The organism is Polaribacter sp. IC073 (assembly GCF_007997075.1).
GTDB lineage: Bacteria > Bacteroidota > Bacteroidia > Flavobacteriales > Flavobacteriaceae > Polaribacter.
This window is the reverse complement of record NZ_VORS01000005.1, coordinates 57,672-115,342: the sequence shown is the minus strand read 5'-3', so window position 1 is coordinate 115,342 and position 57,671 is coordinate 57,672. Positions and strand designations below refer to the sequence as shown.

47 protein-coding genes (2 of these 47 cut by a window edge) are annotated in these 57,671 nt (G+C 31.9%); 17 read left to right on the top strand and 30 right to left on the bottom strand.

Annotation, left to right across the window (positions count from 1 at the left end):
• The 6 genes from ES045_RS08840 to murI all read left to right on the top strand — a co-directional run.
• Positions 1–28: the final stretch of a DUF6089 family protein gene (locus ES045_RS08840; RefSeq protein ID WP_223267218.1), read on the top strand. It extends 650 nt beyond the left edge of the window; 28 of the gene's 678 nt are visible here — the last part of the coding sequence; its start codon lies off the left edge, out of view; the stop codon is at positions 26–28.
• A 6-nt stretch (positions 29–34) separates the two neighbouring features.
• Positions 35–778 carry an isoprenyl transferase gene (locus tag ES045_RS08835; RefSeq protein WP_147115589.1) on the top strand — a complete coding sequence of 248 codons (744 nt, stop codon included), beginning with the start codon at positions 35–37 and terminating at the stop codon, positions 776–778.
• A gap of 7 nt (positions 779–785) precedes the next feature.
• Entirely contained in the window at positions 786–3,341 is a 2,556-nt protein-coding gene (gene bamA, locus ES045_RS08830; protein WP_147115587.1) for an outer membrane protein assembly factor BamA, read from the top strand.
• A gap of 61 nt (positions 3,342–3,402) precedes the next feature.
• Complete coding sequence (locus ES045_RS08825; RefSeq protein ID WP_147115585.1) at positions 3,403–4,185, top strand: OmpH family outer membrane protein; 783 nt, start codon at positions 3,403–3,405, stop codon at positions 4,183–4,185.
• A gap of 13 nt (positions 4,186–4,198) precedes the next feature.
• A complete protein-coding gene (locus tag ES045_RS08820; protein WP_147115583.1) occupies positions 4,199–4,723 on the top strand; it encodes an OmpH family outer membrane protein in 525 nt (174 codons plus the stop codon).
• Positions 4,724–4,801: 78 nt separating this feature from the next.
• Positions 4,802–5,602, top strand: a complete 801-nt coding sequence (murI, locus tag ES045_RS08815) for a glutamate racemase (RefSeq protein ID WP_147115581.1) — start codon at positions 4,802–4,804, stop codon at positions 5,600–5,602.
• Here the strand turns inward: murI and ES045_RS08810 are convergent.
• From ES045_RS08810 to ES045_RS08765, 10 genes are all read right to left on the bottom strand, one after another.
• A complete protein-coding gene (locus tag ES045_RS08810; protein ID WP_147115579.1) occupies positions 5,599–6,588 on the bottom strand; it encodes a type IX secretion system membrane protein PorP/SprF in 990 nt (329 codons plus the stop codon). The genes murI and ES045_RS08810 overlap by 4 nt on opposite strands.
• Before the next feature lie 131 nt (positions 6,589–6,719).
• On the bottom strand, positions 6,720–7,418 hold the full coding sequence (locus tag ES045_RS08805; protein ID WP_147115577.1) for a sulfite exporter TauE/SafE family protein: 699 nt from the start codon (positions 7,416–7,418) through the stop codon (positions 6,720–6,722).
• Positions 7,418–7,864: a FixH family protein gene (locus tag ES045_RS08800; protein WP_147115575.1), complete on the bottom strand. Its 447-nt coding sequence runs from the start codon at positions 7,862–7,864 to the stop codon at positions 7,418–7,420. Before ES045_RS08800 ends, ES045_RS08805 begins: the two co-directional genes overlap by 1 nt.
• Before the next feature lie 96 nt (positions 7,865–7,960).
• Complete coding sequence (gene ccoG, locus ES045_RS08795; protein WP_147115573.1) at positions 7,961–9,382, bottom strand: cytochrome c oxidase accessory protein CcoG; 1,422 nt, start codon at positions 9,380–9,382, stop codon at positions 7,961–7,963.
• Positions 9,383–9,426: 44 nt separating this feature from the next.
• A complete protein-coding gene (locus ES045_RS08790) occupies positions 9,427–10,281 on the bottom strand; it encodes a cbb3-type cytochrome c oxidase N-terminal domain-containing protein (RefSeq protein ID WP_147115572.1) in 855 nt (284 codons plus the stop codon).
• Between the two features lie 12 nt (positions 10,282–10,293).
• Positions 10,294–10,461: a CcoQ/FixQ family Cbb3-type cytochrome c oxidase assembly chaperone gene (locus tag ES045_RS08785; RefSeq protein WP_147115570.1), complete on the bottom strand. Its 168-nt coding sequence runs from the start codon at positions 10,459–10,461 to the stop codon at positions 10,294–10,296.
• A gap of 5 nt (positions 10,462–10,466) precedes the next feature.
• Positions 10,467–12,662, bottom strand: a complete 2,196-nt coding sequence (ccoN, locus tag ES045_RS08780) for a cytochrome-c oxidase, cbb3-type subunit I (RefSeq protein WP_147115568.1) — start codon at positions 12,660–12,662, stop codon at positions 10,467–10,469.
• Positions 12,663–12,672: 10 nt separating this feature from the next.
• Positions 12,673–12,909 carry a cbb3-type cytochrome oxidase assembly protein CcoS gene (gene ccoS / locus ES045_RS08775; RefSeq protein WP_410524639.1) on the bottom strand — a complete coding sequence of 79 codons (237 nt, stop codon included), beginning with the start codon at positions 12,907–12,909 and terminating at the stop codon, positions 12,673–12,675.
• A gap of 95 nt (positions 12,910–13,004) precedes the next feature.
• Positions 13,005–14,375, bottom strand: a complete 1,371-nt coding sequence (hemN, locus tag ES045_RS08770) for an oxygen-independent coproporphyrinogen III oxidase (RefSeq protein ID WP_147115566.1) — start codon at positions 14,373–14,375, stop codon at positions 13,005–13,007.
• Positions 14,376–14,377: 2 nt separating this feature from the next.
• The gene (locus ES045_RS08765) at positions 14,378–16,753 is read right to left on the bottom strand and encodes a heavy metal translocating P-type ATPase (protein WP_147115564.1); all 2,376 of its coding nucleotides are present in this window, start codon (positions 16,751–16,753) and stop codon (positions 14,378–14,380) included.
• Positions 16,754–16,857: 104 nt separating this feature from the next.
• Between ES045_RS08765 and ES045_RS08760 the strand changes: the two genes are divergently transcribed.
• Entirely contained in the window at positions 16,858–17,544 is a 687-nt protein-coding gene (locus tag ES045_RS08760; RefSeq protein WP_147115562.1) for a Crp/Fnr family transcriptional regulator, read from the top strand.
• A 7-nt stretch (positions 17,545–17,551) separates the two neighbouring features.
• Here ES045_RS08760 and ES045_RS08755 read toward each other — a convergent pair whose 3' ends face one another.
• The 5 genes from ES045_RS08755 to aat all read right to left on the bottom strand — a co-directional run bounded on the left by ES045_RS08755 (position 17,552) and on the right by aat (position 27,303).
• On the bottom strand, positions 17,552–19,852 hold the full coding sequence (locus ES045_RS08755; protein WP_147115560.1) for a BamA/TamA family outer membrane protein: 2,301 nt from the start codon (positions 19,850–19,852) through the stop codon (positions 17,552–17,554).
• A gap of 3 nt (positions 19,853–19,855) precedes the next feature.
• A complete protein-coding gene (locus ES045_RS08750) occupies positions 19,856–24,901 on the bottom strand; it encodes a translocation/assembly module TamB (protein ID WP_147115558.1) in 5,046 nt (1,681 codons plus the stop codon).
• Between the two features lie 447 nt (positions 24,902–25,348).
• A complete protein-coding gene (locus ES045_RS08745; protein WP_147115555.1) occupies positions 25,349–26,305 on the bottom strand; it encodes a TolB family protein in 957 nt (318 codons plus the stop codon).
• A 17-nt stretch (positions 26,306–26,322) separates the two neighbouring features.
• Positions 26,323–26,601, bottom strand: a complete 279-nt coding sequence (locus ES045_RS08740) for a hypothetical protein (RefSeq protein WP_147115552.1) — start codon at positions 26,599–26,601, stop codon at positions 26,323–26,325.
• Between the two features lie 75 nt (positions 26,602–26,676).
• Complete coding sequence (gene aat, locus ES045_RS08735; RefSeq protein ID WP_147115541.1) at positions 26,677–27,303, bottom strand: leucyl/phenylalanyl-tRNA--protein transferase; 627 nt, start codon at positions 27,301–27,303, stop codon at positions 26,677–26,679.
• Positions 27,304–27,431: 128 nt separating this feature from the next.
• Between aat and ES045_RS08730 the strand changes: the two genes are divergently transcribed.
• Together ES045_RS08730 and ES045_RS08725 are read left to right on the top strand one after the other, a co-directional pair.
• Positions 27,432–28,061: a YqaA family protein gene (locus ES045_RS08730; protein WP_147115537.1), complete on the top strand. Its 630-nt coding sequence runs from the start codon at positions 27,432–27,434 to the stop codon at positions 28,059–28,061.
• Between the two features lie 18 nt (positions 28,062–28,079).
• On the top strand, positions 28,080–28,325 hold the full coding sequence (locus ES045_RS08725; protein ID WP_100947201.1) for a DUF1456 family protein: 246 nt from the start codon (positions 28,080–28,082) through the stop codon (positions 28,323–28,325).
• A 119-nt stretch (positions 28,326–28,444) separates the two neighbouring features.
• Here the strand turns inward: ES045_RS08725 and ES045_RS08720 are convergent, their stop codons facing one another.
• On the bottom strand, positions 28,445–28,816 hold the full coding sequence (locus tag ES045_RS08720) for a DUF3127 domain-containing protein (protein WP_100947200.1): 372 nt from the start codon (positions 28,814–28,816) through the stop codon (positions 28,445–28,447).
• Positions 28,817–28,829: 13 nt separating this feature from the next.
• The gene (locus ES045_RS08715; RefSeq protein ID WP_147115535.1) at positions 28,830–29,690 is read right to left on the bottom strand and encodes a flavin reductase family protein; all 861 of its coding nucleotides are present in this window, start codon (positions 29,688–29,690) and stop codon (positions 28,830–28,832) included.
• Between the two features lie 77 nt (positions 29,691–29,767).
• Between ES045_RS08715 and ES045_RS08710 the strand changes: the two genes are divergently transcribed.
• Positions 29,768–30,922 carry a sensor histidine kinase gene (locus tag ES045_RS08710; RefSeq protein WP_147115533.1) on the top strand — a complete coding sequence of 385 codons (1,155 nt, stop codon included), beginning with the start codon at positions 29,768–29,770 and terminating at the stop codon, positions 30,920–30,922.
• Positions 30,923–31,169: 247 nt separating this feature from the next.
• Here the strand turns inward: ES045_RS08710 and ES045_RS08705 are convergent, their stop codons facing one another.
• Both ES045_RS08705 and greA read right to left on the bottom strand, forming a co-directional pair.
• Positions 31,170–31,556, bottom strand: coding sequence for an HIT family protein (locus tag ES045_RS08705; RefSeq protein ID WP_147115531.1), 387 nt, complete (start codon positions 31,554–31,556; stop codon positions 31,170–31,172).
• 161 nt (positions 31,557–31,717) lie between these two features.
• Positions 31,718–32,194: a transcription elongation factor GreA gene (gene greA / locus ES045_RS08700; protein WP_147115529.1), complete on the bottom strand. Its 477-nt coding sequence runs from the start codon at positions 32,192–32,194 to the stop codon at positions 31,718–31,720.
• Between the two features lie 108 nt (positions 32,195–32,302).
• Here greA and ES045_RS08695 point away from each other — a divergent pair, with 108 nt between their 5' ends.
• From ES045_RS08695 to purE, 3 genes are read left to right on the top strand one after another with little or no spacing between them, the layout of a single operon-like run.
• Positions 32,303–32,719, top strand: coding sequence for a Rieske 2Fe-2S domain-containing protein (locus ES045_RS08695; RefSeq protein ID WP_147115528.1), 417 nt, complete (start codon positions 32,303–32,305; stop codon positions 32,717–32,719).
• Positions 32,720–32,777: 58 nt separating this feature from the next.
• On the top strand, positions 32,778–33,935 hold the full coding sequence (locus tag ES045_RS08690) for a 5-(carboxyamino)imidazole ribonucleotide synthase (protein ID WP_147115526.1): 1,158 nt from the start codon (positions 32,778–32,780) through the stop codon (positions 33,933–33,935).
• 2 nt (positions 33,936–33,937) lie between these two features.
• Positions 33,938–34,417, top strand: a complete 480-nt coding sequence (gene purE / locus ES045_RS08685) for a 5-(carboxyamino)imidazole ribonucleotide mutase (protein ID WP_147115524.1) — start codon at positions 33,938–33,940, stop codon at positions 34,415–34,417.
• A gap of 22 nt (positions 34,418–34,439) precedes the next feature.
• On the opposite strand, the gene ES045_RS08680 is transcribed toward purE, so the two are convergent.
• A complete protein-coding gene (locus tag ES045_RS08680; RefSeq protein ID WP_147115522.1) occupies positions 34,440–36,893 on the bottom strand; it encodes a LamG-like jellyroll fold domain-containing protein in 2,454 nt (817 codons plus the stop codon).
• A 179-nt stretch (positions 36,894–37,072) separates the two neighbouring features.
• On the opposite strand from ES045_RS08680, the gene ES045_RS08675 reads away from it, so the two are divergent.
• On the top strand, positions 37,073–39,091 hold the full coding sequence (locus ES045_RS08675) for a M3 family metallopeptidase (protein WP_147115520.1): 2,019 nt from the start codon (positions 37,073–37,075) through the stop codon (positions 39,089–39,091).
• Between the two features lie 86 nt (positions 39,092–39,177).
• On the opposite strand, the gene ES045_RS08670 is transcribed toward ES045_RS08675, so the two are convergent.
• The 8 genes from ES045_RS08670 to ES045_RS08635 all read right to left on the bottom strand — a co-directional run bounded on the left by ES045_RS08670 (position 39,178) and on the right by ES045_RS08635 (position 51,986).
• The gene (locus tag ES045_RS08670) at positions 39,178–40,383 is read right to left on the bottom strand and encodes an exo-beta-N-acetylmuramidase NamZ domain-containing protein (RefSeq protein WP_147115518.1); all 1,206 of its coding nucleotides are present in this window, start codon (positions 40,381–40,383) and stop codon (positions 39,178–39,180) included.
• A 9-nt stretch (positions 40,384–40,392) separates the two neighbouring features.
• Positions 40,393–41,859 (bottom strand): glycosyl hydrolase family 18 protein, encoded by a 1,467-nt coding sequence (locus tag ES045_RS08665; protein WP_147115517.1) that lies wholly within the window; start codon positions 41,857–41,859, stop codon positions 40,393–40,395.
• A 41-nt stretch (positions 41,860–41,900) separates the two neighbouring features.
• The gene (locus tag ES045_RS08660) at positions 41,901–43,589 is read right to left on the bottom strand and encodes a glycoside hydrolase family 3 protein (RefSeq protein ID WP_147115516.1); all 1,689 of its coding nucleotides are present in this window, start codon (positions 43,587–43,589) and stop codon (positions 41,901–41,903) included.
• Between the two features lie 10 nt (positions 43,590–43,599).
• Positions 43,600–44,706 carry an acyltransferase family protein gene (locus ES045_RS08655; RefSeq protein WP_147115515.1) on the bottom strand — a complete coding sequence of 369 codons (1,107 nt, stop codon included), beginning with the start codon at positions 44,704–44,706 and terminating at the stop codon, positions 43,600–43,602.
• Between the two features lie 14 nt (positions 44,707–44,720).
• Positions 44,721–45,542, bottom strand: a complete 822-nt coding sequence (gene murQ / locus ES045_RS08650; RefSeq protein WP_147115513.1) for an N-acetylmuramic acid 6-phosphate etherase — start codon at positions 45,540–45,542, stop codon at positions 44,721–44,723.
• A complete protein-coding gene (locus ES045_RS08645; RefSeq protein ID WP_147115512.1) occupies positions 45,535–46,989 on the bottom strand; it encodes a sodium:solute symporter in 1,455 nt (484 codons plus the stop codon). The genes murQ and ES045_RS08645 overlap by 8 nt, the downstream gene beginning before the upstream one ends.
• 301 nt (positions 46,990–47,290) lie before the next feature.
• Entirely contained in the window at positions 47,291–48,787 is a 1,497-nt protein-coding gene (locus tag ES045_RS08640; protein WP_147115509.1) for a SusD/RagB family nutrient-binding outer membrane lipoprotein, read from the bottom strand.
• A gap of 10 nt (positions 48,788–48,797) precedes the next feature.
• Entirely contained in the window at positions 48,798–51,986 is a 3,189-nt protein-coding gene (locus ES045_RS08635; protein ID WP_147115506.1) for a SusC/RagA family TonB-linked outer membrane protein, read from the bottom strand.
• A gap of 356 nt (positions 51,987–52,342) precedes the next feature.
• Here ES045_RS08635 and ES045_RS08630 point away from each other — a divergent pair, with 356 nt between their 5' ends.
• Both ES045_RS08630 and ES045_RS08625 read left to right on the top strand, forming a co-directional pair.
• Positions 52,343–53,092 carry a DeoR/GlpR family DNA-binding transcription regulator gene (locus tag ES045_RS08630; RefSeq protein WP_147115503.1) on the top strand — a complete coding sequence of 250 codons (750 nt, stop codon included), beginning with the start codon at positions 52,343–52,345 and terminating at the stop codon, positions 53,090–53,092.
• A gap of 32 nt (positions 53,093–53,124) precedes the next feature.
• Positions 53,125–54,726, top strand: coding sequence for a glycoside hydrolase family 10 protein (locus ES045_RS08625; RefSeq protein WP_147115500.1), 1,602 nt, complete (start codon positions 53,125–53,127; stop codon positions 54,724–54,726).
• Positions 54,727–54,734: 8 nt separating this feature from the next.
• Here ES045_RS08625 and ES045_RS08620 read toward each other — a convergent pair whose 3' ends face one another.
• Both ES045_RS08620 and ES045_RS08615 read right to left on the bottom strand, forming a co-directional pair.
• Positions 54,735–55,973: a glycosyltransferase gene (locus ES045_RS08620; RefSeq protein ID WP_147115497.1), complete on the bottom strand. Its 1,239-nt coding sequence runs from the start codon at positions 55,971–55,973 to the stop codon at positions 54,735–54,737.
• On the bottom strand, positions 55,974–56,447 hold the full coding sequence (locus ES045_RS08615; RefSeq protein ID WP_147115494.1) for a heme-binding domain-containing protein: 474 nt from the start codon (positions 56,445–56,447) through the stop codon (positions 55,974–55,976).
• 135 nt (positions 56,448–56,582) lie between these two features.
• On the opposite strand from ES045_RS08615, the gene lpdA reads away from it, so the two are divergent.
• Positions 56,583–57,671: the 5' portion of a dihydrolipoyl dehydrogenase gene (gene lpdA, locus ES045_RS08610; protein WP_147115491.1), read on the top strand. 312 nt of this gene lie beyond the right edge of the window; the window shows 1,089 of its 1,401 coding nt (coding positions 1–1,089); its start codon is at positions 56,583–56,585; its stop codon lies off the right edge, out of view.

Sequence of the window (57,671 nt, the reverse complement as noted above, 5' to 3'; positions counted from 1 at the left end):
ACCCGCTTGTTACACACAGGGATTATAAAAAAATATGGATAAAAAACTACGTATCGATTTACAAAGAGTCCCAAAACACGTTGCCATTATTATGGATGGTAATGGTCGTTGGGCAAAAGGTAAAGGGATGAGCAGAGTTTTTGGTCATAGAAATGCTTTAACTGCGGTAAGAGAATCTGTAGAAACGGCTGCTCAAATTGGTGTCGAGGCAATTACTTTATATGCTTTTTCAACAGAAAACTGGAAACGACCAAAGCTAGAGGTAGATGCTCTTATGAGCCTGCTAATTAACTCTTTAAAGAAAGAATTACCCACTTTTCAAAAAAATGGTGTTGCGGTTAATGCTATTGGCAACATAGAGAATTTACCTCAAAAAGCACAAAAAGCTTTAAGTGATGTAATCCTTCAAACAAAAACCAATACTACCATCATATTAACTTTAGCTCTTAGTTATGGTTCTAGAGAAGAAATTGTTAACGCAATCAAAAACATATCTAAAAAAGTTGTTAATAAAGAACTTAATTTAGAAGAAATTGATGAAAAAACTATAAATAACCATTTATATACGTTTAATTTGCCCGAAGTCGATTTAATGATAAGAACAAGTGGTGAACATCGCATCAGTAATTTCTTACTTTGGCAAATGGCCTATGCCGAATTATATTTTACAGATATACTTTGGCCAGACTTTAGAAAAGAGCATTTTTACGATGCAATTATAGATTATCAGAATAGAGAACGAAGATTTGGAAAAACAAGCGAACAAATTACAGAATAGATTTTTTATGAAATTATTTTCTGCAGTCATAGTGTTTACAGCACTATTTTCTACTTACAGTTTAAGTGCACAAGTTAAAAACGATAGTTTAGCTGTTGTTAAAAAAGATACTTTATCTACTAAAAATTCGTCTTTTGAAAAGGGGAAGGAATATATTTTAGGAGGTATCTCTGTTACAGGTCTTAAAAAATTCAGTGAAGAAACTGTACGAGTTTTTACAGGTCTTAGATATGGGCAAGCCATAAAACTTCCTGGAGACAAATTAACAAGCGCCATCAAAAAACTTTATGAAAGTAAACAATTTAGCGATGTAGATGTCTATTTAGCAAAAATAGATGGAAACACCGTGTACCTTCAATTAGATGTACAGGAACTACCACAATTAAATCAAGTTCAGATTAATGGTATCAAAAAATCTAAAGCGAAAGAACTAATTAAAGAAACGGAACTTAAGTTAGGTAAAATGGTAACAGACAATTTGTTGGTTACTACAAAAAATTACTTCAATAAAAAATATACAGATAAAGGTTTCTTAAAAACGAAGGTCTCTATAGATGTTCAAAAAGATACATCAGATATTAATACGGTTAATATGTCTGTGTTTATTGATAAAGGGAAAAAAATAAAGATTAAAGACATTAATTTTACTGGTAACAAAGCACTTTCTGAAAAAAAACTTAGAAAGGCAATGAAAAATACCAAAGAGAAGTTTTTTGGTCGTTTTTGGAAAGCTTCTAAATATATAGAAGAAGATTACCAAACAGATTTAGAAAGTATTTTAGATAAATATAGTAGACTTGGTTACAGAGATGCACGTATTTTAAAAGAAGGTATTTCTTGGAATGATGACAATACCATAGATATTGATATCGATTTAGAAGAAGGTAGACAATACCGTTTTGCAGAAATATTATTTGTTGGTAACAAAGAATACACAGATGAGCAACTGCAACAAGTTTTAAGAATAGACAAAGGTGATGTTTACAACGGTGCTGTTTTAAAAGAACGTGTTAGCGGAGACGGAACACCAACATCATTTGATATCGCGTCTGAATATCAGAATAATGGATACTTATTTTCTCAAATAAATGCTGTAGAAACAAAAGTAGAAAATGATTCTATTACAGTAGAAATTAGAATTAGAGAAGATGAAAAAGCTCGAATTAAAAAAGTAACTGTTTCTGGAAATGACAAGACCAACGATCATGTAATTTTTAGAGAATTACGTGTTAAGCCGGGAGATTTATTTAGCAGAAGAGAAATTATTAGATCTATTAGAGAAATTGGTCAATTAGGTTTTTTCGATCAAAATGTAACACCAGATGTGATTCCTAACTATCAAGATAAAACTACAGACATTAATTTTAATGTGATAGAAAAAGGGGGTAGCCAGATAGAATTGCAAGGTGGTTATGGTGGTGGTTCTTTTATTGGTACTTTAGGTTTGTCTTTTAATAACTTTTCTATCAGAAATATTTTTAACACAGAATCTTACAAACCATTGCCAACAGGAGATGGTCAAAAATTATCTTTAAGATTACAATCGAGTAGAACTTACAACACGTATAGTTTTTCATTTACAGAACCATGGTTTGGTGGTAAAACTCCAAAATCTTTATCTTTCTCTGTATATCAGTCTAATCAGTTTCAGCTAGACCCTCAGACATATGATGTAGATAGAAGCAGAAAATTAGGGATCACAGGAGCTTCAATTGGTTTAGGAGAACGTTTAAAATGGCCTGATGATTTTTTCCAATTATCTCAAACAATATCTTACCAAAGTTTTCAGTTAAAAAACTATGGTTTTAGAGTTGGAGAGAATGTTTTAAACAACGGTACTTTAAATAACTTAGCTTACAATATAAACTTTAGTAGAAGTTCTGCAGGACCAAGTTTAATTTTCCCTACTTACGGATCTGAATTTTCAGTTGGTGTAAAAGCAACACTACCTTATTCTTTATTTAGCGATAAAGATTACACAGAACCTTCTAATTTAACAGCAGCAGAACAAAATGATTTCTTAGCAGATAAATACAAATGGTTAGAATACTATAAACTATCTTTAAAAGGGAAGTGGTATACTTCATTTACAGATAAATTAGTTTTAATGACTAATACAGAAATGGGGTACTTAGGTTTCTATAACGACAAACTAGGTCAAACACCTTTTGAGCGTTATTTTGTAGGTGGTGATGGTATTGCTCAGTTTCAATTAGATGGTAGAGAATCTGTAGGATTAAGGGGGTATGAAAACAACAGGTTGTCTTCTATTTCTGGAGGAACTATTTATAATAAATTTCAATTAGAACTTAGATATTCTATTACAGATGCACCTTCTGCTTCAATCTATACATTAGGTTTCTTAGAAGCTGGTAATTCTTATGACAATTTTGATAATTTTAATCCGTTTAACGTAAAAAGATCAGCTGGTTTAGGTGTAAGAATTTTTATGCCTGCCTTTGGATTATTAGGAATCGATTTTGCTCATGGTTTTGATCCTTTACCAGGACAAATAGAAAAATCTGGTTGGCAAACACATTTTATTATCGGAAGACAGTTCTAAGAAAATAGTACATTTGTAATGTCATTTTTTTTTGGCACGGTTTTTTCTAAATACATAACAGATGAAAAAAATATTTTTATTCACAGTTCTTTTACTTACGGTTAGCGTTTCTTGGTCTCAAAGAAGTCAAATTATTGCTTACATAGATATGGAATACATTCTAGAAAATGTTCCAGAATATTTAGAGGCTCAAAATACTTTAGATGAGAAGGTTGTAAAATGGAGACAGAATTTAGATAAAGAAGCTCGGTTTATAGAAGTATTAAAAACCGATTTGGCAAATGAAAAAGCAATTCTAACAAAAGATCTTATAGAAGAGAAAGAAGAAGAAATTTCTTTAAAGCAAGATGAACTAAGAAGGTTAGAATCTTTATACTTTGGCCCAAAAGGAGATATGTTTTTACTAAGAAAACAATTAGTAAAGCCAATTCAAGATCAAGTATACAATGCAATACAAAGTATTTCTGCTAGAAAAAGGTATGACTTTGTTTTCGATAAATCTAGTGAGTTAGTGATGCTATATTCAAATAAAAAATACGATATTAGCGACCTCGTTTTAGGAACTATAGATAGAACAAGATTAATAGATGAGAAAAAGGCGGAAAGAGAAGAGAGAAATGCGCCAAAAGAGTTAACTGACAGACAAAAGGAGGCAGTCTCAAAAAGAGAAGCTGCAGTAGCCAAGGTTTTATCTGCCAGAGAAGCAAAGAAAAAGGCTATCGACGAGAAAAGAAAAGAGTACTTAAAAAAGAGAAACAAGAAAAGAGAGCTGCTTAAGAAAAAGAAAGAAGCATTGAGAAAGAAAAAGGAAGAGGCAAAGAAAAATCAAGACAATAATAATTAAATTAAAAACAAGAATGAAAAATTTAAAAACGTTACTATTAATTGCTGTATTTACTTTAGGAGTAAGTGGTTTTGCAAATGCACAAAAAATAGGTCATATAGATTACCAAAGAGTAATAGATAATATGCCAGAAACAAGAGCGTTAAGCACTACACTTGAAAAACTAGGTAAATCTTACCAAAGTGAAATTGAAGGTTTAAAGAAAAAATTAGAAGCTAAAGTGCAGAAGTATACTGCAGAACAAGCTACGCAAACTGAAACAACAAACAAACAGAGAGCGCAAGAAGTTCAAATTGACAAACAACGTTTTGAGCAAGCACAACAAGCGGCTTATCAAGAAATGCAAAACAGACAAGCGCAAGATTTAGAGCCAATAGTGATGAAAGCTGAAACTGCTATTAAAGCGATTGCTGCTACAAAAGGAATTTTGTATGTATTTGATGCAAAATCTTTAATTGTAAAAGAAGGAGACGATTTATATGACGCTGCTAAAGTTAAATTAGGTTTATTAAAAGACAAGCCTAAGCAACAACAATAAGGAAGAAAATTTCTTCTTCTAAGAAATAAATTACAGAAACCTACTTTTTAAAGTAGGTTTTTTTTTATTTTTACATGTATGGTATCAAATAATTTTTCGATTGGTTTTTTTGATTCTGGTGTTGGAGGAACCTCTATCTGGAAAGAAGTGATTACACTTTTACCTAAAGAGAGTACCATCTATCTTTCAGATAGTAAGAATGCGCCTTATGGCGAAAAATCAAAAGAAGAAATTATAGCATTGTGTAAAAAAAACACAGAATTTCTACTAAATAAAAATTGTAAACTTATTGTTGTTGCTTGTAATACTGCTACCACAAATGCCATAACTTTTTTAAGAGACAATTATAAGGTTCCTTTTATTGGTATAGAACCTGCTATAAAACCAGCTGCTCTTATTACCAAAACGAACACCATAGGTATTTTAGCTACCAAAGGAACGCTTAATAGTGCCTTGTTTGAAAAAACATCAAAGACAATTAGAAAAGACATTCAAATACAAGAAACTATCGGAAAAGGACTTGTAGAACTAATTGAAGGTGGTCAATTAAATTCTGAAGAAATGTCTGTTTTATTGTCCTCCTATTTAAACCCTATGATTGCGAATAATATAGATTCTTTGGTATTGGGTTGCACACATTATCCATATTTGATTCCTCAAATTAGAGAAATTGTAGGTTCTAAAGTAAAAATTATAGATTCTGGTCAGGCAGTTGCAAAACAAACAAAAAACATTTTAACCAACCATAAATTATTAAATATAGATGATAGCAATCCAGCAAAACATCAATTGTATATCAATAAAGATAAGACTGCTTTAAAGCAATTACTTTATCCTATTGAAGCTGAAAATATAGAAATTATTGAGCGTGAATTTTAGAAACTTCCGTAAATAGAATTAATGTTAGGACAAGCTGCTCCTCTTTGTTCTCTGGTCCATAAATTAAAACCTATTGAGATTTGGTGAAAACCAGATTCTGCAAATAAGACTTCATTTAACTGCTTTGTATGCGTGTAAGAAAACATAAAATTATTATAATTTAAACCAATTACGGGCGATATGTAACTAGAATTATCAATACTATTATTGTCAAAATTTCTGCGGTACGACAATGCTACCCAAATTTGGGTTTTAGAGAATGTCTTATATGCTTTTAAATTAAAATCGGCTATTCTTTCTCCTGTTGTCTCTCTAAGCTGAACCATTACAGAAGGTTCTAATTGAATCACTTTCTGTTCTCCGAAATAGTAACCAGCAGACACAATAAAATTCCTCAAATCTAAAGGCTCTTGAACATTTAAGTTGTTTTTTGCCGCAAGAAATAAGTTTTTTACCGTAAAATAGGTAAACAAACCACCTCGATGGTATGCTGCACTAAAATCTGCATTATAATAACTTGTACTTTCTATAATCTGATTAATGACACCAGGTCTGTCTCCAGAAAAACTTCTTTGATCTGCTTGATTTTGAACAAATGAAAAAGCCAAACCGAAAGATAATTGCTTAAACAACTTACCATTACCCATTGGCAAATGATAGGAATATGTTCCTTGAAAACCTTGTTGAGAATGATAACCATTTTTGTCGTTAAACAATACCAAACCATAACCGGCATTAGATACTTCGCCAAACTTAGTATGAAAGCTTATTGTTTGTAAAGCAGGTGCATTGGGTACACCAATCCACTGTTGTCTTGTTGTTAATCTTAATTTACTAGAATTACCTATTCCTGCAGCAGAAGGATGTACTAAAAAAACATTGTCCGATAAATAATCTGTATATATGGGTAATGTCTCTTGTGCTTGATTTTTTATTGAAAAAAAAACAATACTTAACAGACAGAATCTAAGGTAAATTAACTTCATTAAAGCTAGATTATTTTTAAAGAAATCAAATATATTATTTTTATTGTTAGGAATTCTTTTTCAAAGTAAGATTTAACATACTTAAATAATAGAAAAACAAGGTTTAAATTACTAATTAGGTTAAAGAAAACTTAATGACATGCATTATTGTTAGAAACTACCTCTAAAACTGGCGCTGGGGAAACATAAGGAATTCCCAAACCTAAACCTCTTAAAATAAATAAGACCCCAATAAATACTACCGCAATAGGAATTACTTTTTGTATTTTTTTTCTTAAAGCACCTTTTGTAAAATTCCCTAAATAGACCACAGAAGTCATTAAAGGAATGGTTCCTAAACCGAAAAGAAACATGTACAAGCTTCCGTAAAATGCATTTGTAGTTGCTAATGCACCAAAAATAGCCATATAAACTAGGCCACAAGGTAGAAAACCGTTTAAAAAACCAATGGTAAAAAAAGTGTCATTTCCTTTTTTTTTCAACTCTTTACCTAAGGCATTTTTTACTTTAGAAATAATGTGACTTATTTTGTTTGAAAAATTTACTTTCTTAAAAATCTTGGGAAATAAAATAAAAAGAATCATTAAAACACCTACAATTATCGAAATTTGCTGCTGAAATCCGAAGAAATAAAACCCTTTTCCTAGAAAACCAAATAACAACCCAATTAAACTGTAAGTAAACAATCTACCAAAATGATAACTTAAAATCTGAAAAAATCCTTTTGTTTTATGTTGTCTATCGATTGGCAACATAAATGCAATTGGCCCACACATACCAACGCAGTGGAAACTACCCAATAAACCAAATATGATTGCTGATAAAAACATTAATATTGAATTTCCTTTTTTATTAGATACTCTTTATTCTTATATTTGAAGGCTATATTAATGTTCCAACGACCACCTAACAAACGTTTCTCAGGCACGAGCAAATATGTATTAGTTAACGAAATAGGTATTTCGAAATCTAATTGTTTATTAGATGGTCTGTATAGGAACACTTTTCCTGTAATATCTTTAGGAGAAAAGGCTGCAGGGAATTCTACTTTTAAGCCCTTTTCTACTCGCTCAATAGTTACTTTTCCTTTTAATTCTAATGCATTTTTTTCTGCATTAATTTCATCTTGAAAGCCTAATTCTTGTTGGTAATATTTTTCTGTAACCAAATCAAAACTATATGATTTATCTGTGCTCATAGTAATTACCATGTATAATATAAATGACATAAAAGCTACAATCGCAATAACAATTCCGGTTCCCCAATTAAATTTCATAATCTCTTTATTTTTGTCTTTGCGAGTTTACGAAGCAATCTTTTGATTCAGAAAAAAGATTACTTCGTCATTCTTCCTCGTAATGACGCATTTAACTTACCTATAACTTCTTGGTCCTAAAAAGTTAGTTATTGTGGTTTCTATTAACTTATCTCCACTGTAAACACCAATTTCTAACTTGTCTTTATCTCCTTGCAACGCAGCTTCATTTATTTCTATAAATAAAGTTCCTTCTGCTATACCTTGTTTTGGTATTAGAAAATGATGGTTAGATACTAATTTTATTTCTCCCTTATGAGAAAGTAACTTATAACTAACATCGTTAATATCTTTTGTTGTTTTGTTAATCACTTTATAAGTATACACATTACTTATAATATTGTTTTCTTTGTGTTGATATAATTGCCCTGGTAATCTTAAAACTCGTGCCTCCACATCATTTCTTAGAAATAACATTCCTACTAGAATTCCTATTAAAATAAGCAGAACTGCAGAATATCCTTTTATTCTAGCTGAAAATTCAAAAGGTTTTTTCTTCGCAATATTATCTTCACTTGCGTATCGAATTAATCCTTTAGGGTACCCAACACTTTCCATTATATGATCACATTCATCTATACAGGCAGTGCAATTGATACATTCTAATTGCGTGCCATTTCTAATATCTATTCCGGTTGGGCAAACAACCACACATTGTTTACAGTCAATACAATCTCCTTTTCCTTGAGATTCTCTATCTTCATTTTTCTTGTATTTAGATCTGCCCTCTTCTCTTTCTCCTCTTTTATAATCATACGCAACATTTATGGTTTTATTGTCTAATAAGACTCCTTGTAACCTACCATACGGACAAGCAATAATACATACTTGCTCTCTAAACCATGCAAATACAAAATAAAAAACACAGGTAAAAATTGTTAAAGAAATTAAGGTATTGATATTGTCTAAAGGGTTTCCGGTGATGTAACTAATTAAGGTGTCTCCGCCAATTAAATAGGCTAAAAAAACATTGGCTATTATAAAAGAAATTACAAAGAAAACGAACCATTTTAAGAGCCTTTTTCGAATCTTTTCTGCGTTCCAAGGTTGTTTTTCTAAGCGGATTTGTTTTCCTCTGTCTCCATCAATTAAATATTCTATTTTTCTAAAGACCATTTCTAGAAATATAGTTTGCGGACAAATCCATCCGCAGAAAATACGACCAAAAATTACTGTAAAAAGAATGATAAAAACAACACCAACAATCATAGAAACCACCAATAAATGAAAATCTTGTGGCCAAAAAGGGAATCCGAAAATATTAAATTTGCGTTCAAAAACATTGAACAGTAAAAACTGATTTCCGTTAATTTTAATAAACGGAGCAGATAATAAAATGGCTAATAAAAAATAACTTACATACGTTCTGTATTTGTAAAATATTCCGCTAGGTTTTTTAGGATAAACCCAAGAACGCTTTCCTTCTGTATCTACAGTTGCAATACTGTCTCTAAATTGTTCGTTCTGGGGTGTTTCCATTCTTACTAATTATTAAAATTAATTAACTCTCCTTTTTCAGTAAATTATTCTTCCCACTTTTCTCCTTGGGGAGCTTTTCCTTGAGCGGGCGAAGTACCTTGCAGTGAAATTACATAACTAGATACTTTTGCTATGTCTGCAGTTTTTAATGTTTTATCCCAAGCAATCATTCCTTTTCCATCTCTACCTCCATTGTAGATCGTTGAAAAGACATTTTTAACTCCTCCTCCTAAAATCCAGAATTCATCTGTTAGGTTCGGTCCAATAGACCCACCACCATCTCCTAAATGACAAGAGGCACAGTTTAAATTAAAAATTGCTTTACCTCTACCTAAATCTTTAGCATCTGTTAATAGTGTTACGTTTTCTGCCGTAATTAAATCGGTTGCAGTTGCTCTGTATTTATTTAATTCTGCTGTTGCTTCTGCCACTGCTTTATCATATTCAACGATCTGGCTATCGCCATCTAAAACCTCAAATCTTACCAAATACACAACCGCAAAAACAATAGAGGCATAAAACATATATACCCACCATGGTGGAAGTGAATTGTCTAATTCTCTAATTCCGTCATAATTATGATCTAGGATTATTTCTTTTTCTTCTTCCATTGCTTTGGCCTTGGTCCAAGATTTTATCAATTTTGGAAGCCAAGCATTACTAGGCTCTGGAATAATACCGTCTTTTTCATTTTGTAATTCCGTTGCTTTTTTAATGGCCAAAATATTTACCATTTCTTTTAAAACAACAACCAAAATAAAACCTATTAAAGCCAACCAAACTAATGGGTTTTCATAAACACTAAATGGGTTTTCGTACACCATAAACGCTTTTGCAAGTGCTATAAACGTAACAATTACAAAGATTACATATACTGTAGATTGAAAAGATCTTTTCATTTTTATTTATTTTTAATGATCTAACGGTAAGTTACTTACTGTTTCTATGTATTCTTTTTTAGCTGTAAATACCCACCAAAATAAGGCTACAAAAAAAGTGAAAAATATAATTAATGATATTAATGGGTACACTTCTATACCTATAATACTTTCCATATAACTTTTTACAAATCTTAACATGGCTTCTATTTTTTAGTGGTTTGTTGTTCGTCTTTCACTTTTATATCTGTTCCTAAACGTTGTATGTATGCTATTACTGCAACAATTTCTCTATTTCTCATCTCTATGAAAGCCTCTCCGCTTTCTTTTGCATACTTTTTATCTGCTTCGTAACTTTTTGCAAAATCTGGATCTGCATACAAATTTTCTTCAATCTGAGTTCCTTGTGCTAACATGTGTTGTTGCGCATTTGCAATTTCATCTTCTGAATAAGGGACTCCTAAAGTAACCATAGCTTCCATTTTGGTTTCGATATTAGATTTATCAAGTTCATCTCTAACCAACCATTTGTAAGCGGGCATAATAGAACCTGGTGAAGTACTTTGCGGATCGTACATGTGATTTAGGTGCCAACTATCATTATATTTCTGACCAATTCTATGTAAATCTGGCCCTGTACGTTTACTTCCCCATAAAAAAGGATGATCGTACACAAATTCTCCTGCCTTAGAGTACTCTCCATAACGTTCTACCTCACTTCTAAAAGGTCTTACCATTTGAGAGTGACAACCTACACAACCTTCTCTAATATAAATATCTCTTCCTTCTAACTCTAAAGGTGTATACGGTTTTACACTGCTAATTGTTGGTATGTTCGATTTTATTAATAATGTTGGTATAATTTGAATTGCACCTCCAATTAGAATTGCAATCGTTGCAAAAATTGTTAGTTTTATTGGTTTTCTTTCTAACCAAGTATGCCAACCTTCTCCTTTAGTTCTATACTTAGAAACTTTTGTTAATGCTACAGCTTCTGCTAATTCATCTGTAACACCAGCACCAGATCTAACCGTTCTAATAACGTTGTACAACATTACAAATGCACCAATTATAAACATACTTCCTCCAATAGCACGCATCCAATACATGGGTATAATTTCGTTTACTGTTTCTAAGAAGTTACCATATGTTAAAGAACCGTCTGGGTTAAATTGTTTCCACATAGAAGCTTGTACAAAACCTGCTACATACATTGGCAATGTGTACATAATAATACCCAAAGTACCAATCCAGAAGTGAAAGTTTGCCAATGCTACTGAATATAATTTTGTTTTAAACATTCTTGGAATTAACCAATACAACATCCCAAAAGTGAAGAAACCATTCCAAGCTAATGCACCAACATGCACGTGTGCAATAATCCAATCACTAAAATGTGCAATTGCATTTACGTTTTTAAGAGACAACAATGGCCCTTCAAAAGTTGCCATACCATACCCAGTAATTGCAACCACCATGAATTTTAAAACAGGGTCTGTTCTTACTTTATCCCAAGCTCCTCTTAAAGTTAACAGTCCGTTTATCATTCCACCCCAAGAAGGTGCTAATAACATAATAGAAAAAGCAACGCCTAAATTTTGAGCCCATTCTGGTAAAGACGTGTATAGTAAATGGTGAGGTCCTGCCCAGATATAAATAAATATCAAAGACCAAAAGTGAACAATAGATAATTTATAAGAATACACAGGTCTATTTGCCGCTTTAGGAACAAAGTAATACATTAATCCTAAAAATGGTGTGGTTAAGAAAAATGCCACGGCATTATGTCCGTACCACCATTGTACCAATGCATCTTGCACACCTGCATAGACAGAATAAGATTTTAAAAAACCAACTGGTAATGCTAAACTGTTAAAAATGTGAAGTACTGCAACCGTTACAAATGTTGCTAAATAAAACCAAATTGCTACATATAAATGACGCTGTCTTCTTTGAAGAATCGTCCAAATCATATTCACACCAAAAGCAACCCAAACAAGTGCAATTGCAATATCTATTGGCCATTCTAATTCGGCATATTCTTTAGAACTTGTATATCCTAAAGGCAATGTTATAGCAGCAGCCACAATAATTAATTGCCAACCCCAAAAGTTAAAATTACTTAAAAAGTTACTTGCCATTCTAGCTTTTAATAAGCGTTGTAACGAGTAGTAAACTCCTGCAAAAATTGCGTTCCCTACAAAAGCAAAAATTACAGCATTGGTGTGTAAAGGTCTTAAACGACCAAAACTTAACCACGATATTCCGTCTGTAATATTTGGGAACAAAAACATAAGTGCCAGCAATAACCCTACAGAGAACCCTACAATTCCCCAAAGTAGTGTTGCGTAGATGAATTTTTTTACGACCTTATTATCGTAATAAAATTGTTGCATTTCCATAATATAAAATTTAGTCTAAAGTTGATTTTTCTTGTTTCTCGGTAACTAATTCATCATCAAACAGCATGCGAACAGATGGCGTATAAGAATCGTCAAATTGCCCTTTTTTAACTGAATAAATAAAGGCTATAAAAAAGATTAATGCCACTAAAATACTTAGAGTAAGTAGTAAATATATTACGCTCATATCTTGCCTGATAATTGATGCTTCAAAATTAATAATGTTCGTTTTATTAAAATATGACATTTATCATATTCTTAGAATCTTGTTAAAATATTCCTGTTTTTCTCAGGAAGTAAAATTTATAGCAACCTTAAAGGGAACTTTAAGGAGTTCTTTGGTTATATCGTCATCGAAAATAATTGTGTTTTTGGTTTGTTCTCTAATAAATGGACATCAAACGCCATACAAATATTTCGAACATAAGGTCTTGCACTTTCTGGTATGGACAAAGATTTTAATTTTCTATCAATTTGAACTAAACCATCTTGCTCCATCTCTTCTAACAGCGCTAAATGCATTTCTACATTCTTAATTTTCATAGCACTTTCTTTCCAAGAGGTCGTAAAATGGCACATCATATTTAAGATATGTTTTCTAATAATTAGGTCTTCTTCGGATAATAAATGTCCTCTAAAAATTGGAATTTCTCCTTCATTTACAATTTTTTGATACTCTTTTACCGTCTTTACATTCTGTGCAAAAGCATACCAAGAATCTGAAATTGCAGACATTCCTAAACCAATCATTAGCTTCGTTTTGTTGGCTGTGTAGCCCATAAAATTCCTATGTATTGTTTTATTAATGGTTGCTTTATACAAACTATCGGTCTTTAATGCAAAATGATCCATTCCTATTTCTACATAGCCTAATGCTGCAAAAAGTTCTTTTCCTATTTCATACAATGCTCTTTTTTCATCATTCTTTGGTAAATCATCTTCATTAAAACCTCTTTGCCCGACACCTTTTACCCAAGGAACGTGTGCGTAACTGTAGAATGAAATACGGTCTGGCTGTAATTCTTTGGTCTTATTAATGGTATCAATTACGTTTTCTTTGGTTTGATGTGGCAATCCGAAAATTAAATCATGACTCACAGAAGTGTACCCAATTTCTCGAGACCACTTTGTTACTTGCTCAACTTCAGAAAAAGGTTGAATTCTATGGATGGCTTTTTGTACTTTTTCATTGTAATCTTGCACACCAAAACTAACTCTTGTAAAACCTTCATTAAATAGGGTTTGTAATTGTTCTTTGGTGGTATTGCTTGGGTGTCCTTCAAAACTAAATTCAGATGCTGAATGTTTTTTAGCAATCTTAAAAATACCATCCATTAAATATTTTAGGTTTTCTTTTGAGAAAAAAGTTGGCGTTCCACCTCCTAAATGTAATTCTTTAACAACGGGTGTTTCATCTACCAAAGCAACATATAATTCCCATTCTTTAAGAACCGTTTCTATATACTCTTCTTCTACTTCATGGCGCTTTGTAATGTGTTTATGGCAAGCACAAAACGTACACAAACTCTCACAAAAAGGCAAATGAATGTAAACACTAATTCCTTCGGATGCATTGGTTTCTTTAAATGATGTTTGAAAAGACACAATCCAATCTTGCTTGTCAATTCCTTCTTTGTTCCAATAAGGTACTGTTGGATAACTGGTATATCTTGGTCCTGGAATGTTGTATTTCTGTATTAGAGATTTTTTCATAACTATTTAATTTTTCTTCCTAATATATTTGTGGAAACTGTTGTAAAAACGACGATACTAATAGAACTTAAAGGCATTAAAATTGCTGCCATAACAGGAATTAACTGCCCTGTGACGGCAAAATAAAGTCCGATTACATTGTAACATAGAGACAGTATAAAACTGTATTTTATAATCTGAATCGCTTTTTTTGAAGCATGTATATACATTCCTATTTTACTAAATTTTGAGGCGTCTAAAATTCCGTCACAAGCAGGCGAAAAAACATTGATATTTTCTGACAACGCAATACCAACATCACTTTGTGCCAAAGCACCCGCATCATTTAATCCATCGCCAATCATAACAACTTTTTTGTGCTCTTTTTGAAGTTTTGCAACAAACTCTAATTTATCTTCTGGTTTTTGATTGAATAACAGCGCTGTTCCTTCCGGCAAATTTTCTTGTAAAAAAACTCTTTCCCCTTCATTATCGCCAGAAACAACAGCTAAATCGAAATCCTTTTTTAAAGAGCTAAATAATGATTTTACACCTTTTCTATATGAGTTTTTAAACGTGAACTTCCCTTTGTATTCATCATTAAAACTAATATAAACAGAAGTATCTAAAGTTGCCTTTTCTTCATTATTTTTTACAAAATTAGCAGCACCTAATTTTAAACTTGTTTCATTATAGGTAACCTCTATTCCTTTACCAACAATTTCTTTATAATCGGAAATGGATAAAACATCAACATCCTTAAAAGTGCTATATAATGTTCTACTTAACGGATGGTTCGAGGCTCTTAAAGAACTTTTTAAAATACTTTTTTCTTGCTGATTTAATTCAACTCCATCATAAGAAATGGTATTTTCTTTATGTGTGGTTAGTGTTCCTGTCTTGTCAAAAATAATAGTGTCTATTTCTGCTAATTGTTCTACAACGGTTGCGTTTTTTAAATAGAATTTCTCTTTCCCAAAAATGCGCAACATATTGCCTAAAGCAAAAGGTGCAGCTAGTGCAATTGCACACGGACAAGCAATAATTAAAACTGCTGTAAACACATTTAATGCTTTGCTTGCATCAAAAAATAGCCAAAAAGAAGTCGCTATAAAAGCAATTGATAAGACAAAAATTGTAAAGTTTTTACTAATGCTGTCTGTAATGGTTTTAAAGGGAGATTTGTTCTCTTTTTGAAACACTTCGTTGCTCCATAATTGTGTTAAATAGCTTTGAGATACAGAAGCTAAAACTTCCATTTCTAAGATTCCAGAAAGTTGTTTTCCACCAGCAAAAAGTTTGTCTCCAGATTTTTTTGCAACAGGTACTGCTTCTCCTGTTACAAAGCTATAATCTATTTCTGCATTTCCGTTGATTAAAATACCATCTACAGGTATTAATTCTTGATTTCTAATTAATAATCGGTCTCCTTTTTCGATATCATAAATAGGAACATTTTCTTCTTTATTGTTCGATAAAATTCGGGTAACTGCAATTGGAAAATACGACTTATAATCGCGTTCAAAAGATAAAAAATTATAGGTTTTCTGTTGAAAAAACTTCCCTAATAAAAGAAAGAAAACCAAACCAGTTAAACTATCAAAAAAACCAGTTCCTAAATCGAAAATAATCTCTACAGAACTTCGAACAAATAAGACAAAAATTCCCAAAGCAATAGGAACATCAATATTTAAAATTTTAGAACGCAACCCTTTGTAAGCTGAAATAAAATAGCCACTACCTGCATAAAAAACAACTGGTAACGAGAAGAAAAACATCAACCATCTAAAGATATTCTTATACTCTTCTATCCAATAACCATCTACTTCAAAATATTCTGGAAACGAGAGAAACATAACATTACCAAACGCAAAACCTGCAATACCTAATTTGTAAATTAAACTTCTGTCTACTGCTTTTTTTCCTGCGTCATAATCTTCTAAAGTAATATAAGGTTCGTAGCCAATAGCACTTAAAAGAAGCACAATTTCTTTTAATGAGGTTTCATTAAAGTTATAAGTAACTCTAACTTTTTTCTTTGGAAAATCTACTTGAGATGATACAATATTTGAATTTAATTTATGTAGGTTTTCTAATACCCAAATACAAGAACTACAATGAATATGAGGAATGTAAAGTGTTGCGATTTGCATGCTACCATCAGAAAAATCTAATAGTTTTGCTGCAATCTCTTTATTGTCTAAAAAATCGTATTTTCCTTCAATTTTGGTTGGAATTGCTCCTGGGTTGTCTTGAAAATTGTAATAACTAGTTAAATTATTCTCTGAAAAAATCTCATAAACCGTTTTACAACCGTTGCAACAGAAATTTTTTTCATCAAAATTAATTATACTATCTTCACAAGAATCGCCACAGTGATAACATTGTGTAGATTTCATATTTACTCTTTTGCCTTTTGCAAATTTCCAATAAGAGTTTGTTTTAAAATATGATATTTGTCAGCTTTTCGATATCTTTGATTTTTATTAAAAACTTCTTTACTATGAGCAAATGTGAGCAGTGTATTGTTCGTCAATTTAATTCTCTAAAGCATCTTTCTAAAGAAGAGTTGGTAAGAATGTCTGCTTGTAAAACAACCAAAATAATAAAAAAAGGGGAAGTTTTATTTGAGGAAGGAGAACATTTAAACGGCGTTTTTTGTATAAAAGATGGGGTTTGTAAAGTTTCTAAAATGAGTGAGAATGGTAGAAACCAAATTATTAGTCTGGTACAAAAAGGAAATATAATAGGGGAAAGAAGTTTAGTTTCTGAAGAAATTTCTAATTTGAAGGCGGTCGCTTTAAATGACATGGAGGTTTGTTTTATTCCGAAGGAAGAAATTATTAGAGATCTAGAAAAGAACAACGCTTTTACCATGAGTGTTTTAAAAGACATGGCAACTTCTCTTAAAAGTGCAGACAACTTAATTGTAGATATGGCTCAAAAAACGGTAAAACAACGTTTGGCAGAAACCCTTTTACACTTGCACTCTAAATTCGACACAGATAGCGAAGGCAATATAAACATACAGCTTTCTAGAGAAGACATTGCAAATATTATTGGTACAGCTACAGAATCTGCAATCCGTTTATTATCAGAATTCAAAAAAAATAAAATTATTGAATTTAAAGGAAAAGAGATAAAAATTTTAGATGAAGCTGCCTTAGACAAAATTATACATGGCTTTTAACTTCTCATTAAAATGAATACCCAATTGCAAAGTTAAAAACAGGTGCATCCACTCTAAAATTCCATCTTTTTTCTTCTTCCAATGACGGATCATGAAAAGGAGCTGCCAAATCGAAACGAATTACAAAACCTTGTACATCTACTCGCAAACCAACACCTGCACCTATACCTAATTCATTTATAAAATTAGAAGTGAATTTATCTTTTCCTTCATTTCCAAAATCTGGATTTGATTCTGAATTCCAAACATTTCCTGCATCCGCAAAAACAGCACCTTTAAAGAAAGAATATAGCGGGAATCGATATTCTACATTCCCTTCTAAACGAATGTTACCCGTTTTATCGAAAAAATTACCAGTACTACTTGGTTGCGCTGTTGCGCTGTTTTCGTTGTAAGTTCCCGGTCCTAAAGAACGAGTGCTAAAGGCTCTAACACTATAAGGACCTCCAGAAAAATATTGTTTAACAAACGGAACAACATCAGAATTACCATACGCCAAACCGTAACCAGCAAATAATCTTGTGGCAATTGTTTTTTCGTTATTTCTACCAAAATTATAATGATACCTCGCATCAAAATCTGCTTTTGCATACTGTGCATATTGCAGTCCTAAAAACTTTTTTGGTGCTCCTGCTGTTTCTTCTTTTCCGAATAAACTAATAGAATTACCGGCAATATCTAGCGTAGAATTTATATAAAATTGATGTGTTTTACTTGAATTTAGCATTTCATTATAAGTAAAAGAAAATGTTAATCCGCTTATAAATTGCTGCTCAAAACTTCTCTTTAAGAATGAATTTTCTGCTAATATTTGTTGAAACTCTTCTGTTGTATTAGACAAACTAGTATAATTTACAGAAATAGGGTTTAACTCATAAGTAGTGTATTTATTAGCGTTCCAAACATATCCAAAAAGAGCGCTACCAGATAAAAGTGTGTACAATTTACTTCTATCTAAATACGTAATACCCAAACTTGTTTTTGTCTTCGGAATTGAATATTCGAAAAAATCTTCATTAAAAGTAAAAGGTGCAATAACTCTTGGAAAAATTAATTCTGATTTTAAACCCAATTCTAAACTGCTTAATCCAGAATTTTCTCCGCCAGAAATTTGGGTTTCATAACCAATATTTGTACTTATATTTAAGGTTTCTCCTCCATTAAATACATTTCTATTACTGTACGTTAATGCCAGTTTAGGACCTGCAAAATTATTAGATTTTGTAACTGCCTGCAATTCTGCTCGAACAGCACGCTTTGTTAAGGGCGATAAAAAAATGTTTGCCTCTAAAACACCCAAACGGCCTGTTTGTAAAGAGTCTAATTCTTTATATTGAATATTAACATACTTGTAAGCACCTATAGAAGACAAGCGTCTTGCTGTATTTTTAGACGTATTTGGGTTGTATAAATCACCTTCTTTAATTGTAATAAAATCGTCTAAATATTTTGGTTTAAAGAAAAGAGAGTCTTGATAGTAACTTTTGTTTTTGTACCGAACCTCTTTTACTTTCAAAGAATCTTTTAAATTGAAGTCTGGATATACATTTATTTTTTTAATTTGATAAGGTATCGTTGCTATCTTTGGCACTTTTGCTTTCAACTTTAAAAAAAGATCGAATTTTTTATTCTTATATTGATTGGTATCTGCTTCAAAAATTAAAAAACTAGGATTGAAGTTATAATATCCTTTCTTTTTTAACTCTAAATCTAACCGCTGTCGTTCTAACTTTAAATTAGCCAAATCAAATCGCATATTTTCAGGAAAAGGAGTCTCTTTTGTAAGTTCTTTGATTGCTGTATAAATTGGTAAAACCATACTGTCTATTTTATAGTTTGCCATTTTATAAGGCGCAGGAACTTTTAAGCGGTAACTTACAGAAGCTTTTTTCTCTTTTTCTATAAATGTAGAAGTTGCGGTACTGTAGAAAAAACCGTAGTTTTCTAACCTGTTTCTTAGAATCTCTTCTACTTCTAACGCATCTACATCTGATTGATAAACAGGCTTTTCTCCAATTTTTTTATACAGCCACTTGTTTATAAAATTCGGATTCTCTTTTTGATTTTTATAATAGAAATACAACCCCAAATAACTGCCTAAAAACTTAGAATTGGGCGCTGGTCTTAAAACAGTTCTTAAATCTTCTTTTAATTTACTTGCATTTTTAACAGCGGAATCTACTTCCACTTCAATTTTAGCTCCCGTGTACAAACGCTCATCTTCTGGGATGTCTTTTTGAATACTACAAGAGTAAAAAAACACGCATAAAATGGATAAAATAGTGATATATTTTAATTTTTTCTTCAAAATTTAATTTGTTTTCTTTTTTATATTCTTAGTCGTTTCTTTAATCTTTTCAGACTTTAATTTCTTTTCTTCTCTCACCTTTTTTCTCTCTTTTTGAGCATTTAAGAGCGCTTTCCAAAGTTCATGAAATTCGTTAAATTCTTTCGTAAAAATTAATCCAATTCCACTTATAATAGTCTGCCCGTCAATAACGTTTTCAAACTCACTTTTTCTAAATCCTTTTAAACGATACCTGCCATCTTCTGTAATTTTATATTCTAGACTTACATTGCCAATTAAAGGCGTTTGCTCTCCTGTTGTATTACTTCCTTGAAGATCTACTTCACTACCAACTCTTACCGTTAACCTTTCATTAAACAGTTGTTTCTGTGCCGCAATATCTAATTGAGTTCTGTCTGTTGGTGCGTCACCTTGGTAATCTGTAAAACTATTTAAACCAAAATCTAGTTTCACCCCAGAATTTCCTAAAATTTTGTCTGAAAATGCATTTAATTGTCCTGAAACTGCATCGTTTAAATTATTTCTGGCAATAGCTGCAAAACCACCTACACTACCATCACTGCCGGCATCTGGATAAAAACGATTTAAAACTAATAGCGAAAAAACCTGTTTATTTAATTCTTCTTCTTGTTGACTTACCTGTTGCACTCTACCATACACTTGCCCACCAATTGCACCTTGCTCTTCTTCTGGCATGTCTAAATCGAACGAGATTTTAGGTTGTAATAACTCGCCATCGATATTTAAATACACTTGAAACGGTAACACTTGTTTGTATTTATTTTTTATGGATGCATCTTCTCCTGAAATTTGTGCTGCCATTAAAGGAGATGCAGAAGTTTCTAATTTGTAAATTGCACTCACATCTAACTTAGCATCGAAAGGGTCTCCAGACCAAGAAATTCTTCCCCCAGGAGCTAACAAGAACTTTCTATTTACTAAATTATATAGTGTTAATTCATAATGACCACCAGCAATTTCATAGCTACCCGTTAAAGAAATTCTTCCATTGGGTATCATTGTAAAAACAAAATCACCATCGCCTAAGACCCTAAAATTATCTCCGGTATCTTCATCTATAATAATATTTACAATGGCTTCCTTATTTACTTTTAATTGTGAAGAAATATCAAAACCACTAATAATTGCTGTTTGTGTTTCTGTTTGCGTTAAAATAGCATTGGGGTTTTCTCTATTTACAAAAACTACTACACCATCTCTTTCTTCTACATTTGCGTACGCAGAAGGCATTACATACGTTACATCTGTATCTTTTCCTAATGTAAAATCTGCGCTTAATTTGGGAATTTGTAAATCTCCTGTTAAAGATGCATTTGCATTAAAAGTGACTTTACCATATAGAATTTCATTGTCTTCTTTAGTTGCATTTAATATTCTAAAATTATTCGCCTTTAATTTTAAATCGAATTTAGGGTTTATAAAACTTTTAGTAATAATTTTTCCTGACAGTACCAATGCATTATTCTTGGCGTCTAGAATAGTAAAATTATCCATAGAAAAACCGCTATTATCTACGCTAAGCAATTCATTTTTTAAGGTAAATTTCGTATTCAACTTGGTTACATTAAGGGCGGCATTATCAAATTTCAAGAATCCTTTATATTTAGGTTCTAAGGTGGTACCTGTTACTTTAAAATCACCAGAAAAACGACCACTTGTTTCTTTTAATTCACCTAAAGAAAGAGTTTTTAAGGCATCCATTTTAAATTCATTAATAACCAGGTCTAAATTCAAATTAGCATCGTTATTATCCACAAAATAATCTCCTTTTAAATCTAAATTAACATCTCCTTCTCTTAATTTGGTATTAAAATCATATTTATTACTTCCTAAGGACTTGGCCTCTATGGTTAGTTTCCCTAATTTGGTTTTTAAAAACTCAAAATTAGTAACACTCATATCTGCAATAATACCTGTATTGGTAAAAGGTTCTTCTAAAACAAAATCGCCATTTAAGACACCTTTTGTAAGTTCACTTTCTGGATTCAAATAATTAAAAACTTCACTTATTTGAAAATTATTATAGACCAAAGCAATGTGGCTTTTCGTTATGTTTTTTAATTGGTCTGTAATTTCTATCGATTGCTTGCCTTTGCTAATTTTAAAGTTAGTGAAGGTGATGTTATTGTCAGATAACTCAACTGCATTATCTTCAGGAATTGTCCATTTTCCACTGTTTAGAATCAAGCTATCTTTATTCACCGAAAACTTTAGGCTTTCTCTATTTCCTGTAATTTTAGTATTTACATTCATCAATTTTTTTCCTTTATAAAAGCCTAAGAAATTAAGAGATAATTCATTGTTTGTTTGATTCCCTGTAATAATAGTTTTTGGCATATCTACAGGACCTGCTGTAATGTTTCTGAACCCTAAATTAAAATTGAAGTTGTCTTTATCTGTATGCATAGAAAAAGCTAAACTATCTAATTTATTGCCACTATAATTAATAAACGGAGCCGTAATATTTGCTTTTAAACGTCTTTCTTTTTCTTTAAAGTCTACCGCAATATTAATGGTATCAATATCTTTTACATTTACTAAAAAAACATCTTTTAAAAGTGATGTTTGAGCAATTTTAGCTTTCAATTGTAAATTTACAGGGTTTTTAATTGTGTCTGAAAGTATTTCATCTCTATAAAAATAACTTAACACATGACGTCTAATTGCCTTACTAAACGTTTCTGGGTCTGTGTTGGATTCTAAACTTAAATCTAACATTTTGTTTTTTATTGAAACAGCCGTTGTATCTCTGTCAACATAGGCTTTGGCATTAATAGCGCCCACTAAATAAGTTTTACTATCATACACTACAACTCCGTTTTTTACATCGGTAGAAATACGATACTTTTTAGGATTTCCTTTAAAATCTAAAGACACTTCCATTCCTGTTTTTACATTTCTTTTTACAACACCCAAAGCTTGTAAATCTGCTCCAATTACGTTCAATTTTAAATTTGCTTCTGTAGCAATAGAGTCTAATTTTATAGCACCACTAATATCTATATTCAAATTTTGATCCTTATATTTTGATGCAATATGTCCTTCACCTTCTTTAAAATCACCTTTTAAATTTAGATCTGTAATTGTGTAATTTTCCAATTGAAACTTCGAAATTGTTGTTTGTAAAGTAGCATCTAAATTATTGATATTTTCTCCGCTTCCTTCAGATTTTATAGTGAGACTTAACTTTCCAAAACTGGGGTTTATTAACAATTCGCCAACATTATATTTTTCAATAGCTACCGCCAAATTATAACTTAACTTCTCTTTATTTTTGAAGGTTCCCTGCACTGTTGCTGTACCTTGCGTTGTGGTTATTTTTGCATCTGTAACAATATTCTTTAAGCCACCTTTTATGTTTCCAGAGATTAAAATTTCTTCTGGCAATTTCACCGTTAGCCCCTCTTCATCTACTATCTTTAAAAGATCTGATCGTTTTGTTTTTGCACTAAAGTTCGGTAAATTGATTTGTAATCGATCTATGTTAGTAATATTTTTGACACTTCCGTTCAAAGAAATAGCCGTTGCTTTACCCCAATTTATATTCGTATTTGAAATTTGAATATTCGATAAAGATCCATTTATGTTTAGAGTTCCTTTTAGTTCTTTAGCACTTAATTTCTTTAAATATTCGTTCTTTTTTAAGCTTGGTTGAAATCTAAAAACTTCAGCTAACCCCAAATTAAAAGAAGGAATTTTTAACTGAATAGTGGTTTTTTCTGGCGCTGAAACCAATTGAGAAAGCGATTGATAATCAACCTTTGCAAAACCTCTAATTTTATTTTTATTGATGGCGACGTTTAGGTCAGAAACTTCTAATTTTTTGTCTGTTATCGTTGCATTAAGAACGAATGTTTTTAAATGGATGCCAGATTTTTCTTTAAAATTGAATGATTCTAACGCCAAACCTCCTTTTTTGTCTTTTAGAAAAATATCCGATGCCTTTAAATTTAAATGACTTAAAGAAATAGCATTGGCATTGAAACTATTTTTCTGTGGCTTTATACCATCTACAAAATAGTTTATATTATTATTTTCTAATTTTAAATCATCTAATTCCAAAGCGAGATTTGGCCATGTTAAAGCTGATGAAGTATTATTTTTTGCAATAGTTTTTGCTGCTTTCTCAGTTGATTTTATCTCAACTAAAATATCAGAGTCTTTAAGTTGAACTGTATTTAACTTGAATGATTTATTTGCTAAATCTAACAGCGGAATTTCAGTATAAAAATTACTAATGTTTGCGTCTGCAAGAATATGATCTACAGATGATTTATAAAATACTTTTGTACTTTTTATGCTAATTTTTTCGGCAGAAAATGTTGGTAGAATAACTTCTGAAACAGGCAATTCTATGGTAGTCGGATTTTGAATGAATTTAATTCTAGCATCAGAAAGAGAAATTTCATTCGCATTAAAATCCATCTTTTCAAGGTCTAAAGACTCCATTTTTGTTATTAAAGAACCTATTTCAAACTTGCTATCAATACCTAAAACCGCATCTTTAAAATCAACGTTAATATCCTTTAACTTCAATTCTCCCAAAATAATATCCATGGGTTTTGCTAGAGTGTCTTGGGGCATAGAAGTAGTATTCTCTGCTGTAAATGCATCTATTAAAAATTGAAAATTGTAACCAGAAACGGTATCTTTTCTAACGATGTTTGCTCGCAACCCTTCCCATTCTAGATTATCTACTCCAACAGAATTTCCTGCAATTATTGCCCAAAGAGGCACATTTGCTTCTAATGATTTCGAATAAATTAACGTATCTCCTTTTTTATCTTCTAAGAAAAGACCTTCTAGTTGTAGTGATCCATCGAAAGTGATAAACAGTTTCGCTACCGCAACTTTTGTATTGGTTTTATCGGAAACATAACTCACCGCTTTATTTACAATAATACCTTGTCCCCAAGGACTTCTTATAAATAAAATAAGCAGTAATAAGAAGGTGAAAATTCCGAAAAGTATACGTAAAGTTCTTCTTAAAAAACGATACTTTTTCTTTATAACTTTTTTAGCAGACATATATAATTTTGATATCAATGCAAAAATACATCAGTATTTGTTCTAAGATTGTCTTTAATAGTTAATATTTTAACGCTATTGACAAACAATTGTTTCGGTTATAACAAAATACCTTTGATATGATCATAATATTTAGGGATTAAAAATAGATAACTTTAGAAATAGTTAAATGTTTTACAAAAAACCAAATTCTAACTTTTTAGAACTTTTAAAAGCAACGCTCTTTTAATTGATTTAGTACCAAACTTGCTAAATGTATAAGCGTCCATTTAGATGCGTTCTTAAAAAGGCTTTACCAACACCTAAAAAAAGTTACAAATTATATTTATTATAAGAAATTACAGTTTTATATCTCTCAAAAGAAGAAAACAAAAAAGAACCACTATTTGATAAATAGTGGTTCTTTTTATTTCTGAATAAAAAAAGCAAAACAGCTTAGTTAAAACGTTAATTAAGTAGAGGTTTTACTCTCCAAATGTCTGCGTATAGTAATTGCTTAGGTTTGATAACTGTGTCATCTGGTGTTCTAGCTCCGGCGTTGGAACTAAAATAAATATAACCATCTACGCCCCAAAAAGGTTGAATTTCTGTAGAATTACCACTCGTTAATTGAGAGACACCTCTCGTTTTAGAATCCATAACAAACAAATGATTGTAAGAATCATCTTTATCAGAAATAAAGCAAATATATTTTCCATCTGGTGAATAAGAACCATAACTTGAACTGTATTCTCCTGTTGTTATTTGAGTACTTTGATATGTGTTTAAATCAAGTACAAATAACTGTGTATAATCCCCTGACTTCTTAGTGTACATTATTTTTTCACCATCGGGACTCCAAACTGGTGAGCTTCCAGATGAAAGAACTGTAAAATTACTTCCGTCTTTGTTAACAAGACAAATATTATTAGTTCCTTGTAAAACAGTAGTCAGTACAATTTTTTTACCATTTGGCGATAACTTAGGATAACCATCATTGTCCCCAAAAGCATTTTGACCTACATAAGTAATACCTAGTCTTTCTATATTACTAGTCACAATAACCGGTTTAGACGCCCAGTAAGTAAAAATGATATCTCCTTTATCATTCATCCAAGAAGCGCCATCAGTTCCATCACTAATTAAAGGAGTAAATCCCGGCGTCATTATTTCATTTTTCAACCTAATACTAAAACGTTTACTACCTGCTTTTGCATCATCTCTAATTGCGTACAATAATTTTTTACCGTTTGGTGATAGGTTTGGCTGAAACTCTGCAACAATATCACTTGTTATTCTTACTAATTCTTTTGCACTAGAAGTTACTTGAGGTGCAGATAATTTCACGCCTTCAACCTCTTTTTTTAATACCGAACAAGAAGTTATAACTAGTGTTAAAAATAATATTCTGTAACTATTTTTCATTTTATAAATTTTATTTATTAATACATTTTTGAATCACCTTTCTTTTTAACTTTTTTTACAGTGACCCCCTTTTTATTAGGCTTGTAAATAGCTCCTGTTGCAAAATCTACAATTAAACTAGGCCAAAATATTACTAGATCTGCAATTAAAGCTGCTACTCTAATTTTTCTTTGCTCTTCTCCTGGTTTAGGCTTTGTTTTTTGAGACTGTGTAACTGCCCCTCCAAAAAGAGTAGCACAATTAGTGAGTAGTACCGACATGAATATCAATACAGTAAGTTTGATTGTTTGTTTCATAAAAAATATAGTTTGCTTATTTAAAAACAAATATATTGCATTTAAGACCTCATGATATACCTACAAGTAGGTATATCACCTTCGTAAAATATCTAAAAACAACGCTCTATCAATTTCTTTAGCACCCAAACTTGCCAAATGTTCATTGTGAATTTGGCAATCTATTAATTGATATTTCTTATTGGTAGCCAAATGTATAAATGCCAACTTAGATGCGTTAGAAACTTTACTAAACATGCTTTCGCCACAGAAAATATTATTTATTTCTAAACCATATAAACCGCCAACAAGTTTATCATTTAACCAGATTTCTATAGATTTAGCAACTCCTTTTTTATGTAAATTGATGTATGCATCTTCCATATCATCTGTAATCCAGGTTCCAAAGCCATCATTTCTTTCGATGCTTTTACAATTAAAAATTACTTCTTCAAACGCCCTATTTTCTGTAATTGTAAACTCGTTTTTATTGATGATTTTTCGCATCGATTTAGAGATCTTTATGTCGTCGGGAAACAAAACCATTCTCTCAAACGGACAATACCAAACAATAGGGTCCTCTTCTGAAAACCAAGGGAAAATTCCGTTTTTGTAAGCATGAATTAATCTTTCTTCCGATAAATCTCCGCCCAAAGCAATAATGCCTTCTTTAGAGGTGAATTGATACGCTGGAAATTCTATTTTATGGGTAAGCCAAATCATGTTGTAAAAATTAATGCTAATATTTAGCGAATTTACTGTTTTATTAAAAATTCGTTAATCTAAAATTCTAATCTTATTTATTTAGATTTTGTTCTTATTTTTGTAACTTCATAAAAACAATTAACTACTTGGAAGAAAAGCGTAAAAGAAGAAAGAAAAATACGGCATTTATAGGCAAGCGACTTCATAATTATTATGGTAGAACTGGCTTTTATTTGTTTGTTTGGGAAAGTGTGAAAAAAGCTTTTTTACCGATTGTTTTAGTTATTCTAGGATTGTTCCTTTTTAACAGGTATGTTTATGATATTAACCAGGGCTTAGAAACAATAACAGAAACTTTTTCTAGAACAGGTATTTTAATTACTTTTTTCCTTTCAGAAACCTTACTAGGTTTGGTTCCTCCAGAAATCTTTATTGCTTGGTCTGGTAAAACTGAAAGTCCGGTTTTAAATTTATCTCTTTTAGCAACTTTGTCTTATGCAGGTGGTCTACTTTCTTACTTTTTAGGAAAAATGACGTTAAAAATTGAGTCTGTAAAAAATTATTTAGAAGTTAAAATGGCAGCTAATTTAAGAAACACCAAAAAATGGGGTGGTTTTTTAATTTTAGTTGGCGCATTGTTACCTTTGCCTTTTTCTATTGCTTGTTTGGCTGCGGGTATGATAAAATACCCTTTTAGAAATGTAGTATTCTTTGGTTTGTTTCGTTTTTTACGATTCGCAATTTATGCTTGGGCAATTTTTAAAGTAGTTACATAAAAAACTTACATTTGCAATATGGGATTAACAAACAACGATATTTTAAAAAAATTACGTGTTGCACATAAATTACGCGACACAGACATTGTAGAAATTTGTGCTTTAGTAGACTTTAAAGTTTCTAAAGGAGAGTTAGGTGCGCTGTTTAGAAATGAAGAGCATGAGAAATATGTAGAATGTGGAGATCAAATTTTACGTAATTTCTTAAACGGATTGGTTATTCATCTGCGTGGACCAATGCCTAAAAAAGGGGAAAAGAAATAAATTTTCTTTTTTAGATCGTTTCGCTTTTAGATGCAAAAAATAAGGCCAAAAATTTATAAAACAAAAAAGAGTGCAATTTTTAAAATTGCACTCTTTTTTTATCTAAATATCTTTACTTTCTAGAAAGGTAAATCGTCTGGTTCTTCATTAGAAACATTAGATGCTGGCTGAAATTGATCTACTGGAGGCAAGTTCTCGTTTTGAGCTCCTGTTTGAGATACATTTTCTACTCTCCAACCTTGTACAGAGTTAAAGTATTTTGCTTCCCCTTGTGGATTAATCCATTCTCTACCTCTTAAATTAATAGAAACTTTTACATCTTGTCCAACAGCATAATTGTTTAACAAATCACATTTATCCTGCACAAATTCTATCATAATCATTTGTGGATATTGGTCATCTGTTGTAACAACTAATTCTCTTTTTCTAAAACCGTTAGCTCCAAAACTTTGTACCTCTCCAATTAACTTTACTTTACCAATAACTTCCATAATATAATCTTAACTATTTAATTAAAAGCACTTTCCAAGCACTTTCTACATCATTCTTTTTTAAATACTCTTGCGCAAATGTATGTTTTTTTGTGGTTTCTAACCCAATAAATTGCGGATGTTCTTTTGCAAAGTTATTAACAGTTTCTTCTGTTGGCAGTTGTGCTACATTACCCAACATGCCTAAATTATTTCCTGTTAAAATAGTACTATTTCTAATTGTTGCCGAAATTGCATCTACACCAAGACCCAAATTGGCAATTGGTTTCGGAATTTCAAAAAAGCCATCCCTTGCTCTCGAATAATAACTTCCTCCTGCTCTTGCTACTAAATCTATTTTATATTGATCGATGCCGCCTTTTTCATCTAAAACGTCTTCAGAAATATGAATTTTTACAACTTCACAAACAATTAAATTTCCCGCTCCACCTTCATCACCAGTAAAAATAACATCCTTTACCTTACATTCAAATTGTACCGGAGATTCTGCAACTCTAAATGGCTTTATTTTATCGGACGGTAGCATGGTAAAGCCTGCTTTTTCAAACTCATTTACACCTGCTGGATATTCTGTAGAACTTAAAGACATTTGTTGTACAATCGCATAATTCACCACATTTATAACCACTTCTTTGGTTGCCAAAGCATTTTCTAAAGTGTGTTTTGTAGTATTGTCTCGCACTCTTCTTGCGGGAGAAAATATCATAATTGGCGGATTCGCGCCAAACACGTTAAAAAAACTAAAAGGCGATAAATTCGGATTCCCATCTGCATCAATTGTACTTGCAAACGCAATGGGTCTTGGCGCAACAGCACCTAATAAATAACCGTGTAATTGTTGCGTAGAAATTTCTTTTGGATCTATTGTAAGCATTCTAAAATATTTTATCTTGTAAAGATACTATCAAAATCACAAATGAGTTATAAAGGGAAACCATTATATTTGTTTTCATGAATTTTCTAACCAACACACTTCTATTTAAAAGAATTGCCATTTTAGTTTCTTTGATTATTGTTTCTCTAATCTTATGGAACACTTATATGTTTTTTCAAAAATTTAAAAATGAAGAAAGGGTAAAAATGGAAATTTTAGGAATTGCTCAAAAAGAATTGGCAAATGCAGACTTAAATTCCGACATTACCTTACAAGATAAAATTATTACAACCAACAAAAGTATTCCTTTAATTTTGGTTGATGGAGAAGGAAATATTGATTCCTTTCAAAACTTAGACCCCGTTAAATCTTTAAACGCTAACTATGTAAAAGAGCAATTAGAGCTCATGAAAACAGAAAACGCACCCATAGAAATTAGTTACAAAGGAAAAAATAAGCAATATATTTATTACAGAAACTCAGATTTATTAAACAGACTTACCTATTATCCCATTGCCTTAATTTTAATTTTATTTCTTTTTCTAAGCGTTATTTACTTATTCTATAATTCTAATAAAGTTGCCGAAACTAATAAATTATGGACCGGTATGGCAAAAGAAACGGCGCATCAAATTGGCACACCTTTGTCTTCTCTTTTAGGTTGGATTGCCATTTTAAAAATGGAAAAAATAGACGATAAATATATAGAAGAAATAGAAAAAGACGTTACTAGACTAAACACCATTGCCAATCGATTTTCTAAAATAGGTTCTAAACCAGAATTAAAAGAAGAGAATATTGTTGCCATTACAAAACAAGCATTCGATTATTTAGAATCGAGAAGTTCTAAACAAATCACGTTTTACTTTACAACTTCAGACAAAGAAATTCTAACCAACCTTAACACAGAATTATTTGGTTGGGTTATAGAAAACCTCATTAAAAATGCCATTGATGCAATGCAAAGAGAAGGTTCTTTAAATTTAAGAATAGAAAATACACCAAAAAAAGTAAAAATAACGGTTTCTGATACCGGAAAAGGAATACCAAAAAAATTATATAAGCAGATTTTTAAACCCGGTTTTACTACAAAAAAACGTGGTTGGGGCTTAGGCTTATCGCTCTCTAAACGGATTGTAGAAGATTACCACAAAGGAAAAATAGCTGTACAAAGATCTGAAATCAGTAAAGGAACTACTTTTGAAATAGTCTTAGATAAAGTGTCGTTTTAGAAGCTATTTCCTGCTTTCCGCACTCGCTTTTTTTATTTAAAAAGATAAAAAAGAGCTCAAACAAATGCTTCAATCAGGGCTAGACTTGTTTGCCAACTCATTAGTGTTCTTATCTAAACATAGCAATCCTTAGCAAGTTTGTTCATAATAATGAATTGAAGTTTCTCAATCGCTTAAAAATGCTCATTTCGAAATGACAGTCTCATTTCTTTTAATTTCAACGTTAGCGAAAAAAAAGATCAGCAAACTAAAACTCGGCAGCAATGCTTTGAGCCAAAGCCACAAACTCCTCATTTGTCAATTTCACTTTTTTAGCAAACTGAATATCTGCCATCTTATTTAACGGAATTAAATGCACATGTACATGAGGTACTTCTAAACCAATTACACTCATTCCTACTCTTTTACAAGGAACTGCTTTTTCCAATGCTTTTGCAACGGTGTAAGAAAAATCCATTAAGTCTTTATATGCATCTCTAGACAAATCGAACAACTTGTTTTCTTCTTTTTTAGGAACCACTAATGTGTGTCCTTTTGCATTCGGATTAATATCTAAAAAAGCAATAAAATTTTCATTTTCAGCTATTTTATAACTTGGTATTTCTCCTGTAATTATTTTTGTAAATATGCTCATAACTTTATTTTAAGTAGCACCTCGATTGCAATCGAGCGGTGCATAAATTAGGTCTTGATTGCACTCGGCCAAACAAACGAAAGTAAATATAAAAAAGAATTCGGATCCTGACCATGTCAAAACCCGAATTTATAAATATTAATTAGTATTATTATTTTTCTTTACTCTCTAGAAATATTCATTACCTCAAACTTCATAACTCCACTAGGCACCTTAATTTCTGCAACATCACCCACTTCCTTACCTAATAAACCCTTACCAATTGGCGAGTTTACAGACAATTTACCATTTCTAACATCAGTTTCAGAGTCTGCAACCAATCTGTATTTAAACTCCATTCCGTTGGTGGCATTTTTAATGACCACACTAGAATGTATTAAAACTTTTGTTGTATCTAACTGCGATTCATCTAAAATACGTGCACCAGAAATTACATTCTTTAACTTCGCTATTTTAAACTCTAAGTGAGATTGTTCTTCTTTTGCTGCATGATATTCTGCATTTTCACTTAAATCGCCTTTATCTCTTGCATCTGCAATTTCTGTAGTTACTCTTGGCCTTTCTACTTGTTCTAATTGAACCAATTCTTCCCGTAGCTTCTTTAAGCCTTCAGCAGAATAATATGATATTTCACTCATCTTGTCTAAATTTAAAAATCCCATTGCCCTTTCAGGAATGAGATTGTTATACAAATATACAAAATATTTGTAACTTGCCATCGTTATTAAAATAACAAAAATATTTTTATGTTTAAAAAAGCACTAATTTGTATTTTACTTGCAACTTTATTGTCTTGTGAAGACAATACAAGAATTAATGATTGTTTTAGAGGGATATATGTTTCAGAGTTAATTGAATTTAGACTTCCAATTTATCAAAAATTGATTGTAAATGGAGGAAGTTTAACAAGTAGAATCGACGGTAGATTAATTCATATAATTAGAAATAGATCTTCTGATTATATCGCTTTTGATTTAGAGTGCCCAAGTAGAACATGTAAATCTCCTTTAGATATTTCTAATTTGCCTACTATTATATGCCCATGTGATAATAAAAAATACAATTATTTAGAAGGTGGTAGATTAATTGGAGAGGAAGGTTGTAGTATGCTAATGTATTCTATAAGCCCAGTAGGAACCGGTGCAATTCAAATAAGAAATTAATTTTTTAGATTAGTTAAATTGAGTTGTGTATTTTTGCTGAAACACAACAACTTTTAAGGTGAAAAACTATTATTCTTCAGATTTTAAATTAGGCGTTCTTGGCGGTGGTCAATTAGGACGAATGCTTTTAGCAGAAACACAGAAATTCGACATTCACACTTCTATTTTAGAAAGCAATAAAAATGCACCTTGTGCAGAAATTTGCAACACTTTTGTAGTTGGAGATTTATTAGATTATAAAACCGTTTATAACTTCGGAAAAACCGTTGATTTACTTACTATAGAAATAGAAAATGTAAATTTAGACGCGCTAGATAAATTGGAAGACGAAGGGTTGACTATTTATCCGAAGCCAAAAGATTTACGAATTATTCAAAGTAAAGCAAGACAGAAAAATTTCTATGTAGATCATCAAATTGCTACAGCAGATTTTTCTCACTATGCCTATTTAGAAGAATTAAAACATTCTTACGAAAATAATATTATCGACTTCCCTTTTGTCTGGAAAGCTGCACGTTTTGGTTATGATGGTAATGGTGTAAAGATTGTTCGGAATATTCAAGATTTAGAAGCTTTACCAAATGTAGAATGTATTACAGAAAAACTAATTCCTTTTAAAAATGAATTGGCTGTAATTGTTGCAAGAAATGCGGCTGGTGAAGTAAAAACATATCCTGTTGTAGAAATGGAGTTTCACCCAGAAGCAAATCAAGTTGAATATGTAATTTGTCCTGCAAGAATAGATTCTAAGGTTGCAGAAAAAGCAAGAGAAGTTGCTTTAAAAGTAGTAAGCGATTTAGACTTTGTCGGTTTGTTAGCCGTTGAAATGTTTCAGACAGAAGATGATAAAATTTTAGTAAATGAAGTGGCTCCAAGACCACACAATTCTGGTCATTATTCTATAGAAGCGAGTTACACCAATCAATTTGAGCAACATTTAAGAAGCATTTTAAATCTTCCTTTAGGAAATACAGACAGCAAGGTTGCCGGAATTATGGTGAATTTAGTTGGTGAAGACCATTTTTCTGGTCATGTAATTTATCAGAATATAGAAGAAATTTTAAAGATTGATGGCGTTACACCACATATTTACGGAAAGAAAGAAACAAGACCATTTCGTAAAATGGGACATGTTACTATTGTAAATTCAGATATTGATATCGCAAGAGAAATTGCACAAAAAGTAAAAGAAACAATTAGAGTGATAAGTAAATAACTATGGTAGGAATAATAATGGGAAGTGATTCTGATCTTCCAATAATGCAAGAAGCAATAGATATTTTAGAAAGTTTTAATATTGCAATAGAAGTAGATATTGTTTCTGCTCATAGGACTCCAGAAAAATTAGTTGAGTATTCTAAAAATGCACACAAAAGAGGTATCAAAGTAATTATTGCTGGTGCAGGTGGGGCAGCTCATTTACCAGGAATGGTAGCATCCATGAGTCCGTTGCCAATAATTGGTGTTCCTGTAAAAAGCAGAAACTCTATTGATGGTTGGGATTCTATTTTATCTATTTTACAAATGCCTGGAGGCGTTCCTGTTGCTACCGTTGCTTTAGATGGTGCAAAAAATGCAGGTATTTTAGCGGCTCAAATAATTGGTGCTTCAGATGAACTTATTTTAAATAGAATTATCGCTTACAAAGAAGAATTAAAGTTAAAAGTTGAACAAGCTTCGGAAAGAGTTCGAAAATAAAAACAATGAAAAATACTGGTTGCTAATTCGCAATCAGTATTTTTTTTGTCAAACTAGTATTATTTATTAAAGTAGTGCTTACGATGTAAATTCCTGTTTTTAAATTAGAAACATTCTTTGTTTCCTTACCTAAAAACGTTTTTACTTTTCTTCCTTGAATCGTATATAAAGTAACTTCTTTAATAGTATCTACATCAAAATCATAGGCTACTATTAATTCTTTGGCTCCGTCTATATAAACTGTAAAATCTTTAGAATCTATTTCTTCGACAAGTAAAGACTCTTTACCCGTTTTTTGTGTAGCTCTTCGCTTCTTTTTGGTATAAATAATTTTGAATCTTGTCTTATTTTCTCCAATAGTATCAATATTAAAAGTATACTCTCTTTGTTTTAAATCTACCGTTTTCTTAGCTTTTGTATCTCTTAAATAAATATAATAATCTTCATTTATAGACTCATCTTGAATACCAATTGAATACTCACCTACCTGATCAACAATAAAACCTACTTTTACTACTTTCTTGGGGCTTCTTAATTTTGGCAAGCCTTGTATAGACGCTTTTTTATTTCCTCTTACCAACGTGTAAAAACCTAAAGAAGTTTGATTGATGTCAAAAGGTGCATCATACAACCTGTCATATCTATTGGTAGCTCCTTTTAAAAAACCAACCAACATTGTATTTGTTTTATTTCCTTTATTAAAAGTAAACCAAGATCTTCCTTCTTTTTTGGAAGTAGCTTTAGTTTGATTGCTTTTATAAAACTGTGTATTATTTGCTACAATTTGATGCGTAGTTTTAAAGGTGATTGCACTGTTAGTTGCTGTTCTAATAAAAAACCCTTGTCCAGAACCAATCTTACCCGTTGCAGTATTAGTAACACCTCCCGTTACATTGTATTGTAAATAATCTGACACATTATTATCTCCTACTTCTGCCGTATTTTGGTTCCATAAATAAACCGTACCATCAATCTCAGAATTGTCTGTATCTGCACTTATTAAGTCCCAATCTATTGCTGAAGCATACGGATTTCCAACTAAATTATCTCCTTCCGTAGACCAGACATTACTAGGATCTGGACTCACCAAATTTGATGTAGCAAAAACATTTACCAAAACATCACCTTCATTAATTTTACCGTTAAAAGTTCTTAACTGCCCGCCTAAACCTTCATTCTGAATTGCATAACCAACTCCTGTATTAAAATTTGAAGTGCCATGAAAACCCCAATCTGAACTTGTACTATTTGCATCAAACCTATAAATTAGTTCTGCATCAGGAAAAACGGTACTAATATTAGAATCTGCCGTAATTACAGGAGAACTCCAATAAGAATAAAAATCATTGCCTGCATAAGTTGGTGTTACTCTTTTTATGTTGAAGGTTCCAGAACCAGCAATGGTAGTACTGCAAGAGTTAAAAATTAATGCTCCGCCATCTTCAACTGTAATTGTTCCGTTGTTTGTTAACCTGTAAAACACATTTAAGGTTGCGCCAGATTTCACTGTAAATTCGGCACCAGCATTTATGGTTAATCTTCCTATTTTAACTTCTGAAATTATTTCTGGGTCATTAGAACCATTTGTGATAACAACCGTTTGAGTTTTTGTAACTACTGGTGCTGTTCCTGCCCAATTTGCGTTGTTAGAAAAATTGGTAGATGCACCTCCATTCCAAGTATACGTTGTTCCACTTCCTACTGCAGTTGCAGTTGCACCAATAGCTGCAGCTCCATTTGCTTCATATTTTATTTGATCTCCATCTTGATATGCAACCAAACTAGTTCCTGTTGTTAAATATATCGACTTATTAGTATCTATTTGAGTTTCTGTTCTTGCAACATTCCAAATTCTGAATAAAGAAATATTTCCTTCAAAATTATTATCAGCTCCATTATTTCCAGAGAAAGTTCCATTATAAGTTCCACTTCCGCTTCCGCCCCAATTGGCATTTGACAAACTAGTTGGGTATCTTACACTACCTCCATTTCTACCAAGAGAAATATTACCCGAATGATTACTTACCTGTAAACCTGCCTGAGAATCTTGTTCGGTACCATCTAAAAACCATTTAAAAGTAATATCCGGTGAAGCGGTATCTTCAATTGTAAAAGAAATATGCGTCCATTTATCTATTGCGATGGCTCCTATTGCAGATCTAAAAAAACGTCTTCTCGTATTGTTATCTGCATTATTTCTATACCCTCCTAAATAAGCTCTACCTCCTTCAATATAAAAAAGGATGACATTTACTTGAGCTCCTTCTTCATATAAAACCTGTCTCGTAGCAATGTCTGAAGGTTTAAACCAAAACTCTATAGTTCTATTTCTAGTATTTTGTAAATTAATAGCATCTGTGTTTGGAACTGTAATATAATCATTGGTTCCATTTCCTGTAAAACCAGCAGAACAAGGTATTTGGGCTACAATTAGCTGAGTTAAAAAGGCAAATAGGAATAGTATGTTTTTTTTCATAATTTTAATATTTTACGGTAGATGCGAGTCATAATATACAAAACAAAATTAATACCAAATTTTATAAATATTAAATAATTTTCGCTAAAAAAACATATTCTATCGTTTAAAGGAAACTTTCAATTAAATAAATGATAAGATTAATAGAATCTTTATATTTGAACTTTAAAAAAAATACAATGAATCCACTTTTACAAGACTTTAACACCGCTCCTTTTTCTAAAATTTCTAACAACAATTACAAACCAGCAATTAAAAAAGGAATTGAAATTGCAAAAGCAGAAATTGATGCAATTATACAGAACTCTGAAACACCTACTTTTAAAAATACAACCGTTGCTTTAGATTTTTCTGGTGAAAAACTAAATAGAATTACCAGTATTTTCTTCAACTTAAATTCTGCTGAAACCAATGACGAAATCCAGAAAATAGCGCAAGAAGTTTCGCCTTGGTTAAGTGAATTTGGAAATGACATTACGTTAAATGAAGCTTTGTTTAAGAGAGTAAAGTCGGTTTTTGAAACAAAAGAAACCTTAGATTTAACGCCAGAACAAGTAATGCTTTTAGACAAGCAATACAAAAGTTTTGCAAGAAATGGTGCGAACTTAAATGAAGCAGATAAAACTAAGCTTCGTGAAATTGATGCAAAACTATCTAAATTGTCTTTAAAATTTGGCGAGAATGTATTGGCAGAAACCAATGCTTTTGAAATGCACTTAACAGATGAAAGAGATTTAGCAGGTTTGCCAGAAAGCGAAAAAGAAGCAGCGAGAGAAGTTGCAAAGTCTAAGGAAAAAGAAGGTTGGATTTTTACTTTAGATTACCCAAGTTACATTCCATTCTTAACCTATGCAGACAATAGAGCGTTGCGTAAAAAAATGGCAATTGCTGCTGGTAAAAAAGGATTTCAAGACAATGAATTCAATAATGAAAAAATTGTTTTAGAGATTGTGAATCTGCGTCATGAAAGAGCTAATTTATTAAGTTACAAAACACATGCTCATTTTGTTTTAGAAGAAAGAATGGCAGAAACGCCAGAAAAAGTAATTGACTTTTCTAATAATTTATTAAAAAAAGCAAAACCTGCGGCTTTAAAAGAGTTTGAAAACTTAGAAAATTACGCGAAAAAATTAGACGGTATTGACCAACTTCAAAAATGGGATGGCGCTTATTATTCAGAAAAATTAAAGAAAGAATTATTTGATTTAGACCAAGAATTATTAAAGCCTTATTTTAAATTAGAGAATGTAATTGATGGTGTTTTTGAAATTGCAAATCGATTATTCGATTTAAAATTTGAAGAAGTCTCTAACATCGACAAATACCACGAAGACGTTAAAACGTATAACGTTACTGATATAAATGGAAATTTTATTGCTGTTTTTTATGCTGATTTTCATCCAAGAAAAGGAAAAAGAAATGGTGCGTGGATGACGTCTTATAAATCACAACAAATTAAAAACGGTATTAACGAAAGACCACACGTTTCTATTGTTTGTAATTTTACAAAACCAACCGCAACAAAGCCTTCTTTATTAACTTTTAATGAGGTTACCACGTTGTTTCATGAATTTGGTCATGCCCTTCACGGCATGTTAGGAAACACAACCTACAATAGTTTATCCGGAACTTCGGTTTCTTGGGATTTTGTAGAATTACCGAGTCAGGTTTTAGAAAACTGGTGTTTTGAAAAAGAAGCTTTAGAGTTGTTTGCAAAACATTATGAAACAGGAGAAATTATTCCGATGAAATATGTGGAAAAAATTAAAGAATCGGCAAGTTTTCACGAAGGAATGCAAACATTAAGGCAACTTAGTTTTGGTTTGTTAGACATGCAATGGCACGGTGGCGAATCTCCACAGACCATTACCTCTGTAAAGGAATTTGAAAATGATGCTTTTGCTGAAACAAAATTATACCCTGATGTTGCAGAAAATGTAATGAGTACTTCTTTTTCACATATTTTTCAAGGAGGATATTCTGCCGGTTATTATTCATACAAATGGGCTGAAGTTTTAGATGCAGATGCTTTTGAGTATTTCTTAGAAGAAGGCATTTTTAACAAAGAAGTCGCTACAAAATTTAAAGACAATGTACTTTCTAAAGGAGGAACAGAAAAACCAATGGAACTATACAAACGTTTTAGAGGAAAAGAACCAAAACCAGATGCTTTATTAAAAAGAGCGGGTTTAATCTAATACATCGTAAGCAATCTTCAGTTAGCAACTTATTAAAAAAGACTAACTGAAGACTGTTTCCTTATTTATTTAATGAATAACAGCAATTAATACAAGAGGTATTTTTTTCTAACCTTTTGAAATGTATTTAAATCATTTTGCCAACTTGCTTTTATATCTTCAAACGAAACTCCTTGCTCAATTTGCTTTTGTAATTTTGAAGTTCCTGCTAACTTTAGAAAGAATTTATTAAAAAACTGGGCTTTATTTTCTGTATTCTTATACGATTCAATCAACCAGTTTAAATTTAAACTACTCAGCTTCTCTCTATTTCTTAAATCTCTTCCGTAGCACATTTCTCCGTCATGCTTCGGGTGTTTTGCACCAAAATTAGGTTGTGGTGTGAAACTAAAATCAAAAGACTTTTCAGGTAAAAAAGGCGAACCAAAAATTTGAAATTGCATTTCTGTACCTCTACCAGCACTTACATTTGTTCCTTCAAAAAAACACAAACTAGGATATAAATTAATAGCCTTCGCGTTTGGTAAATTTGGTGAAGGAAGTATTGGTAAATTATATTCAGAATGATGTGTGTAATTCTTTAATGATATTACCGTAAGGTCGCACTGAATTCCGTTTTCCAACCATTTTTCGCCATTAATCATTTTACCATATTCTCCAATTGTCATTCCGTAAACCGTAGGAACAGGATGCATTCCTACAAAACTTTTTGCTTCTTGTTCTAACATCGGACCATCAACATAGTGCCCATTAGGATTCGGTCTGTCTAAAACAATAAGCGGAATGTTTAACTCTGCACAAACCTCCATTACATTATGAAGTGTAGAAATATAGGTGTAAAAACGGACACCTACATCCTGAATATCGAACAGCATAACATCTAAACCTTTTAAATGCTCTTGCGATGGTTTTCTATTTGCTCCATATAAAGAAACAATAGGCAAACCTGTACTTGCATCAACACCATCTGCTACATGTTCTCCAGCGTCTGCTTTTCCTCTAAAACCATGTTCTGGAGCAAAAACTTTTGTAACATTTACACCTAAAGCAACTAAAGAGTCGACAAGGTGTACATTTGTTTCTCTTTTAAAAAGAACACTTGTTTGATTTGCGACAACACCAACATTTTTTCCTTTGAGTATTGGTAAATACTGCTCCGTTAAGTTTGCTGCTACTATAATTTTAGCAGCGGTTTTGTTTTCTAATTCATCTGATTGTACTGTTGCTTTGTCTTTTTTAGAAGTACAAGAGATTATAATAAGAGCGCATAATAATAGGATGTAATTTTTCATAACCGATTGTTAAAGTGATGTTTTTATAATTTTAAAAGTTTCTTGATTTCCAGATGCATCTAATACTTTAAAGAAGTATACACCATTAGATAAATTAGAAATATCAACCGATTGCTTTTTAACAGCTACACCCTTTATTAATTTCCCTAAAATATTATAAACATCAACCTCTGCCAACGCTATATTTTCTAGATTAGAAATATTGATTGTATTATTAGCTGGATTAGGGTAAAACGATATTTTTTCTTTTAAACTTGCCCCTACATTGGCAGTTGCTCCAAATTTAGCACTAATTAAACTCCAAAGTTCTGGTCTTGTTCCGTCATAGTTTAACGCCCAAATACCAACACCTCCTAAATTATTAGAAATTGCCAAATCGTATTTTTTTGAAAGACTTGCTTCGTTATCAGCCCAAATTTGATTCCAATCTGAACCATCATTCCAAGTATACCATGGAACTTCAAAATCGGCATTCCAAATCCAACCACCATGAGTTGCAGCTTCCGTAGAGGTATTTCTATATCTTGTAGATTTCACATGAGAACTTGTTGTAGACTCAGATGCATTGGTTGCTGTTTTCCAATGTTGCCCGTAATACGGAATTGCCAAAACTAACTTTTCTGGATGATTCACTGTTGGAACTTTATAAGTTCCTGTTTCTACAGTTCTTTTAACAGACCTTTTCCAAGAAGTATGGTGCTTTAATGGTGCAACCGGACCCGATTTATCTGAAGAACCAGATGTATAATCATACGCCATTATAATTAAATAATCTACACTATCTACCAAGTCATCCATAATCCAACCGCCCCAATTTACTGCAGGTCCATCAAAAGACACTTCTTTTCCTGGTAATTCTTGATGAATATACGTTGTTAAACTCGCCATAAAGGTATTTAATTCAGCTCCCCTATGTGCGCTTGTTATTCCTTCAAAATCGATATTTACACCATCTAAACTATAAGTTTGTATTAAATTTTTAACATTGGCAAAAAATGTATTTTGCTTTGCTGAATTAGTAAACAATTCCCAAGCAACTGCGTCTGCTCCATCTGATCCTCCAAAATTAACAACCGTCATAATAACTTTTGTTCCTGCAGCATGCGCCGCATTAATTTCAGTTATCCAAGGCCAACCCGGAGGCGTAGAAATAGCTGCATCTAATTGTACTCTAAAATCGAAACATGCCAAATGCGTTAATAAATCATATTGAATATTGTTATGCGCACCATCACTTTGCTCCCAATAGGGTAAAAAACCAAAAACCATTTTTGATAAAGTTTTTGAACTTTTATTTTGCAACGGAATAATTTCAGCGTTAATCTTACCTGAAATTATAGATCGTTTTACAGACTTACCAAACTCTTCTGCTTGCAATTCGTGAATTCCTTTCTTTACGATCTCTTGTGATAAAACAATGTTACATGAAAATAGTACAACTAAATATAATATTGCGGAATGTAGTTTTTGTTTCATAATGGTTGGGTTTTAGTTTTTTACAATAGTCGTATGCTTTTTTAATTTAATATTTCAATTCCCTTACCCGTTACAAAGTTGTTGTTTATAGAAGCAGGTAATCTCCCTTTTGCTTCCTTATTTCCTATAATAATTTGTGCAGATATCTTTTGAGCAATATCCGTATTTTCATAAGAAATAACTGTTCCTTCAATATTTTCAAACGAAAGGTTTTCTAGACAATACTGACTTGCAAATACGTCTAAAACTACTTTATTGTTTTTCGCAATACGTTCAATCATCGACTGATCTTTTTTAGAAATTTTTGAAGTTAACCTACTATTTAAACGGTGATAGCCAATAATAACTTTATCATATTTTTTAAGTTTCTGAAGTAGCTTTTTATTTGTAACATCAGAAAATACATCAACAGCTACATGTGCCTTTAATTCTTCTAAAAATGCAGCAGAATTTCCATCACCTAAATGCATAAATGCTATTTTTTCTTCTTTTATTATCGGAAGAATTTTATCCGTATTTTTTAGTGCAGTAATTGCATTTATAAATATTTCTTCGTTTAAAGCATCATTCGTTTCATCATTTAAATCAGTAATAAGATTTGCTGTTTCAATGGGTTTAAAATTATTTAATTGTACCTTAAATTTAGCTGTAAGAATCTTTTTAACCGAATGCGCTAATCTTTTTTCTGTAATTTCTGCTGTTTGATAAGCTTCCATAATTTTTGACATTCCTTTCGAAACATCCTCTGTTAATACCAAAACATCGTTTCCAGCCATAAACGCTGCCAAATCTATATCTCCAGTTTCTTTATAGTTTGAAGCTCCTTTCATATTCAAAGCATCCGTAAAAATGAGTCCTTTAAATTGCAATTTCTCTTTTAAAATATCTGAAACAATATGGTGTGATAACGAAGACGGAAGTCCGTCTGTACTTTCTAAACTTGGCACATTCAAATGCGCTACCATAACGCCTGCAATGTTGTTTTTAAATAATTTTTTATACGGATAAAACTCAACGGAATCAATTCTTTCTTTTGATAACGAAACAGTTGGTAACGTTTTATGAGAATCTTTATCGGTATCTCCATGACCAGGAAAATGCTTTGCACATGCCAATACATTTAGACTTTGCAAACCTTCTGTAAATGCAATTGCTTTATTGGTGACATTTATTTTATTTTCAGCAAAAGAACGCACACCAATTATCGGGTTTTTAGAGTTTGTATTGATATCTACTACAGGTGCAAAATTAATATGAACTCCCAAACGATTGCAATGCTCACCAATTTTATGACCAACTTTTTTCACCAAATCGTTGTCATCTAAAGCACCAAGTGTCATATTATAAGGAAACCTTGCGGTGCTATCTAAACGCATATTTAAACCCCATTCTGCATCCATTGCAATTAACAAAGGCACTTTCGAAGTCGATTGGTATAAGTTTGTTTGCTTTGCTTGCCCTACAGGTCCTCCTTGAAAAAAGACCAGTCCGCCAATTCCGTTTTCTTTTATCAATTTTTGAATCGTATCTGTATGACTTTCCTCTTTATTTGAATACGCAGCGATCATAAATAGCTGTCCTACTTTTTCTTTAAGAGTCATTGTATTATAAATACTATCTACCCATTTTGTTTGGTTTGTATTTTCTAATATATTGCTTTTAGTTTGTTTTTTGTCACAACTAAAAATCATTGCTAATAAGACTAAAAAGATAGGAACTGATTTTTTCATTTTTTATGAATTAAATTTTTATAAATATTTTTTTTCTGAACAAAATGTAAACTAGACTCCAAAAAAAGAGAATATGAGCAATTGCAAATAATAGCGACCCGTTCATATTTCCAGCAATTGGAACAAATATATTTTGATACAGGTAGTTTAGAGCACTTGTAGTTTCACCTTGTGCATTTGTAATTTTTACCAAATAAATCATTGTTTTTACATACAAACCAGAAAAAACAAAAATAAATAATGAATTGGTACCAAAATGTATAAATGGTTGAGACCAGGAACTGTATTTTTTCACATCAATAAGCCATATTAAAAACGCCAATAGTAGCATTGCAAAACCTGCAGAAAAACACACAAAAGAACTTGACCAAAGCGATTTATTTATAGGAAACACAAAACTCCAGACATATCCCAACACTACAAGACTGAATCCGTAAATTAAAAGTCTTTTTATTTTAAGAGTGATGTCTGTCGATTTACTTAAAAAACTACCTGCTAAACTACCAATAAGAACAGTAGCAATAGATGGTAATGTTGATAATAATCCTTCAGGATCAAAAGGAAAACCTAGCCCTTTCCAGATATGATTTGGACCAAATAAATACAGGTCTATTTTACCCACTAAGTTGGTTTGTGGTGCAAACGGATTTTCTGGAACAAGGAAATATAACAATCCCCAATAAATTATTAAAATACCAGCGGTAACATAGATCAGGCTTCTTTTATTGAAGAGCAAACAAATGGAAGCGCCAATTCCGTATGCAAGCGCAATACGCTGTAAAACCCCGAAATACCGAACCGTTTCAAAATTAAATTTAGGATAGAGATTTAAAAACAATCCTATTGCAAAAATGATAAAGGTTCTTTTAATAATCTTCTTTAATGCTTTTGAATTTTCTTCTGGCTTAAAATTTTTAAAGGCAAAATGGATAGAAACCCCAACAATAAATAGGAAAAAAGGAAAAACGGCATCTGTTGGTGTAAAACCATGCCATTTTGCATGCAATAAAGGCCAATATACATAAGACCAACTACCTGGTGTATTTACCAAAATCATTGCCGCTATGGTGATTCCTCTTAAAACATCTAATGCTTTTAGTCTTTCTTTTAGTATCATTTTTGCCAGTTTATTTATTTCACTTCCGCTTTATATGCTTCTATCGTTTTTCTAACACTTTTATGTTTTTGTAATAATTTGGTCGCCAATTCTTCATCAATATTCAGATCATCCATAACCATTCTAACACCTCTTGAAACAAGTTTTTTGTTTGACAATTGCATGTCTACCATTTTATTTCCTTTTACACGACCCAGTTTTATCATCACCGTTGTAGAAATCATATTCAACGCCAACTTTTGTGCTGTACCCGCTTTCATTCTTGTGCTTCCAGTTACAAACTCTGGCCCAACAATTAATTCTACCGGAAGATCTGCTTCTAATGATAATGGGGAGTCTTTATTACACGTAACACAGCCAGTTATAATTTGGTGCTGTTTCGCTTTTTGTAAGCCACCAATTACATACGGTGTAGTACCTGAAGCCGCAATACCAATAAGAACATCTTTGTCTGTAATATTGTGTTCTTGTAAATCTTTCCAAGCTAACTCGGTATCATCTTCTGCATTTTCAATAGCTTTTCTAAGCGCAGTATCTCCACCAGCAATTATTCCAATAATCCAATTATCTGAAACACCAAATGTAGGTGGACATTCCGAAGCATCCAAAACCCCTAATCTACCACTTGTTCCTGCTCCAATGTAGAAAAGTCTTCCTCCTTTACTCATTTTCGCATGAATAACATCCGTTAATTTTTCAATTTGTGGTATGGCTTTTTCAACTGCATTAGGCACTTTTTTATCTTCTATATTCATGTTTGAAAGTAATTCAAACGTACTCATTTCTTCTAAATTATTGTAATCTGATGTTTGCTCTGTTGTTAGGTTGTTAATCATTTTTATTTCGTGTAAGGATTAAACTTAAAATTGTTAATGATGCGTTTAATAATATATTCATAAAGCCTAAATCGAAAGAGAATTTTTCTTTAACGATGTAGTTTAAATAATAAGTTAGCAATGGCATTAAAATACAGACATAAGGTACTACTGCATCTTTTATATTTATTTTAGTAAAAATACCCAACAAATAAAGCCCCAATAACGGACCATATGTATAGCCTGCAACTTTAAATATTGTTGTAATTACATCTCCTTTACTTTCTGAAAATAACATGATGATGATAAATATGATCACAGAAAAACCAAGTAACACATAATTTTTAAGACGTTTTTTTTCTTTTGAATTTTTATTTTTGACATCTAAAAAATCGACCGTAAAAGATGTTGTTAGTGCTGTTAATGATGAATCTACACTAGAAAATGAAGCTGCAGTGATTCCTAAAATAAAACTAACCGCTGCTACAGTTCCAAAATTTCCGAGAGAAAGCATTGGAAATAAATTATCTGTATTGATAAACTTTCCGTTTTCCATTTCTAATTGAATTCCGAATTTTTCTGCGTACAAATAAAGCATCACACCTAAACCTAAAAAAAGAAATTGCGCCAAGGCTAAAAACAAACTGAATGTTAATATATTACGCTGTGCTTCCTTTTTATTTTTACAGGTTAAGGTTTTTTGCATCATATTTTGATCTAAACCAACCATGGCAACAGCAATTAAAATTCCTGAAATAAACTGTTTAAAAAAGTTGCTTCCCGAATTAAAATCCCAATTAAAAACCTTAAAATATTTATGTTCTGTAATAGAAGTTATCGTTTCTGAAACGCTTAAATTTAAAGCGTCTTTTATGATAAATATAGATACGATTGCAGCCATCAGTAAAAAGAAGGTTTGCAAAGTATCTGTCCAAACAATGGTTTTAATTCCCGATTTATTAGTGTACATCCAAATTAAAATTAAGATGATAATTACGGTTGCATAAAAAGGAATGTTAAATGCATCGAAAACGGCATATTGTAAAATTTTTGCAGCTAGCAATAATCTTAATGCAGCACCAAATGATTGCGAAATCAAGAAAAATAAAGAGCCTGTTTTGTATGTTTTTGGTCCGAATCTGGTTTCTAAATAACTGTATATCGAAACCAATTTTAAATTGTAATAGATGGGAATGAGCACGTAGGTTATAAACACGTAACCCACTACGTTTCCGAAAACGAACTGTAAATAATAAAAATAATTATTACTTACCATTCCTGGTATAGAAACAAATGTTACACCAGACATAACGGCGCCAATCATCCCAAAAGCAACTACCTGCCAGGGAGATTTTCTGTCTCCTGTATAGAAGGAATCGTCACTTGTATTTTTGGATGTGAAATGTGAAATTAACATTAATACTCCAAAATAAGATACAATGAGTAATAGAATTATGGTTGAGTTCATCTTAATTTATTAGCTTTAAACTACTTTTATCAATTGTTAAGTACCATTAATTATGGTCTTTAAGTTGACATCCTTTTTTTTAAAATAATTGTAATTTTATTTTTGAAGTTCAATTTTAAATACAAAAGTTTTTACTTTTTCAAATTTAAGAAGAATTGTCTTCCTAAGTTTAAACCCTTTATTAAAATAAGAGGTGAGAGTGGAGTTTCAACATCTCACCTCTTATCACTAATTCAAAATATAATAATGATAATAAGTGACTTTTCCGGTTGGGGGATTTACTTATCGCTAGTTTTTTTTATTAATTAATTTTATCCCACCACATTCTTGTGGTTAGTAAATCTCCTCCCTGTTGTACAATTGCAGCTTCAACATTTGCAGGATTGTTTAATTTTTCTGATGCTGGGTACGGAAGTCTTCTTGGTATTTCACCACCTGTAAGCGTCGCTGCAACACTTGCAGGCACTAACTCTGGATACCCTGATCTTCTCCAATTTGAAAAAGTTTCTAAACCATTACCAAAAGTAGCTACCCAATATTGTTCATTGATCATTTTTAAAGCTTCTGCAGGAACAAAAGGATTCGTATTTAAATAATCGTCTATCTGAGTAGTTGTAATATTTGCGCCATTACCATACATCGATAAATATTGCATTGCCGCAGTTACACCTGCATTGTAATGTGTTTCAACATTTGTAGCTCCGCCTGCCAAGCTCCATCTTTCACCAGCCTCTGCTAACATAAACTCAACCTCTGCATACGTTTGAAAGAAAAAAGGCGCATCATAAACTACATTTCCAGAACCACCAAAAATATTAATGTTTGGTTTTGAATTTGCCGTACCTCTTGTAGCTATATTTATATCTTGACCAAATTGTAACGCAGGATCTGTGTCTCCACTAACCGTAGATGCTAAAACAGAAACCCTTGGATCGTCTCTATCTTTCATAAAATCCATAAAAGTTTTAGAAATTTTAACCTGCGTTGAGGCTCTCGATGTAAAACACTTTGTAAGCGGATTTACGTTTGGTCCACCATCATTTGCAGAATTCTCATATTGTAAAAAAGCAATATCTGCATTACTTGTCATCACTCCTCCGCTAATCGCTTTTGTTGCCCATGCTTTTGCACTTGCATCGTCTACTTTTACCATTCTCATAGCCAAACGTAGCATTAATGAATTGGCAAACTTTTTCCATTTTCCTGTATCACCAGCAAACATTAAATCTGCAGTGCCATAAGAACTTGTACCTCCTGAATTTAAAACAACTACAGAAGCTTCTAGCGTTTCTAACATATTGCTATAAATAGAACTTTGGGTATCATATTTAGGAAAACGAATCCCTTCTAAAAATCCTTTACCAGCCTCACTATATGGAATGTCTCCATAAGCGTCTGTTATTCTACTAAAAATTAAAACTTTTTGTACTCTTGCTATGGCTAAATCTACCGTTGCAGTAGGCGCTGTACTTGTTTCTAATTGCGCTTCTAAATCGGCAATATTCTTTACTGTAGTTTTAAATTGCTCTTCAAATAACCAATGTGTATTTCCTTCTTTGTATAAAAAGGATACATACGAAGTATTATTTAAGTGCTGTACGTTTTGCATAAAATGAATAACATTCCAAAATAAATAAGCAACATAACTACTACCTCCTGTGTATAACTGAATATAGGTAAGTTTTGTTGATGGATCTAACTGAACTGGTTTTGTTGGATTTACATTGAGTTCTTCGAAACCGTCATCACAAAAACTGAATGTACATAGTATTACTACTAAAATAAATATTTTTTTCATATTCTATTTTTTAAAATTTAACGTTTACTGAAAATCCATAACTTCTTGTTGATGGGGTTCCAAATCTTTCTATCCCTTGAGAGTTTAAATTATTTAATGAAGCCTCTGGGTCTACATTATCAATTTTTCTCGAAATAAAGAACAGGTTTCTACCTATAGCAGATATTCTTACATTGTCTATAAAAATATTTTTTAATGCTGTTTGTGGAAGACTATATGACAAACTCAATTCTCTAAACTTAATAAAGTCTGTACTGTAAACAAATTCTTCTGAAATACCTGAATTCTCTTCACCTATAAAACCATAATAAGTTCGTAAGTTTTCTGGAGCCACAACCTTCGTAAATGCCTGCCCTGTAGCATTATCAATACCAGATACTTCTAAACCATCTTCTCGACCTTGAAGCGTCTTTTTATGAAGTCCTCTCATCATTAATTCCCTGTTTGTTCCAGAATGTACACTTCCTCCAAATTTAGCATCAATTAAAAAACTTAACGATACATCTTTGTAACTAAACCTGTTTGAAAAACCCATGGTATAAGGTGCAACACCTTGCCCTAGTATTTTGTTTTCTCCCTGAATAGGTTTTGGCATAGATCCACTATTGTTATATATGATTGTTCCGTTTTCATCTCTTTTATATGAAGAACCAAAAATTACCCCATAATTCTCGCCAACAATATGAGAAATAATTGCTGTTCTAGACCTCGTTAAACTTCCATCTACATTAATTGCCGTATCCTCATCATCTGTATGAATAATTTCACTGTCGTTAAACCCAAAGTTAAATGAAGTGTTCCATGAGAAATCTTCTGTTTCAATTGGTGAACCTCCTAGTAAAAATTCAAAACCCTTATTTTGTAATTCACCAATATTAAGAATTGATGATGTAAATCCTGAGGATTGAGAAGCTGCTGCTCTAACAATATCATTCTGAGTTTTATTAGCATAATAAGCCATATCAAGATGTAGTCTATTGTTAAAAAAGCGTCCCTCAAACCCAATTTCAAATTCATTTTTTTGAAACGGAATTAAGTTTGGATTTGGAATTGAATTTCCATTTAACTGTCCGAAAGACTGTCCCTGAAAAGATCCCGTAATTGCATAATCTAAATTTAAACTATAAGCGTTTCTAGCGCCACCTGCAACTTGGGCATAACTTGCTCTTACTTTAGCATAATTAATTGCTTCTGGCAAATCAAAAGCCTGACTTAATAATAAACTCTGACTTAATGACCAATAAAAGCCGTCATTTGGCGTCGTTTTTCCTGGAAAAGAAAGTGTAGAAAACCAATCATTTCTTCCAGTAAAGGTTACATATAAATACTTATCATAACTCGCTTCAAAAGAGCCATAGATAGAATTTGTCTGTGTTTTAAAATACCCATAACTTGGTTCTGGTAAAGTAGTGTTATTTAAATCTTCTAAACCAACCACAATAAAACCTCTTCCTAAGGCACTTAAAGACTCAAAGCTAGATGTTCTTGTATTGGCTCCTATGATAGAATTTGTTGATATTTTATCTGTAATGTCTTTATCAATTCCTAACATAACATCAGAATTTACTAACTTGTATGTAGATTTTACTTGGTATAATTCTCCTGCCGGTCTATAAGCAGTACCAAAAGGTGTTACTTGTTTTCTAGACAAATCATAAGTATCAAGACCTGTTCTTCCTGTTACATACAACCAATCGTTTACATCATATTTTAAAGTAGTTGATGCCGTAAATCTATTTTTAGTATCATCATTATTAAAATCATTTGTAGCCCAATAAGGATTTGAAATAAACTGACTTGGTTGAAACCTTAACTCTGTTCCTTCTTCATTAGAACCTGGTTTCAAATCATAAATATTTAAACTACTTGGCAATACAAACGCTACCGTATTTGCATTTCCTGGTGTATCACCAATACTTATACGATTGTGTACATCTTCTACAATGTATTTTGTGTTGATGGTAGAAGTTAATTTTGAACTAATTTTTGCAGAAGCGTTTAAAGATATCGACCTTCTTTTTAAAGTAGTATTAGGAAAAATATCTTTATTATCTAAGTTTGAAAAAGACAAACGATAATTGTACCCTTCGCCTCCTTTTGCAAGGGCAATTGTATTAATTGCAGTAACACCTGTTTTGTAAAATTTATCTAGATTATTGCCCGTGTAAGAATAAGGTCTTTTAACTCCGTCCCAATTATACACCATCGAACCATCTAAAGGAGCGCCCCAAGACTGCAAAGAACTCACATAAGAATCATCAATTGCACTAGCTTCTACTCCTATTTCTACAGGATTACCAGTTAGATCATATTCGTATCCTGGTCTTAACCTGTTATTTCCTTGTCCGTAGGTTGTTTGAAAATCTTGAAGACCTGTATTTACCTTATCAAAAGTAAAAGAACTAGAATATTCTATTCCCATCCTTTTTTTATTCTTACCCGATTTTGTGGTAATCATGATTACCCCATTAGAAGCTAGCGAACCATAAAGAGCTGCTGCTGAACTTCCTTTTAAAACAGATACACTTTCAATATCATCTGGGTTTATTGAAGAAATATCATCTCCTCCATCTCCTGTTGCATTATTTGTTGCACCCACAACAGAGCCATTCGTGTTATTAATAACAGGAATTCCGTCTATTACATATAGTGGCTGATTGTTTCCTGTTAAAGAACTCGCACCACGTATAATAACTCTACTAGAACCTGCAGCTCCTCCACTTCCTGAAGAAATATTAACCCCCGCAACTCTTCCTTGTAAAGAATTTACAGCACTTGAACTTTTCACCGCAGACAAATCATCTCCGTCTACTTTTGTTAATGAATAGCCTAAAGCCTTAGACTCTCTTTTAATCCCTAAAGCCGTAACAACAATTTCATTAAGATTTGTAGCGTTTGGCTCTAAAATGGCGTTTATTACTTGGCTTTCTCCAGACAACTGAATCGCAACTGTTTTGTACCCAAGATAACTAAAGGTTAGTGTCTTTCCTTTTAAGTCTTCAGCCTTTATAGTATATAAACCATCAAAGTCAGTTATATCTCCCTTATTAATTTGGTCGATAAACACACTAACCTCAGGTAAAGGCATGTTACTCCCTTTTTCGGTAACAGTTCCTGAAATCGTCTTCAATTGAGCAAATGAACTTTGCGCAACCAAAAGCAGCAACAATACTATTGTTAGGTTGTACGTTTTTTTCATATAAATTTGAGTTTAAATTAATTAGGGTAAAGATATAAAAATAATTAAAACACGCAACTAATGTGCAAAAAACTGCAATATTTATTCAATTAAAAACATATAAATAAACATTAATCAACAAAATAACGCAATAAACACAAATCAAAGACTAATAAATCGTTTATTAAAAACCCAAATATTCCTTATTTTAATAGACATAAAGTCCCCTCACGGAGAAAAAAAATTAGTTTTATCTTAATTTTTAAATTCTGCATATTTATAAAAAATAACCGCAAACAATTGCAATATTATTTTTTTATCACAAAAAAAATCGCAAAATTGCTTAATTAAATCTTACTTTTGAGAAAATCAATTTTATGAAGAAAAAGGACCGTCAGCAAAAAGTAGTAGATGAAGTAAGTATTAATAGGCAAGTAAGTTCTAGTTTTCTTTCTGAAAAATTGAATGTTTCCGAAGACACCATAAGAAGAGATATAAAGGAATTAGATAAAAGAGGTTTACTTACCAAAGTGCACGGAGGAGCAATTTCTACCATGCAAAAACTGTATCACTATAATGAAGATATAATCTACAAAAGAGAAGAAAAAGTACTCATCGCTAAAAAAGCAATTACTTTAGTAGAAGATGGCATGGTCATTATAATGAGTGGTGGGACTACCAATTTAATGCTTGCAAAATTATTTCCGAAAACATTAAAAGCAACTATTTACACATATAGTTTGCCAATTGCAATGCAATTAGCAGAGCACCCAACCATAGAAACCATTTTTATTGGAGGGAGAATCCAAAGAAATTCGATGGTAACTACAGGCATTGATGTAATTCAATATTTATCTAACATTACCGCTAATCTTTGTTTTATTGGTGTAAGTGGTTTTAGCTTAGAACAAGGCATTACTGGCGAAGGTTATGAAGTTGCGTTGGTTAAAAAAGCAATGATCAAAGCTTCTGAACGAAACGTCTATTTATCCACCTCAAACAAGTTAAACATTAGACTTAATTATGATATTTGTAGCCTACAGGAAATTGATATTGCCATTACAGACCTAGACGTAAATGATCCAATGCTGCAGCATTATGTAGAGGCTGGCGTTGTATTAATTTAATTTAAAACCTTTTAAATTAAACCTTTAAGGATATGATTTTAAAAAAAAGCTGTTTTTACCAAAAAATAATAACGGCATTTCTTATTGTCTTTTTTATGTTACTTTTAACCAATTGTAGCAAAAAAGTTTACACGCCTACAGTAGTAAAAAGGGTAGCGGTTAAAAAAACAACGAATACTGAAATTAAAAAAAGGAATGCTCCTGCTACCGAAAGAGAATTTAGAGCAGTTTGGATTGCTAGTGTGGCAAACATTAATTGGCCAAGTAAACGCGGTCTTTCTACTGAAGAACAACAAAAAGAGGCCATTGAATTATTAGATCTTCTACATCAAAATAATTTTAACACTGTTATACTACAAGTGAGGCCACAAGCAGATGCGATGTACAAAAGCGATCTAGAGCCTTGGTCTTATTATTTAACAGGAACCCAAGGAAAAGCGCCTTCTCCTTATTATGATCCTTTAGAATTCTGGATATACGAAGCACATAAAAGAGGGCTAGAATTACATGCTTGGTTAAATCCCTACAGAGCACATCACACCGCAGGAGGCGAAATAACCGAAGCTTCCATTGTTCACAAAAACCCAAAATTGGTTGCAAAATTAGAAACCGGCTTTTGGTGGTTAGATCCTGGTAATAAAAAAACACAAGAACATAGTTACAAAATTGTGATGGATATTGTTCAAAGATATAATGTAGACGGAATCCATTTTGATGATTACTTCTACCCATATCCTTCTTATAATAATAACAAAGATTTTCCGGATGATAAAAGTTGGAAAAACTACCTAAATTCTGGTGGTCAATTAAAAAGAGATGACTGGAGAAGAGATAACGTAAATACATTTATCGAAAAAGTATATACCAATATCAAAAAAGCTAAACCCAGTGTAAAATTCGGAATTAGTCCTTTTGGTTTTTGGCGACCAAATTATCCTGCCTCAGTAACTGCTGGTTTCGACCAATACAGTGAGCTGTATGCAGATGCAAAACTTTGGTTAAATAAAGGATGGATCGATTACCTTACGCCTCAATTGTATTGGCCAATTAATAGAACAGATGTTAGTTTTCCTGTTTTACTAAATTGGTGGAATCAAGAAAACACGCACAAAAGACACCTCTGGCCAGGAATGAGTATTGGCAGAATTAAAGGAGATGAAGGAATTGATGAGGTTATAAATCAGATTATGATAACCAAAGGCATGTTATCTAAATCTCCTGGAGCTGTACATTGGAGCATTGCTCCTTTAATAGAATCACCCAAATTAATGGAAGCAATTGCTAACGGACCGTATAAAAAACAGGCGCTCGTTCCGGGTTCTCCTTGGCTACATAATTCAAAACCCGAAAAACCAACGCTTGCGTATGCTTTTAAAAATGATAGTTTATTCATAAACTGGTCGTCTAAAAACAGCGATAAAGTTGCCAACTGGGTAGTTCGTTACAAATACAATAACAAATGGGATTATAGCATTCACGGACGTTTTACAAACTCGCACAAGCTTCCGCTAACTTTAAATGACTCTAAAAAGGTTTTAAAAGCAATTGCGATATCTGTTATTGATAAATTTGGAAACGAAAGTCTCTTTGAAGAAATACCAATTGCAAAAGTGAGCACACGAATTAAAGACTAATTTTATCTTTACTTATTTTTAGCTTCAATCCATTTACTCATGTATTTTGTCGCTTGCAAAGTTTGATGCTGCAATAAGCTTCCGAAAAAATTATGCGTTCTATGTTTTGCTATATTTTGCTGAATTTCTTCAATTTTATTGAAAAGTAATTCGCCATTTTTTTCTTTACTATAGATACAATTGATAATATTTACTCCGTTTAATTGGGCATTTCTCCAAGCAGACTTATTCGTATATAGTTCAATTGCCTTCAATGCATAATCAGAAAAATCATCTTCTATAAAACCATTCCAAGGAAATTTACCCGCCATTCCTTCCGCTCCAATTGAAGTCGTAACACTTGGCGTTCCGCAAAGCATTGCCTCTGTGAGTTTCCCTTTAATTCCTGCACCAAAATTTAAAGGAGCTAAAACTACTCTCGCGTTTTCTACAACTTCATTTGCATTTGCTGCAAAACCTTTCACAATAAAACCTTCTTTTTTATTGTGAAGCTGCTCTATTTGCTGATTCATGTATGCACCGTAAATATGGACTTCAGCTTTTGGAAGCTGCTTTCTTATCTCGTTCCAAATCTCATTTTTCAATGTTAAAACGGCAGCTACATTTGGTTTGTGAAAGAAATTACCAATAAAAATAAAATCTTGTCTTTCTTCAAATATTTTCCATTTTTTTTGTTGATGTTCGCCAATCTCATCAAACAGAAAAGGTACATACATTAAAATAGATTCGTCTATTTTAAAAGTGTTTTTCAACAATTGCATCTCAAACGTAGAAATTATTAAAGACAAATCGCACCTTAAAATAGCTGCAATTTCTCTTTTTGTAATGTCTTGTTTCAGAAGTTCTTCCGTAGAAAAATCAATATTCTTTTTAAAGCACAACTCTCTTGTTTTTCGCAAACAATGCAAATCTTCTGTATCTAAAATCCTAATTGCTTTTGGATAATTTTCTGCAACGCGCCAACCAAATTGTTCTTCCATCATAAAACGATCGAACATGACAATGTTTGGCTCTAATTCTTTTATAAAATCATCAAAAGAAGCGTTGTTTAATTCAATAGAGACCTCAGTAATTCCTAAAGAAATTAAATCGATTGCTTTTTCACTTTTTTGTGAAGGCGAAGCAAAAGTAATTGCATAATCTCTCTCTAAGAATTGATGTATTAACTGCAACATCCTCTTTCCTGCGGCAGAAGAATTGGGTTCTACCCAAACTGCACCAATAATTAAAAGCGATTTTTTTTGCAATTATTTAGCGGTCATTTGTAGTTTGTAATCTCCTTGTACTTTCTTTCCCCAAGCAACAACCGCTGCAATTTGAGCTGGCGTTAAATTAGCGTCTGCGTGCGTCCAAGTATAAGAATCTAAAGGCATTTCTCCTTTTTCAACTTCTTCGTACAACTCGTCCATTTTATGCTCTTTCTTTTTCAAAGAATATGTATTCCATTTAGAAAAGTTTAAATGCTTTTTACCGTCTAAAACATGATCATTTAACCAAAAATTTACAGGTGTAATTGAGTTATACCAAGGATAGGTAGTTGTATCTGAATGACAATCAAAACAGGTAGTTTCTAAAATTTTTTTAACATCTTTTGGAGGATTTGTTTCTGAAATAAAAGTAGCAACAGTTGCTAAATCTCCCTCATTTTTTTCTGGCCCAAAGAATTGAGCGACAACAAGAACAATCAATAAGAAAACAAGTATTTTTTTTAGAATCTTCATCTTTAAATTTTAAGAATATTTTGTGCTGTAAAACTACTAAATTCTTACTTTATTTTATGAAAATATGTGTATTTTTGTTTATTATTAGTACAAGTTAACCATTATGGTTACAAAAAAAGCAAAATAAACTTACTTATGAAATACGATATTATTGTAATTGGTTCTGGACCTGGAGGATATATAGCTGCAGTTAGAGCTTCTCAATTAGGCAAAAAAGTAGCAATTATAGAAAAATATGCAACTTTAGGCGGTACCTGTTTAAATGTTGGTTGTATTCCTTCTAAAGCATTATTAGATTCTTCGCATCATTTTTATGATGCGGTTCATCATTTTGAAGAGCATGGTATTACTGTTGAAAAGCCAACCTTCGATTTTGGAAAAATGGTAGACAGAAAAGCCAAAGTTGTAGAAACAACTACAGGCGGAATCAAATATTTAATGGACAAAAACAATGTGGATGTTTTTGAAGGCTTAGGTTCTTTTGTTGACAAAACACACATAAATATTGCAAAGAATGATGGCACTTCAGAAGTAATTGAAGGAACAAGCATTATTATAGCAACAGGTTCTAAACCATCTACGTTACCTTTTATTACGCTTGACAAAGAGAGAGTAATGACTTCTACAGAAGCTTTAAAGTTACCAGAAGTACCAAAACATTTATTGGTAATTGGTGGTGGTGTTATTGGTTTAGAGTTAGGTTCTGTTTACAAGCGTTTGGGTGCAGATGTTACAGTGATAGAATATGCTGCAAAAATTACCCCAACAATGGACTCTGATATTTCTAAAGAATTGCAAAAAGTTCTAAAGAAACAAGGTATTAAATTTGCTACAAGTCATGGTGTTACTGCTGTGGAAAGAAATGGAGATGAAGTCATTGTAAAAGCAACTAATAAAAAAGGAGAAGAAGTAACTTTTACAGGAGATTATTGTTTGGTTGCTGTAGGTAGAAAAGCATATACAGAAGGTCTAGGCTTAGAGAAAATTGGTATTGAAGTAAATGAACGTGGCCAAGTTTCTATAAATGATCATTTACAAACAAATGTACCTAATGTTTATGCAATTGGTGATGTTGTAAAAGGTGCAATGTTAGCACACAAAGCAGAAGAAGAAGGTGTTGTTGTCGCAGAATTTTTAGCTGGCGAAAAACCACACATCGATTATAATTTAATTCCTGGTATTGTGTACACATGGCCAGAAGTTGCTGCAGTTGGTAAAACTGAA

Coding starts and splice junctions, on each gene's coding strand:
- ES045_RS08670 (WP_147115518.1), bottom strand. CDS start 40,383: ATGAAAAATTACATCCTATTATTATGCGCTCTTATTATAATCTCTTGT.
- purE (WP_147115524.1), top strand. CDS start 33,938: ATGGTAGGAATAATAATGGGAAGTGATTCTGATCTTCCAATAATGCAA.
- ES045_RS08750 (WP_147115558.1), bottom strand. CDS start 24,901: ATGTCTGCTAAAAAAGTTATAAAGAAAAAGTATCGTTTTTTAAGAAGA.
- ES045_RS08720 (WP_100947200.1), bottom strand. CDS start 28,816: ATGGAAGTTATTGGTAAAGTAAAGTTAATTGGAGAGGTACAAAGTTTT.
- ES045_RS08715 (WP_147115535.1), bottom strand. CDS start 29,690: ATGCTTACAATAGATCCAAAAGAAATTTCTACGCAACAATTACACGGT.
- greA (WP_147115529.1), bottom strand. CDS start 32,194: ATGAGTGAAATATCATATTATTCTGCTGAAGGCTTAAAGAAGCTACGG.
- bamA (WP_147115587.1), top strand. CDS start 786: ATGAAATTATTTTCTGCAGTCATAGTGTTTACAGCACTATTTTCTACT.
- ES045_RS08660 (WP_147115516.1), bottom strand. CDS start 43,589: ATGAAAAAATCAGTTCCTATCTTTTTAGTCTTATTAGCAATGATTTTT.
- murI (WP_147115581.1), top strand. CDS start 4,802: ATGGTATCAAATAATTTTTCGATTGGTTTTTTTGATTCTGGTGTTGGA.
- ES045_RS08760 (WP_147115562.1), top strand. CDS start 16,858: ATGAGCAAATGTGAGCAGTGTATTGTTCGTCAATTTAATTCTCTAAAG.
- ES045_RS08805 (WP_147115577.1), bottom strand. CDS start 7,418: ATGTTTTTATCAGCAATCATATTTGGTTTATTGGGTAGTTTCCACTGC.
- ES045_RS08725 (WP_100947201.1), top strand. CDS start 28,080: ATGGGATTAACAAACAACGATATTTTAAAAAAATTACGTGTTGCACAT.
- ES045_RS08695 (WP_147115528.1), top strand. CDS start 32,303: ATGTTTAAAAAAGCACTAATTTGTATTTTACTTGCAACTTTATTGTCT.
- ES045_RS08790 (WP_147115572.1), bottom strand. CDS start 10,281: ATGAAAAGATCTTTTCAATCTACAGTATATGTAATCTTTGTAATTGTT.
- ES045_RS08635 (WP_147115506.1), bottom strand. CDS start 51,986: ATGAAAAAAACGTACAACCTAACAATAGTATTGTTGCTGCTTTTGGTT.
- ccoS (WP_410524639.1), bottom strand. CDS start 12,909: ATGTCATATTTTAATAAAACGAACATTATTAATTTTGAAGCATCAATT.
- ES045_RS08800 (WP_147115575.1), bottom strand. CDS start 7,864: ATGAAATTTAATTGGGGAACCGGAATTGTTATTGCGATTGTAGCTTTT.
- ES045_RS08810 (WP_147115579.1), bottom strand. CDS start 6,588: ATGAAGTTAATTTACCTTAGATTCTGTCTGTTAAGTATTGTTTTTTTT.
- ccoG (WP_147115573.1), bottom strand. CDS start 9,382: ATGGAAACACCCCAGAACGAACAATTTAGAGACAGTATTGCAACTGTA.
- aat (WP_147115541.1), bottom strand. CDS start 27,303: ATGATTTGGCTTACCCATAAAATAGAATTTCCAGCGTATCAATTCACC.
- ES045_RS08740 (WP_147115552.1), bottom strand. CDS start 26,601: ATGAAACAAACAATCAAACTTACTGTATTGATATTCATGTCGGTACTA.
- ES045_RS08665 (WP_147115517.1), bottom strand. CDS start 41,859: ATGAAACAAAAACTACATTCCGCAATATTATATTTAGTTGTACTATTT.
- ES045_RS08825 (WP_147115585.1), top strand. CDS start 3,403: ATGAAAAAAATATTTTTATTCACAGTTCTTTTACTTACGGTTAGCGTT.
- ES045_RS08630 (WP_147115503.1), top strand. CDS start 52,343: ATGAAGAAAAAGGACCGTCAGCAAAAAGTAGTAGATGAAGTAAGTATT.
- ES045_RS08785 (WP_147115570.1), bottom strand. CDS start 10,461: ATGTTAAGATTTGTAAAAAGTTATATGGAAAGTATTATAGGTATAGAA.
- ES045_RS08745 (WP_147115555.1), bottom strand. CDS start 26,305: ATGAAAAATAGTTACAGAATATTATTTTTAACACTAGTTATAACTTCT.
- ES045_RS08765 (WP_147115564.1), bottom strand. CDS start 16,753: ATGAAATCTACACAATGTTATCACTGTGGCGATTCTTGTGAAGATAGT.
- ES045_RS08615 (WP_147115494.1), bottom strand. CDS start 56,447: ATGAAGATTCTAAAAAAAATACTTGTTTTCTTATTGATTGTTCTTGTT.
- ES045_RS08645 (WP_147115512.1), bottom strand. CDS start 46,989: ATGAACTCAACCATAATTCTATTACTCATTGTATCTTATTTTGGAGTA.
- ES045_RS08705 (WP_147115531.1), bottom strand. CDS start 31,556: ATGAGCATATTTACAAAAATAATTACAGGAGAAATACCAAGTTATAAA.
- ES045_RS08680 (WP_147115522.1), bottom strand. CDS start 36,893: ATGAAAAAAAACATACTATTCCTATTTGCCTTTTTAACTCAGCTAATT.
- murQ (WP_147115513.1), bottom strand. CDS start 45,542: ATGATTAACAACCTAACAACAGAGCAAACATCAGATTACAATAATTTA.
- ES045_RS08820 (WP_147115583.1), top strand. CDS start 4,199: ATGAAAAATTTAAAAACGTTACTATTAATTGCTGTATTTACTTTAGGA.
- ES045_RS08710 (WP_147115533.1), top strand. CDS start 29,768: ATGAATTTTCTAACCAACACACTTCTATTTAAAAGAATTGCCATTTTA.
- hemN (WP_147115566.1), bottom strand. CDS start 14,375: ATGAAAAAATCTCTAATACAGAAATACAACATTCCAGGACCAAGATAT.
- ES045_RS08640 (WP_147115509.1), bottom strand. CDS start 48,787: ATGAAAAAAATATTTATTTTAGTAGTAATACTATGTACATTCAGTTTT.
- ES045_RS08625 (WP_147115500.1), top strand. CDS start 53,125: ATGATTTTAAAAAAAAGCTGTTTTTACCAAAAAATAATAACGGCATTT.
- ES045_RS08675 (WP_147115520.1), top strand. CDS start 37,073: ATGAATCCACTTTTACAAGACTTTAACACCGCTCCTTTTTCTAAAATT.
- ES045_RS08655 (WP_147115515.1), bottom strand. CDS start 44,706: ATGATACTAAAAGAAAGACTAAAAGCATTAGATGTTTTAAGAGGAATC.
- ccoN (WP_147115568.1), bottom strand. CDS start 12,662: ATGGAAATGCAACAATTTTATTACGATAATAAGGTCGTAAAAAAATTC.
- ES045_RS08835 (WP_147115589.1), top strand. CDS start 35: ATGGATAAAAAACTACGTATCGATTTACAAAGAGTCCCAAAACACGTT.